General features: G+C 72.3%; 47 protein-coding genes (2 of these 47 cut by a window edge). 27 read left to right on the top strand and 20 right to left on the bottom strand.

Annotated features, from left to right (window positions below; translation table 11 throughout):
• Positions 1-580: the 5' portion of a DNA-formamidopyrimidine glycosylase family protein gene (locus OG875_RS06620; protein ID WP_330173301.1), read on the bottom strand. Its footprint begins 173 nt before the window's first position; 580 of the gene's 753 nt are visible here — the first part of the coding sequence; its start codon is at positions 578-580; the stop codon falls past the left edge of the window.
• A 162-nt stretch (positions 581-742) separates the two neighbouring features.
• Positions 743-5416 carry an ATP-dependent helicase gene (locus OG875_RS06615; protein ID WP_330173300.1) on the bottom strand — a complete coding sequence of 1558 codons (4674 nt, stop codon included), beginning with the start codon at positions 5414-5416 and terminating at the stop codon, positions 743-745.
• Between the two features lie 190 nt (positions 5417-5606).
• Between OG875_RS06615 and OG875_RS06610 the strand changes: the two genes are divergently transcribed.
• From OG875_RS06610 to OG875_RS06590, 5 genes are all read left to right on the top strand, one after another.
• Entirely contained in the window at positions 5607-6437 is an 831-nt protein-coding gene (locus tag OG875_RS06610) for a helix-turn-helix domain-containing protein (protein WP_330173299.1), read from the top strand.
• A 246-nt stretch (positions 6438-6683) separates the two neighbouring features.
• The gene (locus tag OG875_RS06605; protein ID WP_330177623.1) at positions 6684-7592 is read left to right on the top strand and encodes an AzlC family ABC transporter permease; all 909 of its coding nucleotides are present in this window, start codon (positions 6684-6686) and stop codon (positions 7590-7592) included.
• Positions 7589-7900, top strand: coding sequence for an AzlD domain-containing protein (locus OG875_RS06600; protein ID WP_330173298.1), 312 nt, complete (start codon positions 7589-7591; stop codon positions 7898-7900). Before OG875_RS06605 ends, OG875_RS06600 begins: the two co-directional genes overlap by 4 nt.
• A gap of 122 nt (positions 7901-8022) precedes the next feature.
• Positions 8023-8217 carry a DUF3046 domain-containing protein gene (locus tag OG875_RS06595; protein ID WP_330173297.1) on the top strand — a complete coding sequence of 65 codons (195 nt, stop codon included), beginning with the start codon at positions 8023-8025 and terminating at the stop codon, positions 8215-8217.
• Between the two features lie 25 nt (positions 8218-8242).
• Positions 8243-9484 (top strand): AI-2E family transporter, encoded by a 1242-nt coding sequence (locus tag OG875_RS06590; protein WP_330173296.1) that lies wholly within the window; start codon positions 8243-8245, stop codon positions 9482-9484.
• 71 nt (positions 9485-9555) lie between these two features.
• Here OG875_RS06590 and OG875_RS06585 read toward each other — a convergent pair whose 3' ends face one another.
• Together OG875_RS06585 and OG875_RS06580 are read right to left on the bottom strand one after the other, a co-directional pair.
• The gene (locus OG875_RS06585; RefSeq protein ID WP_330173295.1) at positions 9556-10203 is read right to left on the bottom strand and encodes a response regulator transcription factor; all 648 of its coding nucleotides are present in this window, start codon (positions 10201-10203) and stop codon (positions 9556-9558) included.
• The gene (locus tag OG875_RS06580) at positions 10203-11564 is read right to left on the bottom strand and encodes a sensor histidine kinase (protein WP_330173294.1); all 1362 of its coding nucleotides are present in this window, start codon (positions 11562-11564) and stop codon (positions 10203-10205) included. Before OG875_RS06580 ends, OG875_RS06585 begins: the two co-directional genes overlap by 1 nt.
• 174 nt (positions 11565-11738) lie before the next feature.
• Here OG875_RS06580 and OG875_RS06575 point away from each other — a divergent pair, with 174 nt between their 5' ends.
• The 4 genes from OG875_RS06575 (at position 11739) to recX (ending at position 17113) form a co-directional block, all read left to right on the top strand.
• Positions 11739-12488: an ABC transporter ATP-binding protein gene (locus OG875_RS06575; protein WP_330173293.1), complete on the top strand. Its 750-nt coding sequence runs from the start codon at positions 11739-11741 to the stop codon at positions 12486-12488.
• Positions 12482-15097, top strand: a complete 2616-nt coding sequence (locus tag OG875_RS06570; protein ID WP_330173292.1) for an ABC transporter permease — start codon at positions 12482-12484, stop codon at positions 15095-15097. Before OG875_RS06575 ends, OG875_RS06570 begins: the two co-directional genes overlap by 7 nt.
• A 291-nt stretch (positions 15098-15388) precedes the next feature.
• On the top strand, positions 15389-16522 hold the full coding sequence (gene recA, locus OG875_RS06565) for a recombinase RecA (protein WP_330173291.1): 1134 nt from the start codon (positions 15389-15391) through the stop codon (positions 16520-16522).
• A 9-nt stretch (positions 16523-16531) separates the two neighbouring features.
• Entirely contained in the window at positions 16532-17113 is a 582-nt protein-coding gene (gene recX / locus OG875_RS06560) for a recombination regulator RecX (RefSeq protein WP_330173290.1), read from the top strand.
• A gap of 204 nt (positions 17114-17317) precedes the next feature.
• Here the strand turns inward: recX and OG875_RS06555 are convergent, their stop codons facing one another.
• The 8 genes from OG875_RS06555 to OG875_RS06520 form a co-directional block, all read right to left on the bottom strand.
• On the bottom strand, positions 17318-17755 hold the full coding sequence (locus OG875_RS06555) for a rhodanese-like domain-containing protein (RefSeq protein WP_330173289.1): 438 nt from the start codon (positions 17753-17755) through the stop codon (positions 17318-17320).
• The gene (locus tag OG875_RS06550) at positions 17752-18384 is read right to left on the bottom strand and encodes a cysteine dioxygenase (protein WP_330173288.1); all 633 of its coding nucleotides are present in this window, start codon (positions 18382-18384) and stop codon (positions 17752-17754) included. The genes OG875_RS06555 and OG875_RS06550 overlap by 4 nt, the downstream gene beginning before the upstream one ends.
• Positions 18385-18460: 76 nt before the next feature.
• Positions 18461-18547, bottom strand: a complete 87-nt coding sequence (locus OG875_RS06545; RefSeq protein WP_330177622.1) for a putative leader peptide — start codon at positions 18545-18547, stop codon at positions 18461-18463.
• A gap of 33 nt (positions 18548-18580) precedes the next feature.
• Entirely contained in the window at positions 18581-20284 is a 1704-nt protein-coding gene (locus OG875_RS06540) for an FAD-dependent monooxygenase (protein WP_330173287.1), read from the bottom strand.
• A 189-nt stretch (positions 20285-20473) separates the two neighbouring features.
• Entirely contained in the window at positions 20474-21409 is a 936-nt protein-coding gene (locus OG875_RS06535; protein ID WP_330173286.1) for an amino acid ABC transporter permease, read from the bottom strand.
• Positions 21406-22074, bottom strand: a complete 669-nt coding sequence (locus OG875_RS06530; protein ID WP_330173285.1) for an amino acid ABC transporter permease — start codon at positions 22072-22074, stop codon at positions 21406-21408. The genes OG875_RS06535 and OG875_RS06530 overlap by 4 nt, the downstream gene beginning before the upstream one ends.
• A gap of 105 nt (positions 22075-22179) precedes the next feature.
• Complete coding sequence (locus OG875_RS06525; protein ID WP_330173284.1) at positions 22180-23025, bottom strand: glutamate ABC transporter substrate-binding protein; 846 nt, start codon at positions 23023-23025, stop codon at positions 22180-22182.
• Positions 23026-23063: 38 nt separating this feature from the next.
• Complete coding sequence (locus OG875_RS06520; protein WP_330173283.1) at positions 23064-23849, bottom strand: amino acid ABC transporter ATP-binding protein; 786 nt, start codon at positions 23847-23849, stop codon at positions 23064-23066.
• A 251-nt stretch (positions 23850-24100) separates the two neighbouring features.
• Here OG875_RS06520 and OG875_RS06515 point away from each other — a divergent pair, with 251 nt between their 5' ends.
• Both OG875_RS06515 and OG875_RS06510 read left to right on the top strand, forming a co-directional pair.
• On the top strand, positions 24101-24814 hold the full coding sequence (locus OG875_RS06515; RefSeq protein ID WP_330173282.1) for a response regulator transcription factor: 714 nt from the start codon (positions 24101-24103) through the stop codon (positions 24812-24814).
• A gap of 6 nt (positions 24815-24820) precedes the next feature.
• On the top strand, positions 24821-26242 hold the full coding sequence (locus tag OG875_RS06510; RefSeq protein ID WP_330173281.1) for a sensor histidine kinase: 1422 nt from the start codon (positions 24821-24823) through the stop codon (positions 26240-26242).
• A 174-nt stretch (positions 26243-26416) separates the two neighbouring features.
• Here the strand turns inward: OG875_RS06510 and OG875_RS06505 are convergent, their stop codons facing one another.
• Positions 26417-27397, bottom strand: coding sequence for a TAXI family TRAP transporter solute-binding subunit (locus OG875_RS06505; protein WP_330177621.1), 981 nt, complete (start codon positions 27395-27397; stop codon positions 26417-26419).
• 339 nt (positions 27398-27736) lie between these two features.
• Between OG875_RS06505 and miaB the strand changes: the two genes are divergently transcribed.
• On the top strand, positions 27737-29263 hold the full coding sequence (gene miaB, locus OG875_RS06500; RefSeq protein WP_330173280.1) for a tRNA (N6-isopentenyl adenosine(37)-C2)-methylthiotransferase MiaB: 1527 nt from the start codon (positions 27737-27739) through the stop codon (positions 29261-29263).
• Positions 29264-29507: 244 nt separating this feature from the next.
• The gene (locus tag OG875_RS06495) at positions 29508-30242 is read left to right on the top strand and encodes a class III extradiol dioxygenase subunit B-like domain-containing protein (RefSeq protein ID WP_330173279.1); all 735 of its coding nucleotides are present in this window, start codon (positions 29508-29510) and stop codon (positions 30240-30242) included.
• Between the two features lie 75 nt (positions 30243-30317).
• Here OG875_RS06495 and OG875_RS06490 read toward each other — a convergent pair whose 3' ends face one another.
• Positions 30318-30569, bottom strand: a complete 252-nt coding sequence (locus OG875_RS06490) for an antitoxin (RefSeq protein ID WP_330173278.1) — start codon at positions 30567-30569, stop codon at positions 30318-30320.
• A gap of 85 nt (positions 30570-30654) precedes the next feature.
• Positions 30655-30888 carry a hypothetical protein gene (locus tag OG875_RS06485; protein WP_330173277.1) on the bottom strand — a complete coding sequence of 78 codons (234 nt, stop codon included), beginning with the start codon at positions 30886-30888 and terminating at the stop codon, positions 30655-30657.
• A gap of 181 nt (positions 30889-31069) precedes the next feature.
• Here OG875_RS06485 and miaA point away from each other — a divergent pair, with 181 nt between their 5' ends.
• The 6 genes from miaA to hflX all read left to right on the top strand — a co-directional run bounded on the left by miaA (position 31070) and on the right by hflX (position 39492).
• Positions 31070-32008, top strand: coding sequence for a tRNA (adenosine(37)-N6)-dimethylallyltransferase MiaA (miaA, locus tag OG875_RS06480; RefSeq protein ID WP_330173276.1), 939 nt, complete (start codon positions 31070-31072; stop codon positions 32006-32008).
• 107 nt (positions 32009-32115) lie between these two features.
• The gene (locus OG875_RS06475; protein ID WP_330177620.1) at positions 32116-32553 is read left to right on the top strand and encodes a hypothetical protein; all 438 of its coding nucleotides are present in this window, start codon (positions 32116-32118) and stop codon (positions 32551-32553) included.
• Between the two features lie 88 nt (positions 32554-32641).
• Positions 32642-33586 carry a diaminopimelate epimerase gene (gene dapF / locus OG875_RS06470; RefSeq protein ID WP_330173275.1) on the top strand — a complete coding sequence of 315 codons (945 nt, stop codon included), beginning with the start codon at positions 32642-32644 and terminating at the stop codon, positions 33584-33586.
• A gap of 366 nt (positions 33587-33952) precedes the next feature.
• Entirely contained in the window at positions 33953-36088 is a 2136-nt protein-coding gene (locus OG875_RS06465; protein ID WP_330173274.1) for a RelA/SpoT family protein, read from the top strand.
• Between the two features lie 141 nt (positions 36089-36229).
• On the top strand, positions 36230-37675 hold the full coding sequence (locus OG875_RS06460) for a M1 family metallopeptidase (RefSeq protein WP_330173273.1): 1446 nt from the start codon (positions 36230-36232) through the stop codon (positions 37673-37675).
• 320 nt (positions 37676-37995) lie between these two features.
• Positions 37996-39492, top strand: coding sequence for a GTPase HflX (gene hflX, locus OG875_RS06455; protein ID WP_330173272.1), 1497 nt, complete (start codon positions 37996-37998; stop codon positions 39490-39492).
• Positions 39493-39629: 137 nt separating this feature from the next.
• Here the strand turns inward: hflX and OG875_RS06450 are convergent, their stop codons facing one another.
• Entirely contained in the window at positions 39630-40802 is a 1173-nt protein-coding gene (locus OG875_RS06450; RefSeq protein WP_330173271.1) for a trypsin-like serine peptidase, read from the bottom strand.
• A 507-nt stretch (positions 40803-41309) separates the two neighbouring features.
• Here OG875_RS06450 and OG875_RS06445 point away from each other — a divergent pair.
• The 3 genes from OG875_RS06445 to OG875_RS06435 all read left to right on the top strand — a co-directional run bounded on the left by OG875_RS06445 (position 41310) and on the right by OG875_RS06435 (position 46374).
• The gene (locus tag OG875_RS06445) at positions 41310-43349 is read left to right on the top strand and encodes an IucA/IucC family protein (protein WP_330173270.1); all 2040 of its coding nucleotides are present in this window, start codon (positions 41310-41312) and stop codon (positions 43347-43349) included.
• 105 nt (positions 43350-43454) lie between these two features.
• Positions 43455-44249, top strand: a complete 795-nt coding sequence (locus tag OG875_RS06440) for a GNAT family N-acetyltransferase (RefSeq protein WP_443079072.1) — start codon at positions 43455-43457, stop codon at positions 44247-44249.
• Positions 44250-44403: 154 nt separating this feature from the next.
• Positions 44404-46374, top strand: a complete 1971-nt coding sequence (locus OG875_RS06435) for an ATP-dependent DNA helicase (protein WP_330173269.1) — start codon at positions 44404-44406, stop codon at positions 46372-46374.
• 123 nt (positions 46375-46497) lie between these two features.
• Here OG875_RS06435 and lexA read toward each other — a convergent pair whose 3' ends face one another.
• Positions 46498-47283 (bottom strand): transcriptional repressor LexA, encoded by a 786-nt coding sequence (lexA, locus tag OG875_RS06430; RefSeq protein ID WP_330173268.1) that lies wholly within the window; start codon positions 47281-47283, stop codon positions 46498-46500.
• Positions 47284-47841: 558 nt separating this feature from the next.
• On the opposite strand from lexA, the gene nrdR reads away from it, so the two are divergent.
• Together nrdR and OG875_RS06420 are read left to right on the top strand one after the other, a co-directional pair.
• Positions 47842-48351: a transcriptional regulator NrdR gene (gene nrdR, locus OG875_RS06425; RefSeq protein ID WP_330173267.1), complete on the top strand. Its 510-nt coding sequence runs from the start codon at positions 47842-47844 to the stop codon at positions 48349-48351.
• Between the two features lie 257 nt (positions 48352-48608).
• Positions 48609-51506: a vitamin B12-dependent ribonucleotide reductase gene (locus OG875_RS06420; RefSeq protein ID WP_330173266.1), complete on the top strand. Its 2898-nt coding sequence runs from the start codon at positions 48609-48611 to the stop codon at positions 51504-51506.
• A 201-nt stretch (positions 51507-51707) separates the two neighbouring features.
• Here OG875_RS06420 and OG875_RS06415 read toward each other — a convergent pair whose 3' ends face one another.
• Positions 51708-52235, bottom strand: a complete 528-nt coding sequence (locus tag OG875_RS06415) for a TerD family protein (RefSeq protein ID WP_330173265.1) — start codon at positions 52233-52235, stop codon at positions 51708-51710.
• A 191-nt stretch (positions 52236-52426) separates the two neighbouring features.
• On the opposite strand from OG875_RS06415, the gene OG875_RS06410 reads away from it, so the two are divergent.
• The 3 genes from OG875_RS06410 to OG875_RS06400 all read left to right on the top strand — a co-directional run bounded on the left by OG875_RS06410 (position 52427) and on the right by OG875_RS06400 (position 55834).
• A complete protein-coding gene (locus OG875_RS06410) occupies positions 52427-53032 on the top strand; it encodes a YdbC family protein (RefSeq protein WP_330173264.1) in 606 nt (201 codons plus the stop codon).
• A 159-nt stretch (positions 53033-53191) separates the two neighbouring features.
• Positions 53192-53851: a histidine phosphatase family protein gene (locus OG875_RS06405; RefSeq protein WP_330173263.1), complete on the top strand. Its 660-nt coding sequence runs from the start codon at positions 53192-53194 to the stop codon at positions 53849-53851.
• Between the two features lie 477 nt (positions 53852-54328).
• Positions 54329-55834, top strand: a complete 1506-nt coding sequence (locus OG875_RS06400; protein ID WP_443079245.1) for a DUF4153 domain-containing protein — start codon at positions 54329-54331, stop codon at positions 55832-55834.
• Positions 55835-55970: 136 nt separating this feature from the next.
• Here OG875_RS06400 and OG875_RS06395 read toward each other — a convergent pair whose 3' ends face one another.
• Together OG875_RS06395 and OG875_RS06390 are read right to left on the bottom strand one after the other, a co-directional pair.
• Entirely contained in the window at positions 55971-56663 is a 693-nt protein-coding gene (locus OG875_RS06395; RefSeq protein ID WP_330173262.1) for an HAD family hydrolase, read from the bottom strand.
• A gap of 222 nt (positions 56664-56885) precedes the next feature.
• A protein-coding gene (locus OG875_RS06390; RefSeq protein ID WP_330173261.1) for a ScbA/BarX family gamma-butyrolactone biosynthesis protein crosses the window boundary here: on the bottom strand, positions 56886-57671 show its 3' portion. 72 nt of this gene lie beyond the right edge of the window; the window shows 786 of its 858 coding nt (coding positions 73-858); its start codon lies off the right edge, out of view — the gene reads right to left on this strand; its stop codon occupies positions 56886-56888.

The raw sequence follows: 57671 nt of genomic DNA, 5'->3' as shown, positions 1-57671 counted from the left end.
TCACCAGTCGCTCGGGCGCCGGCAGGTCCCCGATGGGCAGCCAGGGGGTGGTGCGGGCCACGAAGCAGGTCTCGCACCGGAAGACATTGCCGATGCCCGCGAGATTGCGCTGGTCCAGCAGCGCGGCGCCGACGGGGCGCGCCGGGTCGGCGAGCAGATTGCGCAGTGCCGTGTGTGGATCCCAGTCCGGGCCGAGGAGGTCGGGGCCGAGATGGCCCACCACCGTGTCCTCGTCGGCGGTGCGGAGGAGTTCGAGCACGGGGAGCCGGTAGCCGACGGCGGTGCGTTCGGCGTTGCCGAGGACCGCGCGGATCTGGTGGCCGGGGCCGCCGCGCCAGCGTTCGTCGGCGCCGTACACCCGCCAGGCGCCGTCCATCCGCAGATGGGAGTGGAGGGTGAGACCGCCCTCGACGCGGGTCAGCAGGTGCTTGCCGCGCGGGGTGACGTCGAGGACCGTCCGGCCGGTGAGGTCGGAGGTCGCGAACCGGGGGACACGGAGGTCGGACCGGGTCAGGGGCCGCCCGGCGAGGGCGGTGTGCAGGCGCCGGGCGGTGTGCAGAACGGTGTCGCCTTCGGGCATGGACCCATCATGCGCGAGAGGCTCCCCGGGACGGGCGGCGTACGGGGTGTGGCGTGCGCGGATGTACGAGGCGGGCCCGGCGCTCCGGCGGGATGCCGCTCGCCGCTCCCACCCGGGGCATGACGTCGGGTCGCCGGGCGGCGTGGGTCAGGGCGGCCCCGCTCAGGCCCGCAGACGCAGCCCCCTCGGGGTGGCGTGGAAGCCTGCCGCCTCCAGCACCCGGCCCACGGGTGAGGTCAGCGCCTGCTCCCCGTTGGCCCGCTCCACCGTGACCGTACCGAGCGCGCCGGCGCGGGCGGCGGACGCGAGGGCCTCGGCGGCCGAACGCAGCGCGGCGTCGTCGCCGGTGTCCGGATGCGCCGGGTCGGACCCGTTGGCTCCGTCCGCGGGCCAGGCGAGAAGGGTCTTGCCGCCGCGCTCCATGTACAGCGTCAGCGCCCCGTCGACGAGAACGACGAGCGAGCCCGCCTTGCGGCCCGGCTTGTGGCTCGCGCCCGTGGGCGGGTCGGGCCAGGGCAGCGCCGCCCCGTACGCGTTCGCGGGGTCGGCGGCGGCCAGCACCACGGCGCGCGGCGAAGGGTCGGCGGCGGCGCGGTCACGGGCCGTGGACGCCGCGCGCAGCCGGTCCACCGCGCCGTCCATGGCGAACTGGGCCGCGCCGAGCCCCTCGACGACATAGCCGCGGCGGGCCTGCCCGCTGTCCTCGAAGGCCGCCAGCACCCGGTACACGGCCGAGAAACCGCCCTCGACGCCCTCCGAGGCGACGGCGCCGCGCGTCACCACACCGTGCCGGTCGAGGAGTGTCCGGGCCAGCGCGTGGGCCCGGCGCGTGGTGTCCGGGTCGGCGTCCGGAAGCAGCGACCAGCGACCGCTCACGGTCGGCGGGCCCGTACGGGAGGCGGGCCGGGCGGCGGCGGTCAGGGTGCCGTAACGGCCGCGTGGCACGGTCCGTTTGGCGCGGTGGGCGGTCGAGCCCGCCGTGCGTCCGGAGCCGAGGAGGGAGCGCAGCGGCGCCAGGGTGTCGTTGGTCAGCCGTCCCGACCAGGCCAGGTCCCAGACGGCGTCGGCGAGTTGGGGATCGGTGGCGTCGGGGTGGGTGGTGGCCCGTACCTGGTCGGCGATCTGACGGAAGAACAGCCCGTAGCCGCCCGCCAGGGTGGCGAGGACCGATTCGTGGAGGGCCGTCAGTTCCAGGGGGTGCGGCGGCGGGAGCAACAGCGGTGCGGAGTCCGCCGGGTAGAGGGAGATCCAGCCGTCCTTGCCGGGCAGCGCGCCCGCCCCGGCCCAGAGGACCTCCCCCGTGGTGGTCAGTTCGTCCAGGAGCGTCGGGGCGTACCCCGCGACGCGCGAGGGGAGCACCAGCTTCTCCAGCGCGGACGCCGGGATCGGCGCGCCCTGCAACTGCTCGACCGCACGGGCCAGTCCGTCGATGCCGCGCAGACTGTGGCTGCCGAGATGCTGCCACTGCGGCAGGAAGGTGGCGAGGGCGGCGGGCGGCACCGGCTCCAGTTCGTGCCGCAGCGCGGCCAGCGAACGGCGTCGCAGCCGGCGCAGCACCGTGGCGTCGCACCACTCCTGGCCGATGCCCGAGGGGTGGAACTCCCCTTGGACGACCCTGCCGTTGGCGGCGAGCCGGTGCAGCGCGCCCTCGGTGACGGCGGGGCCCAGCCCGAAACGCCCGGCGGCGGAGGCGGAGGTGAACGGGCCGTGCGTACGGGCGTGACGGGCCAGAAGATCGCCCAGCGGGTCCCTGACCGGCTCGGTGAACGCCTCGGGGACGCCGACGGGCAGGGCGGTACCGAGCGCGTCACGGAGCCGGCCGGCGTCCTCGATCGCCGCCCAGTACTCCGCGCCACCGACGCGGACCCGGATGGCGCGGCGGGACGCGGCGAGCTCCGCCGGCCAGTCCGGCGCGGAGCCGCGCGCCGTCAACTCGGCGTCGGTGAGCGGTCCGAGTACCCGCAGCAGGTCGGCGACGCCCTCCAGGTCCTTGACGCGGCGGTCGTCGGTCAGCCACTGGAGTTCGCGTTCCAGCTCCTCCAGGACGTCGGCGTCGAGCAGTTCGCGCAGCTCGGCCTGGCCGAGGAGCTCGGCCAGCAGCCGTGAGTCGAGGGAGAGGGCGGCGGCGCGCCGCTCGGCGAGCGGGGAGTCGCCCTCGTACAGGAACTGCGCGACGTACCCGAAGAGCAGCGATCGGGCGAACGGCGACGGCTCGGTGGTCGTCACCTCGACCAGCCGGACACGGCGGGACTCGATGTCGCCCATCAGGTCGGTGAGGCCGGGCACGTCGAAGACGTCCTGGAGGCATTCCCGTACGGCCTCCAGGACGATGGGGAACGAGCCGAACTCGCTCGCCACCTGGAGCAGTTGGGAGGCGCGCTGGCGCTGCTGCCAGAGCGGGGTGCGCTTTCCGGGGCTGCGGCGGGGCAGCAGCAGGGCGCGCGCCGCGCACTCACGGAAGCGGGCGGCGAACAGGGCGGAGCCGCCCACCTGATCGGTGACGATCTGTCCGATCTCGCCCCGGTCGAAGGCGACGTCACCGGCGCCGACCGGTGCCTGCTCGTTGTCGTACGCCGCGTCGGGCAGCGCCGGGTCCTGGTCGAGGAGATCCAGGCTCAGCAGGTCGGCGTCGGGCAGCCGCAGCACGATGCCGTCGTCGGCGTGCATGACCTGGGCGTCCATGCCGTACCGCTCGGAGAGCCGGGCGCCGAGGGCGAGCGCCCACGGGGCGTGCACCTGGGCGCCGAACGGGGAGTGGATGACGACCCGCCAGTCCCCCAGGTCGTCCCGGAACCTCTCCACGAGGATCGTCCGGTCGTCCGGGATGTGGCCGCAGGCGCGGCGCTGCTCGTCCAGATAGGAGAGGACGTTGTCGGCCGCCCAGGCGTCCAGGCCCGCGGCGAGCAGCCGCAGCCGGCCGTCCTCCGTGGACAGCGCGCCCACCTCGCGCAGGAACGCTCCCACGGCGCGGCCCAGTTCGAGCGGCCGGCCCAGCTGGTCGCCCTTCCAGAAAGGCAGCCGGCCCGGCACACCCGGGGCGGGGGAGACGAGGACCTGGTCGCGGGTGATGTCCTCGATGCGCCAGGAGGTCGTACCGAGCGTGAACACGTCGCCGACCCGTGACTCGTACACCATCTCCTCGTCCAGCTCGCCCACCCGGCCGCCGCCTCCGCGGCCCTTGCCGCCGTCGGAGCCGGCGAGGAACACCCCGAACAGGCCGCGGTCGGGGATGGTGCCGCCCGAGGTGACCGCGAGGCGCTGCGCGCCGGGGCGGCCCGTGACCGTACCCGTCACCCGGTCCCACACCACCCGGGGGCGCAGCTCGGCGAAGGCGTCGGACGGATAGCGGCCCGCGAGCATGTCGAGGACGGCGGTGAACGCGGACTCGGGGAGCGCCGCGAAGGGCGCCGCGCGGCGCGCGAGAGCGAGCAGGTCGTCCGCCTGCCAGGTGTCGAGCGCGACCGTGGCGACGAGCTGCTGGGCCAGGACGTCCAGCGGGTTGGCCGGGATCCGCAGGGCCTCGATGGAGCCCGTGCGCATCCGCTCGGTGACGACGGCGGCCTGCACCAGATCGCCCCGGTACTTGGGGAAGACGACGCCCGTGGAGACCGCGCCGACCTGGTGGCCCGCCCGGCCGACACGCTGGAGGCCGGAGGCCACCGACGGCGGCGACTCGACCTGGACGACGAGATCCACCGCGCCCATGTCGATGCCCAGCTCCAGGCTGGACGTGGCGACGACGGCGGGCAGCCGGCCCGCCTTGAGGTCCTCCTCGACGCGGGCGCGCTGCTCCTTGGAGACCGAGCCGTGGTGGGCGCGGGCCAGGAGGGGCGGGGCGCCCTTGGCGGCGCCGGACTCGGCCATGATCTCGGCGGGGGAGTGGGCCTCGGGCATGGCCTCGCCCGTGGCCCGTTCGTACGCGATCTCGTTGAGCCGGTTGCACAGGCGCTCGGCGAGACGGCGGGAGTTGGCGAAGACGATCGTGGAACGGTGCGCCTGGACGAGATCGGCGATGCGCTCCTCGACGTGCGGCCAGATCGACGGCCGGTCCCCGTCGCCGGTGCCCCCGGAGTCCGCCGCCGGGGAGCCACCCAGCTCGCCCAGGTCCTGGACGGGGACGACCACCGACAGGTCGAACTCCTTGCCCGAGGGCGGCTGCACGATCTCCACGCGGCGCTGCGGCGAGAGATACCGCGCCACCTCGTCCACCGGGCGCACCGTCGCCGACAGGCCGATCCGGCGGGCCGGGCGCGGCAGCAGCTCGTCGAGCCGTTCCAGGGAGAGCGCGAGATGGGCGCCGCGCTTCGTCCCGGCGACGGCGTGGACCTCGTCCAGGATGACCGTCTCGACACCCGCCAGGGCGTCGCGCGCCGACGAGGTCAGCATCAGGAAGAGGGACTCGGGGGTGGTGATCAGGATGTCCGGCGGCCGGGTCGCCATCGCGCGCCGCTCGGCGGGCGGGGTGTCGCCGGAACGGATGCCCACCCGGATGTCCGGCTCGGGCCGTCCGAGGCGGACGGACTCCTGGCGGATACCGGTGAGCGGGCTGCGCAGATTGCGCTCCACGTCCACCGCGAGGGCCTTGAGCGGGGACACGTACAGCACCCGGCAGCGTTTGCGCGCCTCGGCCGGCGGGGGCACCGACGCCAGCCGGTCGAGGGCGGCCAGGAAGGCCGCCAGTGTCTTGCCGGAGCCGGTGGGGGCGACGACCAGCACGTCGGAGCCCTCGGCGATGGCACGCCAGGCCCCCTCCTGCGCGGCGGTGGGCGCGGAGAAGGCCCCGGTGAACCAGTCGCGGGTCGCGGGTGAGAACGAGTCGAGTGCGGTGCCGGACATGCCCCCATCGTGCACCCGACCACTGACAATCGCCCGGACCTGCGGAAACGGGCGGGGTGACGGGGGCCGGTTACGGGTTGCGGGTGGGGTGCCGTCGGCGGCCGGCCCCGTCGCAGGTCTGTCGGCGGGTGCGGGACGCCGGAACGGAACCTGGAGGTGGGGCGGGGCGGGGCCGGTGCAGACTGGGGGCATGGCGGCTCAGGAGCAGGCACGGCACTGGCGCTACCCGGAGCTGCCCGGCGTCGATCTCTTGCGGGCCCGGTACATCAGGAAGACGTTCGTCCGGCACACCCACGAGACCTTCGTCATCGCGGCGGTCACCCACGGCGTGGATGTCTTCCAGCACGGCGGCAGCCTCCAGTACGCGGGCCCCGGCTCCCTCGCCCTGGTCAACCCCGACACCCCGCACACGGGCCACGCGCAGGGGCCCGAGGGCTGGCAGTACGGGGCGGTCTACCCCTCGCCCGGCCTGGTCGCGGAAATCGCGGCGGAGACGACGCGGATCAGCGGGACCCCGGGCTTCGCCGCTCCCGTCGTCGCCGACCCGTACGCCGTCCACCTCGTCCACCAGGTCCTGCGCGCGGCCGACGAGGGGAACGCGCTCGCCGCCGACACCCTGCTGCGGGTCGCCGTCACCCGCCTCCTGAGACTGAACGGCGGCACACTGCCGCAACGTACGGTGCGGGGGGCGGGCGCCGGAACGGCGGCACGCGCGCGTGCCGTGCTGGAGGGGCGGCTGGCGGACCCGCCGTCGCTTGAGGCGCTCGCCACCGGCCTCGGCACCAGCCCGTTCGCCCTGCTGCGTGCCTTCCGGGACACGTACGGCATGCCGCCGCACACCTGGCTCACCGACGCGCGCGTGCGCAGGGCCCGGCATCTGCTGGACGCCGGGACAGCCATCGCCGAGGTGGCCGGTCTCGTCGGTTTCACCGACCAGTCGCACCTGACCCGGCACTTCACCCGGATCGTGGGGGTGCCGCCGGGCGCGTACCGCAAGGAGCGGACACCGCGCGCCGGCTGACGGCGCGGGCGGCGGCGGTGTGTGCAAGAACGTACAAGACGGGCCCCGGACCCGCCCCGTAGCGTCGGCGACGTGGCAGAACAGACAGCATCCGCAGACCGACCGCCCGAACCGCCGGGAACGACCGCACAAGCGGGAACGACCACCCAGACGGGAACGACCGCTCAGGCGGGAGCGACCACGCACGGGGCGGCGGGCGCCGCCGGGCAGCCGCGCCGGGACCCCGGACACGGCGCCGCGAACGGTATGGAGCAGCCGGGCGGCGAGACCGGTGCGGGGGGCTTCCGCGCGCCGGCGGACACCGCCCCGACGGCAACGGACACGGTCCCGACGGCAGAGGGAACCGTCCCGGCGGATCAGTCCGCCGCGTCGGGCCCCGAGCCGAAGCCGGACGCCGCCGTCGTCCGCGACGCGCTCGGTGTCGGAGTCGCCGTCGGCCTCTCCGGCTTCGCCTTCGGTGTCACCTCCGCGGGCGCCGGGCTCACCCTCCTACAGAGCTGCGCGCTCAGCCTGCTCGTCTTCACCGGCGCCTCGCAGTTCGCACTCGTCGGTGCCCTGGCGGCGGGCGGGAACCCGCTGACCGCCGCGGCCGGCGCCTTCTTCCTCGGCGTACGGAACACCTTCTACGGACTGCGCCTGTCCCAACTGCTCGCACTGCCGCACCTCGTCCGTCCCTTCGCCGCCCAGTGGGTCATCGACGAGACGACCGCCGTCGCGCTCGCGCAGCCGACCCGGCGCGCCGTACGGATCGGTTTCACGGTCACCGGGCTCACGCTCTACGTGCTCTGGAACCTCACCACACTGCTCGGCGCGCTCGGGGCCGAGGCCATCGGCGACACCGCCGTGTGGGGGCTCGACGCGGCCGGACCCGCCGTCTTCCTGGCCCTGCTCGCCCCCATGCTGCGGACCACGACGGAGCGTGCCGTCGCCGCCGTCGCCGTGGTCCTCGGACTCGGCTTCCTGCCCGTGCTGCCCTCGGGTGTCCCGGTACTCGTCGCCGCACTCGCCGCCCCCGCCGTGCTCTGGGTCGAAGGACGCCGCAGGGGTGGACCGACCCCGGACCGACGCGACACCCGCGACCGACACGACGCCGACGACCCGCGCGGCGCCTCCCACCGAGGCGCTGTCTCCGACCGAACGGAAATGGACCGTTGACCATCTGGATCGCCATCGGACTGACCGCGGTCGGCTGCTACCTCGTGAAACTGCTCGGTCTCCTCGTCCCGGCCGGTGCGCTGGAGCGCCCCCTCGTACAGAAGCTGTCCGCCCTCCTGCCCGTCGCGCTCCTGGCGGCCCTCACCGCGCAGCAGGCCGTGGGCGGCCCCGACGGGGCGCTGGTCGCCGACGCCCGGCTGGCCGGGCTCGCCGCGGCGGGGCTCGCGCTGGTGCTGCGCGCCCCGTTCCTGGTCGTCATCGGCGCGGCCGTCGCGGTGACCGCCGGAGTGCGGGCCCTGGGCGGCTGACCCGGAAGCCCGGAAGGGCGTAAGCACGGAAGCGCGACAGCGCGGAAGTTCTACGCCCACCGGCCCGGATGTCCGGCCGGCGCCCGCCCCGGCCGGACTCCACGGAGCGGGATACTGGAGCCATGCGGTTGACGAATTTCTGGGAACGGATGGCCGACCACTTCGGCCCCGCCTACGCGGACTCCTTCGCCCACGACCATGTGATGGCCGAGCTCGGCGGCCGTACGGTGCACGAGGCCCTGGCCGACGGCTGGGAGACGAAGGACGTCTGGCGCGCGGTCTGCGCCGCCATGGGCGTGCCCGCCGACAAGAGGTGACGTACGCGTACGCGACACTGGCCCCGTGTCACTGACCGACGAAACAGCACAGGACCCCCGGCCGGCCGACCCCGCGCCGTCCCCACCCGCGCCGGGGGACGGCGGTGACGCCGCCCGGATGCCCCGCTGGCTGCCGCGCGCCATGGTGCTCGCGCTGACGCTCGTCGCCTGCTTCCAACTGGGCAGTTGGGCGTTCCACCAGCTCATCGGGCTGCTGATCAACGTGCTGATCGCCTTCTTCCTGGCCCTGGCGGTCGAGCCGGCCGTCAGCCGGATGGCGTCGCACGGCATACGGCGCGGACTCGCCACGTTCCTGGTCTTCTTCGCCGTGCTGATCGCCTGCGTCGGCTTCGTGGTCCTGCTCGGCTCGATGCTCGCGGGCCAGATCATCGAGATCGTCGAGGAGTTCCCCCAGTACCTGGACGACGTCATCAACTGGATCAACCTGAGCTTCCGTACGGAGCTGTCACGCGTCGCCGTCCAGGACAGCCTGCTCCACTCCGACTGGCTCCAGCGCTACGTGCAGAACAGCGCGAGGGGCGTTCTCGACATCTCGACCACCGTGCTCGGCGGCCTCTTCCGGCTCCTGACGATCTTTCTGTTCTCGTTCTACTTCGCCGCCGACGGGCCCCGGCTGCGCCGCACCGTCTGCTCCGTACTGCCCCCGGCCAAGCAGGCCGAGGTGCTGCGCGCCTGGGAGATCGCGGTCGACAAGACCGGCGGCTACATCTACTCACGCGGCCTGATGGCGCTCGTCTCCGGCTTCGCGCACTACATCCTCCTGGAGATCCTCGGGATCACGTACGCACCGGTGCTCGCGGTGTGGGTGGGCCTCGTCTCGCAGTTCCTCCCGACCATCGGCACCTATCTGGCCGGTGCCCTGCCGATGCTGATCGCCTTCACGGTGAACCCCTGGTACGCCCTGTGGGTGCTCGGATTCGTCGTGATCTACCAGCAGTTCGAGAACTACGTCCTCCAGCCCAAACTCACCGCCAGGACCGTCGACATCCACCCCGCCGTGGCGTTCGGCTCGGTCGTCGCGGGTACGGCGCTGCTCGGCGCCGTGGGCGCGCTGATCGCCATCCCGGCGGTCGCCACCCTCCAGGCGTTCCTCGGGGCGTACGTGAAGCGGTACGACGTGACGGACGACCCGCGCGTGCACGGGCACCGGCGCCGGGGCAGCGGGCGCGCGCTCGCCCGGATGCGCCGGACGCTGCGCCGCGTGGGCGCGCGCGTGGACGGGCGCCGTGCGGGCGGCGGCGCCTGACGTCTCCCGGCCCGTGCTGGCGGCGGCGTCTGACGTCTCCTCCTGAAAGAGGCGGGTGGTTCGGGGAGGGATCAGGCGCCGCGCAGATACGCGAGTACCGCCAGGACACGGCGGTTGGTCGCGTCGGTCACCGACAGGTCGAGTTTGGTGAGGATGCTGCCGAAATGCTTGCTCACCGTCCCCTCGCTGACATGCAGCGCCCCGGCGACAGCCGAGTTGGACCGGCCCTCCGCCATCAGCGCCAGCACGTCCTGCTCACGGGGCGTCAGCCGCGACAGCGGGTCGCGGCGGTGCCGGAGCAACTGGCGTACGACCTCCGGATCCACGACCGTGGCCCCCTCGGCGACGCGGCGGACGGCGTCCACGAACTCCTCGACGTGGCCGATCCGTTCCTTCAGGAGATAGCCGACACCGGTGCCGTCCGAGGAGTCGAGCAGTTCCTCGGCGTACGCGCGCTGCACGTACTGGCTCAGGACCAGGACGGGCAGCCCCGGCTGCCGCTCGCGCAACTCCAGAGCGGCCCGCAGTCCCTCGTCGGAGAAGCCCGGCGGCATGCGTACGTCCGTCACCACGATGTCGGGCCGGTGCTCGGCCACCGCCGCGATCAGTTCGTCGGCGGTACCGGCTCCGGCGACGACCCGGAGCCCGAACCGTTCGAGCAGACCGACGAGTCCGTCCCGCAGGAGCACGCTGTCCTCGGCCAGCACGACACGCACCATCAGGCCCTCGTTCCCACGACGGGGCCCACGACGGGGCCCACGACGGGGCCCGGGGCTGGCACGGCCCCGGGGGCGGGCGCCACCCCGGGCGGGCAGGGAACCCGTACACGGAACACGGTGGGCCCGCCGGGCGGACTGACGACCAGCAGCCGGCCGTCCAGCACCGAGAGACGGTCCGCGACCCCTTGGAGGCCGCTTCCGGCGGCGAGGTCCGCGCCCCCCGACCCGTCGTCCGTGACCTCCACGACCAGTGCGCCGTCGGCGATCCGGCCGCGTACCTCCGCACGGGCGGCCCCGCTGTGCTTGGCCACGTTCGCCAGCGCCTCGGAGACCGCGAAGTACGCCGCCGTCTCGACCGGTTCGGGCAGCCGGCCCGGCAGGTCGAACCGGACGTCGACCGGCACCGTCGACCGGTCGGCGATGTCCTCCACCGCCTCCCTCAGCCCCCGGTCGGTCAGCACCTGGGGGTGAATGCCCCGGATCAGCTCGCGGATCTCCACCAGCGCCGTGTCCGCCTCGTCGTGGGCCCTCGCCAGCAGGCCCCGCAGCGGCTCGCCGGGATTCTCCAGTCTCGCCAGACCGAGCGCCATCGACAGGGCCACCAGCCGCTGCTGCGCGCCGTCGTGCAGGTCGCGCTCGATCCGGCGGCGTTCCGCCTCGAAGGCGTCCACCAGCCGGATCCGGGAACGGCCCAGCTCCTGGATCCGGGACTCGGCCGCGGCGTCGTACCGGGGCGACAGCAACCGGCGGGTGAGCGCGGCGCGTCCGGCGGCCACCAGACCGAGCGGATAGGCGAGGACGGGCAGCAGGAGCGCACCCGTCAGCGCCGCCGCGAAGACCTGCGGATACGAGTCGGCCAGCCAGACCTTCAGTACGCGGACCTCCTCGCCCCCGCCGGCCGTGGCCATCACGACGGGTGCGGCGAGCAGACCGCCGCAGACGCCGGCGACCGTCCCGAGGGCCACCGCCTCCAGGGGCCAGAACACGAAGGCGCACAGCAGCGCGTAGCCCAACTCCCGCCACGTGTTCGGCTCCTTGAGCCGTACCCGCACCCAGGCGGCCGGGCCCGTGCCGTCCGGATCGCGGTGCGGATCGGGCAGGACGACGGGATCGACGAGCCGCAGCCGGCGACGTTCCAGCGCGGCCAGCGGAATGCCCGCGAGCGCCAGCATCAGCAGCAGCGGAAGGCCGACGACGACCACCGCCAGCGCGCCTCCCACGACCGCCAGCAGGAGCAGCGAGACCAGGGTCGCCGCGCCGACGAGCGCACCGCTCAGCAGATACGCCGCGGAACGCCAGGGCCAGACGCCGAGGAGATAACGGGGCGCCCGAAGCGCCTGCCGGAGGCTGGTGGAGTGCATGGAGGCACGGTAGGCGGGCGCCGTACGGGACGGCCACCCAGCCGGCTCCACCATGCGCCCCGTACACCGCTCCACCCGCCCCGTGGCACCTGGCGGGGGGTGGAGACACCTCCACCACGCACCTGCCGTCCTGGTGCGATGTGCGCCGCGTCCGGCGCGGCTTGGGTGAGGGCCATGAACGACATCGGCACGAACGACCACGCCCTCCGGCTCAGATCGGTCACCCGGTCGTACGGGAAGGGCGCGACGGCGGTGACCGCGCTCGACCGGGTCACGTTCGACATACCCAAGGGCACCTTCACCGCCGTCATGGGCCCCTCCGGCTCCGGCAAGTCGACACTCCTCCAGTGCGCCGCCGGGCTGGACCGGCCCACCAGCGGGAGCGTGCTGCTCGGGGACCGGGACCTGACCAGGCTCAGGGAGCACCGACTGACCCTGCTGCGGCGCGAACGCGTCGGCTTCGTCTTCCAGTCCTTCAACCTGCTGCCCTCGCTCTCCGCCGAGCAGAACGTGGCGCTCCCGCTGCGCCTGGCCGGCCGACGGCCCGAACGGGGCGCCGTGCTCGACGTACTGGAGCGGGTGGGGCTGCGCGACCGCGCGGGGCACCGGCCCGGCGAACTCTCCGGCGGCCAGCAGCAACGTGTGGCGCTCGCCAGGGCCCTGGTCACCCGCCCCGACGTGCTCTTCGGGGACGAGCCGACCGGGGCGCTCGACTCCCGGACGGGCCGGGAGGTCCTGACCCTGCTGCGCGCCATGGTCGACGAGGGCCAGACCGTGGTGATGGTGACGCACGACCCGATGGCCGCGTCCTACGCGGACCGGGTCCTGTTCCTCGCGGACGGCGCGGTGCGCGGCGCCCTCGACGCCCCGACCGCGGACCGGGTCGCCGAGCGGATGACGGCCCTGGCGGTGGCCCCGTGCTGAGGTTCACGCTCCAGGGAGCGCGAGGGCGCTGGGTCACCTTCACCGGGTCGTTCGTCGCTCTCGCGCTGGGTGTGGGGCTCATCGCCGCCACCGGGCTCGCGCTGGCGGCCACGTTCCAGGCCCCGCACCGGGGGCCCGAGCGCTTCGCCGGTGCCCCGGTGGTCGTCCGGGCCTCGGACACCCTGCGCGTCTCCACACCGAACGGTGAGCGTACGCAGCGGCTCGCCGGCCCGTCGGCGGTGCCGGACCGCCTGGCCGCCGAACTGGCGCGGCTCGGCAGGACGGTGGAGGACCGGACGTTCCCGGTCTCGTTCGCCGGTGCCGCCTCCCTTGGAAGCGGCACCGACCGTACGGACGACAAGGACGGCAACGACGGCAACGACAGCGGAGACGGCGGGAACGACACGAGCGGCGGGGTGGTCGGGCATCCGTGGTCGGTCGCGGCGGCGACGCCGTACCGGCTCACGGAGGGGCGCGCGCCCGCGGCGCCCGGCGAGATCACCGTCGCCGTGGCCCCACCGGCGCGGGACGTCCCACGCGGACCGCACCGGTCCCAGGGGCGCGTGGCGGTCGGCGACCGTCTGCGGGTCGTCACCCCGGCCGGGATCGGCACCCGTACCGTCGTCGGCACGGTGGCCGCGACGGACTTCGAGAAGGCCGTGTTCTTCACCGAAGCCGAGGCCGCCCAACTCTCGCCCCGTATCGACGCGTTGGTGGTCCACGCGGACCCGGCGGACGTGCGGGAAGCGGTGCGGGGTGCCGTCACCGCCGGCGGGATCGGGTTCGACGTCCTGACCGGTGACGCACGGCGCAGGGCCGATCCCGACCCGGACCGGGACAGCGAGGCACTGGTCGCGGTGAACGCCCTGCTCGGCACGGCGGCGGGCATCACCTGCTTCGTCTCCGTCTTCGTGGTGGCGTCGACGTTCGCCTTCGCCGTGGCCCAGCGCAGACGCGAGTTCGGTCTCCTCCGTACGGCGGGCGCCACCCCGCGCCAGATACGGCGGACGGTGCTCACCGAGGCGGTTCTCGTCGCCGTGCCGGCCTCGGCCGCCGGCTGTCTGCTCGGTGCCGCCGGCGCGCCGCCCCTCGCCGCGTGGATGGTCCGCGGCGGTATCGCGCCGGCCTGGTTCGCGATCGGCGACCAGACCTGGCCCCTGCACACGGCCTTCTGGACGGGCCTGTGCGTGGCCCTGGCCGGTGTGGTGACGTCCTCCTGGCGGGCGGGACGGATCAAGCCCACGGAGGCCCTGCGCGAGGCCGCCGTCGACAGCGAGGCGATGCCCGTGAGCCGGCGGCTGCTCGGAGCCCTCGTCCTGCTGGTGGGCCTGGGACTGCTCGGGTGGTCGCTGGCGACCGATCCCGGCGAGGCCCTCAAGAGGAAGACGTACATCACCCGGCCGATGGTGCTGATCGTCGGCTTCGCCCTGTACGCGCCGGTGCTCGTGCCACCGCTGATCAGACTCGTCACCTGGCTGCCCGCCCGGCTCCCCGGTGCCACCGGCCTGCTGGCGCGCGAGAACGCGGCCACCGGGGTGCGCCGCACGGCGGCGATCGCCGCTCCCGTCCTGATCACCGTCGCACTCGCCGCCTCCCTCCTGGGGACGACGGCCACGATCGGCGCGGCCAAGGCCGCCGAGGCCACCACGCAGACGCGCGCCGACTACGTGGCGACCGCGCAGGACGAACGGGGCGCCCTGCCCGCCCCGTTCGTGGAACGGGCCCGGAACATCCCCGGCATCGTCGTGAGCGCCTCCCGCTCCACCACCGTGACCGCCCTCGAAGAGGACGTCGCCCTTGTCGAATCGGCGGCCAGAGCCGTCGAACCGGCCGCTCTCACGGCGGTGTCCCGGCTGCCGGTGGCGTCCGGCCGCCCCGCCGACCTCGACGACGGCGGCATCGTCGTCAACGAGGAGTGGCGGACCCGGACGGTCGGGCAGCGGGTCAGGGTCTGGCTGGGCGACGGGCGCGAGGCGACCCTGCGCATCGTGGCGGTGCTGCGTACCGGCACCGGCGACAACGGGGCGTACGTGACCCCGCGCAACGCCCCCGGCGCCCCGGTCGACCGCGTCGACGTCAGGCTGCGGGCCGGCGCGGACGCCGCCGCCGTCGACACGGCGCTGCGTGAGGCCGGGCGCGCGACGGGCACGACCGTTCTCACGAGGGAGGAATGGACGGCACGGAACCAGCCCCGGTCCAGCGGGAGCACCCGGCTCGGGATGCTGCTGATTCTGGGGATCGCCCTGCTCTACACGGGGATCGCGCTGGCGAACACTCTGATCATGTCGGTGTCCGACCGGGTCGGCGAACTCGCGCTGCTCCGGCTGGCCGGTGCGACGAAACCGCAGGTGCTGCGCCTGGTCGCGGCCGAGGCCCTGGTGGTGGTGGCCGTCGGTTCGCTCCTCGGCGCCGCCGTGGCCGCCCTGAACCTCCTCGGTCTGCGCGGCGCCCTCGCCCTGCTCTCCGTCCCCGCACCCCTCGTCGTGCCCTGGGGAGGACTGGGGCTGATGGTGGCGGCGAGCGCCGTACTCGCGGTGGTCGCCGCCGTCGTTCCCGCGCTGACGGCGCTGCGCACCAGGCCGGTCGAGTTCGCGGGGACGCGCGAATGAGTCGCGGCCACCGCCGCGCCGCCGTGTGCGGCGGCCTGTTGCCGCCTCAACGCCACATCGGGAACCTGCCCTGACCGTCCCGCTCCGGACCGGCCGGGCCGCGACACGCCCGCCGGAGATGTGCTTGACACCAAAATCGAACAAGCATTCTCATGGATCCGTGCCGGTTGACCGGAGGCCGCCGGAGCCGGAGTTATCCACAGGCCGGGAGGACGTCGAGGCCCATTGTCAGTGGCAGGGGATAGCGTCTTCGATGTGAAGCGATCGACACAAGCAAATCGGGTGGAACCCATGGCAGGATCCGACCGCGAGAAGGCGCTGGACGCCGCTCTCGCCCAAATTGAACGGCAATTCGGCAAGGGCGCGGTGATGCGCCTCGGCGAACGGCCGAACGAGCCCATCGAGGTCATCCCCACCGGGTCGACCGCGCTCGACGTCGCACTCGGAGTCGGCGGCATCCCGCGCGGCCGTGTGGTGGAGGTGTACGGGCCGGAGTCCTCCGGCAAGACGACGCTGACGCTGCACGCGGTGGCGAACGCCCAGCGGGCGGGCGGCACGGTGGCCTTCGTGGACGCGGAGCACGCCCTCGACCCGGAGTACGCGAAGAAGCTCGGCGTCGACATCGACAACCTGCTGCTCTCCCAGCCGGACAACGGCGAGCAGGCCCTGGAGATCGTGGACATGCTGGTCCGCTCCGGGGCGCTGGACCTCATCGTCATCGACTCCGTCGCCGCCCTGGTGCCACGCGCGGAGATCGAGGGCGAGATGGGCGACTCGCACGTGGGTCTTCAGGCGCGGCTGATGAGCCAGGCGCTCCGGAAGATCACCAGCGCGCTCAACCAGTCCAAGACCACGGCCATCTTCATCAACCAGCTCCGCGAGAAGATCGGCGTGATGTTCGGCTCGCCCGAGACCACGACCGGTGGCCGGGCGCTGAAGTTCTACGCGTCGGTGCGGCTCGACATCCGCCGTATCGAGACGCTCAAGGACGGCACCGACGCGGTCGGCAACCGCACCCGCGTCAAGGTCGTCAAGAACAAGGTCGCGCCGCCCTTCAAGCAGGCCGAGTTCGACATCCTGTACGGCCAGGGGATCAGCCGCGAGGGCGGTCTGATCGACATGGGTGTGGAGGAGGGCTTCGTCCGCAAGGCCGGCGCCTGGTACACGTACGAGGGCGACCAGCTCGGCCAGGGCAAGGAGAACGCCCGCAACTTCCTCAAGGACAATCCCGATCTCGCCAACGAGATCGAGAAGAAGATCCTTACGAAGCTGGGTATCGGTGTGAAGCCGGAAGAGGCGGCGGCCGAGGCCGGAGCGGCTGCGGCCGTCACCGCCGCCGGGGCCCCGGCCGGCGACACGGCCAAGACGGTGCCCGCCCCCGCCACCAAGGCCAGGACGGCCAAGGCGGCGGCGGCAAAGAGCTAGTCCGGCGCCGTGCCCTACGCGAAGAGGCGGCGAACGGAACAGCCGGGCGGCAGCCCCGACTCGTCGAGGGCCGAGAAGGAGCTGCCGCCCCAGGACCCGGCGGAGCGGGCGCGGGCGATCTGCCTGCGCCTGCTCACCGGGACCCCCCGTACCCGGAAGCAGCTGGCGGACGCGCTGGCCAGACGTGACATCCCCGAGGAGGTGGCGACGGAGGTCCTCTCCCGCTTCGAGGACGTGGGACTGATCGACGACGGGGCGTTCGCCGACGCGTGGGTGGAGTCCCGGCACCACGGCCGGGGCCTGGCCCGCCGCGCCCTGGCGCGGGAGCTGCGTACCAAGGGCGTGGACCCCGAGCTGATCGACGAGGCGGTCGGGCAGCTCGACTCCGCCCAGGAGGAGGCGACCGCACGGGAGTTGGTCGCCCGCAAGTTGCGCTCCACCCGGGGGATGGAGCGGGACAGGAGAGTACGCAGGCTCGCGGGCATGCTGGCCCGTAAGGGATACGCGCCGGGGGTGGCCCTGCGGGTGGTCAGGGAGGCACTGGAGTCGGAGGGGGAGGACACGGAGGGACTGGACGAGGACATCTACTGAGCCCGCTCGCCGATCCCGAGCCGGCTCACCGAGCCCACCTGTCCATCGGGCTCGCACGTCCAGCGGGCAGGCACGTCCGCGGAGCCGACGGAAGCCGGGAGTGCCACCCCGGCTCCCGGGCGGGAGCCTTCCGGCAAGCAGGCAAGCAGGCAAGCAGGCAAGCAGGCAAGCAGGCAAGCAGGCAAGCAGGCCGATCGGCACCGCTCAGTGCGAGACCGGCAGTCCCGCCGCCCGCCATGCCTGGAAGCCGCCGACAAGGTCCGTCGCCCGGTGCAGTCCCAGTGCGCGCAGGGAGACCGCCGCGAGGCTCGACGCGTAGCCCTCGTTGCAGATCACCACGACGCGCAGGTCGTGGCTCGTGGCCTCCGCCGCCCGGTGGCTGCCCTGCGGGTCGAGGCGCCACTCCAGTTCGTTCCGCTCGACGACCAGCGCACCCGGGATCAGCCCGTCCCGGTCCCGCAGTTCCGCGTACCGGATGTCCACCAGCAGCCCACCGTCCTCGGCGGCGGCGAACGCCTCGCGCGGCTCGACGCGGTCGAGCCCTTCCCGGACCCGTTCGAGCAGTTCGTCTATCCCCACCGGAGGCGACCCGGCCGCTCCCGCCGACGGCGTGGGCAGGTCCTCCGCGTGCCCGCCGCTCACTGCCACTCCTGCGGGCGCTCGACCTGCTCGAGACGGAGCACCGCGCCGGTGCGGCTGTAGCGGCGCATCAGCGGCAGCGGCGGGTAGTAGGCGTGCACCGAGACCGCGTGGTCCGCGTCCGACTCGTTGCGCACCTCGTGCACATGGTGGCTGCCGAACGCCCGCGCGTCGCCCTTCGTGAGCTTCCGTTCCCGGTCGACCCCTTCGGCCAGCTCCAGGGTCTTCCACCCCTCGGTGGGCAGCCGTGCGGCCAGCGAGTCCTCCTGGAGTGCCCCGGCCGCCGTCGCGAAGGCGCCGTACGACCCGCCGTGGTCGTGCCACCCGGTCCCCGTGCCGGGCGGCCAGCCGATGATCCACGCCTCGCTGCCGCCGGGGCCGTCGACGCGGATCCAGGTACGGCCCTCGGGGTCGAGGGGGAGGGTGGCCACCAGTTCGGTGTCGGCCGCCGTGCGCCGGACGAAGGCCAGCAACTCGGCCTGCGTGGGCACGGAGCGCGCGGGGACCGTGCCCACGGCCGGCGCCGCCACCCGGGAGTTGGCGGCCGAAGAAGCAACCGCCTTGGCGGCGGCGGCGATTGACGCCGAGACGGCGGGCGCGGGCGTGCCGAGGGAGTCGAGAGAGGAAGACATGAGAACCGTCCTGGAAGTTCGCGGGGGTGCGCCGTCAGGTGCCGACACGACGAGCGCTGCAAAGTGGGGGGCGAATTCAGCAGGACGGACGACACACGCAGCCCGCATAGCGGAGCAAGTCCATATGGACTCTCCGCCACAGGCGTACAGCAGTGTCAGTCACGCTCCGGAGTACACCATGTGATCCGGACGACGGTCAATTGATGTTCACGGTTCGGTCGGTGCGGCCGGCGCGGCCCTTCGCCGACGAGGGCCCGGGACCACCCCCACGTGCGGCGTCGGCGGCGGCGTACAGCTCGTCGGGGCGCACCCCGCCGAAGGCCGCGACGAGATGCCCGTCGGGCCGGACCAGCAGCACCGTGTGGGCGGACGCCCCCGGGTAGCTCTCGGTGACCAGCAGTTCGGACGGTGCCGGCAGCGCCGCCACGGCCTCGGCGAGCCGAGGCATCACCCCGGCGGTCAGCCAGTGCCTCCGGTCCCACACACCGGTCCCCGGCGCGACCAGCACCACCAGTGCCCTGCCCCTGCCGAGCCGGTCCCGCAGCCGTACGGTCGTGCCGTCGGGCGCCGTCACGAGCACGTCGGCCACGGGCGCCCCGGTCCGGGTGTCCACCGTCGTGTGCCCCTCGGCGTGCGGGGGCGCGAGGGGGGAGTGCGGGTAGGCCGGAGGCGCGCCCAGCGGCCCGTTCCCCAGATGCCCGTCGGCGAGCAGGGTGTCGTGGCCGCGCGCCGTGCCCGGAAGGTACGTACGCAGCCCGCCGCCGCCCCGCAGTATCGTCAGCGACTGGTCGGCCGCGCGCAGCCGTGCGGCGACGGCGGTACGGCGCTCCGCCTGGTAGCTGTCCAGCAGGGTCTCCGACGCCCCGTGGTGCCAGGCGTGGGCCAGTTTCCAGCCCAGGTTCTCGGCGTCCCGCAGCCCCTCGTCGAGGCCCTGGGTCCCCAGCGCGCCCAGCAGATGCGCGGCGTCCCCGGCGAGGAAGGCCCGGTCGACGCGCCAGCGCCGGGCGAGCCGGTGGTGCAGCGTGTACACGCCGGTGTCCAGCAGGTCGTACGGCGGCGCCTCGCCGCACCAGCCGGCCAGGGTGTCCCGTACCCGCTCGACCAGCGCCTCCGGTGTGACCAGCTCGCCCCGGGCCGGCAGCAGCCAGTCCAGCCGCCAGGCGCCGTCGGGCAGCGGTCGGGCGGACACCTCCTGGCCGCCCCCGCGCCACGGCGGCTGACGGTGCAGCACGGCCTCGCCGGGCCAGGGCAGTTCGACGCGGAGCGCGGCGACCGCGTGCCGCTCCACCGCCGTACGGCCCGGGAAGCGGACACCCAAAAGCTTGCGGACGGTGGACCTGGCGCCGTCGCAGCCCACCACATGGCTTCCGCGCCACCAGGTCGCCCCGGGGCCCCGGGTGTGCACCGTGACCCCCCGGGGGTCCTGCTCCAGCGAGTCGAGCCGGCTCTCCGGCACCAGCCGCACAAGTTCGTGCCGTGCGGCGGCGTCCCGGAGGCCGCGGGTGAGCGCGTGCTGCGGCAGGTGTAAAGGCGAGGGGAAGACCGCGTCGGCGCGTTCGCCGTCACCGGCGGCGGCGCCCAGCGCGCCGGGAACAGTACCGACGGCCGCGCTCGCGCCCCCCACCTCGTCGGCGTCACCGAGTCGCAGACGGCGCATCTGCTGCTTGCGCCGCAGTTGTCGCCACCCGACCCACTGGGCTCCTTCGTCACGGAGCGTGGAGCAGCCGAGCCGTGCCACCAGAGCGGCGGTGTCCGGCCTCAGTACCGCCGTACGGGCCGGGCGCGGCTCGTCACCGCCCGCCCCCTCGTCCAGCACGACGGTGGGAACACCCTGGGTGGCCAGGCAGAGTGAGAGCGCGAGCCCGACAGGGCCCGCGCCGACGACGATCACCGGGTCCACGGCGCGACCCCTCCGGCCCGTACGGTCAAGTGGCGATTGGCGGTTGGAACCCCGGGAGCGATCACAGAACGTATGCAACCTACTGCGGGTGCTTGCGTCAAGTGACGGAGGCAGCGACGCCGCGCGCCGCTGCCTCCGTCGGGTCCGCCGGGCCTGTTTCCGGGCCCGGCGGCACTGCGTGAACCGGGTCTACCCGGTGCCGCCCCCACCGTCGCCGGTGGCCTGGCCCGTCTTGCTCATCGGGTCCGTACCCGGCTTCCCGGTGGCGCTCAGATTGTCCATGGCCCCGCCCGTCAGCACAGCGCCGGTGCTCCGCTTCGCGCGGCGCAGCCGCTTCTCCAGCCAGGACGCGAAGGTCGTGAGCAGCAGATTCAGCAGGATGAAGATGATCGCGACGACGATGAAGCTCGGGATGACGTTGCCGTAGTTGGCGGCGAGCGTCTTCCGGGCGTTCAGCAGCTCGGTGAAGCTGAGCACCGCGCCGCCGAGCGCCGTGTCCTTCACGATCACGACGAGCTGGCTCACCAGCGCCGGCAGCATCGCGGTCACCGACTGCGGCAGCAGGATGCTGCGCATCGTCTGGCCCTTGCGCAGACCGATCGCCTTGGCGGCCTCCGTCTGCCCCTTGGGCAGCGACAGGATGCCCGCGCGGACGACCTCGGCCAGGACCGACGCGTTGTACAGCACGAGGCCGGTGACGACCGCGTACAGCGGACGCATGTCGGAGCTGATGTCCGTGTATTCCGAGTAGAACTGGTTCGCGAACACCATCAGGATCAGCACGGGGATCGCGCGGAAGAACTCCACGACCACACCGGCCGGAACCCTGACCCACCGGTGGTCGGAGAGCCGCGAGATGCCGAAGAGGGCTCCCAGCGGCAGCGCGATCACGAGCGCGAGCGCCGCGGCCTTGATCGTGTTGACCAGACCGGGCAGCAGATACGTCGTCCACGCCTGGCCCTCGGTGAAGGGGCTCCACTTCGCCGAGTCCAGCTGCCCCTTGTCCGACATGGCGGAGTAGACCCACCACACGCCCAGGGCCAGCAGGACCAGGAAGACCGCCGAGTAGACGATGTTTCGCCGCTTGGCGCCGGGACCCGGCGCGTCGTACAGAACGGAAGTCATCGCTTCACCGCCACTCGCTTGCCGACCCAGCCGAGAATCAGGCCGGTCGGCAGTGTCAGGACCACGAACCCGAAGGCGAAGATCGCCGAGATCAGGACGAGTTGCGACTCGTTCTCGATCATCTCCTTCATCAGGAGGGCGGCTTCGGCCACGCCGATGGCCGCGGCCACCGTCGTGTTCTTCGTCAGCGCGATCAGTACGTTGGTGAGCGGCCCGATCACGGAACGGAACGCCTGGGGCAGCACGATGAGCGTCAGGACCTGGGTGAAGTTCAGCCCGATGGCCCGCGCCGCCTCCGCCTGCCCGACGGGCACGGTGTTGATGCCGGACCGGATGGCCTCACAGACGAACGCGGCCGTGTAGGCGGTCAGTCCGAGAATGGCCAGCCGGAAACTCAGTGCCTCGAAGTCGTCGGCCGCGCCCAGCGTGATTCCGAAGACATCGGCGAGACCGAGGGAGGAGAAGACGATGATGACGGTGAGGGGGATGTTCCGGACCACGTTCACGTAGACCGTGCCGAATCCACGCATCAGCGGAACGGGGCTCACCCGCATCGCGGCAAGTATGGTGCCCAGGATGAGGGAGCCGATTCCGGAGAAGACGGCGAGTTGCACCGTCACCCAGAACGCCCCGAGCAGGTCGTAACCTTCAAGAAAGTCGAACACGATCTCCCGCGCTCTCGCGTTTGTTGATGGCGTGGCGCGCCACCCTCACGGGCGGCGCGCCACATCTGCGCCGAATGGACCGGACGGGCCGCGAGGCCCGCCGATTCAGCTGACGATGGCGCCGATCTTCGGGGCGGGCTCGTTCTTGTACCCGGCCGGACCGAAGTTGTCCTGCACGGCCTTGTCCCAGGCGCCGTCCGAGACCATCTTCTCCAGGGCGGCGTTGATGTCGTCGACCAGCTTGGTGTCGCCCTTCTTGACACCGATGCCGTAGTTCTCGTTGCTCAGGCTCAGACCGGCGAGCTTGAACTTGCCCTTGTTCTGCTCCTGCGACGCGTAACCGGCGAGGATCGAGTCGTCCGTGGTCAGCGCGTCGACGGCGCCGCCCGCCAGTCCGTCGATGCACTCCGAGTACGTGCCGTACTCCTTGAGCTGCGCCTTGGGGGCGACCTTGTCCTTGACGTTCTGCGCCGAGGTGGAACCCGTCACGGAGCAGAGCTTCTTGCCGTTGAGGTCCGAGCCCTCGGCGATGTTGTCGTCCGCGCGGATCAGCAGGTCCTGGTGGGCCAGCAGATACGGTCCCGCGAAGTCGACCTTCTCCTTGCGCTCGTCGGTGATCGAGTAGGAGGCCGCGATGAAGTCGACGTCGCCGCGCTCCAGAGCGGTCTCACGGTCGGCGCTCGGGGTCTCCTTGAACGTGATGTCCTTGTCGGCGTAACCGAGTTCCTTGGCCACGTACGTCGCGATGTCCACGTCGAAGCCGGCGAAGGAACCGTCCGGGGTCTTCAGACCGATACCGGGCTGGTCGAACTTGATGCCGACGGTGATCTTCTTGGCACCACTGTCGCCCTCTTCGCCCGCCGAGTCGCTGTCACCGGAACCACAGGCGGTCGCGGTCAGGGAAAGGACCAGTACGGCGGCGGCAGCGGCGCTTGCTTTACGGAGATTCATGGTCAACATCCTTCGTTGTCTCGAAAGTTACGGGCAGCTCAGTGGTGCAGGATCTTGGACAGGAAGTCCTTGGCCCGGTCGCTGCGAGGATTGGTGAAGAACTGCTCCGGCGTCGCCTCTTCGACGATCTGGCCGTCCGCCATGAAGACGACCCGATTCGCGGCGGACCGCGCGAAGCCCATCTCGTGGGTCACTACGACCATGGTCATGCCGTCACGTGCGAGCTGCTGCATGACTTCGAGCACCTCGTTGATCATCTCCGGGTCGAGCGCCGAGGTCGGCTCGTCGAAGAGCATGACCTTGGGCTCCATGGCCAGCGCGCGGGCGATCGCCACACGCTGCTGCTGGCCGCCGGAGAGCTGCGCGGGATACTTGTCCGCCTGGTTGGCCACGCCGACGCGGTCGAGCAGGCTCCGGGCGAACTCGTCCGCCGCGGCCTTGTCCTTCTTGCGGACCTTGATCTGCCCCAGAGTGACGTTCTCCAGGACCGTCTTGTGCGCGAAGAGGTTGAAGGACTGGAAGACCATGCCGACGTCGGCGCGCAGTCGGGCCAGTTCCTTGCCTTCGGCGGGCAGAGGCTTTCCGTCCAGCGAGATGCTGCCGGAGTCGATCGGCTCCAGACGGTTGATGGCGCGGCACAGTGTGGACTTGCCGGACCCGGAGGGCCCGATCACGACGACGACCTCGCCCCGGGCGATGGTCAGATCGATGTCCTGGAGCACATGCAGCGCGCCGAAGTGCTTGTTGACGTTGCTCAGCACGACCAGGTCGCCCGACGCCGGCGCGGCGCCCCCGGTTTCCTTGGTCACTGAAACTCCGCTCATCGGCTTCTTGCTCCGTCCTCCTCGGTTGGGAGGACCTTAGTCACGCACTGCGACCAGCGTCATTACATCTGAGGGGAAATTGAGCATAACGATCCGGCCGCAACCGGACACACCGTGTGAAGACGGCCGGTTCGGCGTACCGGGTGGGTAACGGAAACCGTCCCTTAACGGGAAGTGACTTGACTGTCGCGGCAGCCATGGGCGTGGATGCCCTGGTACGTACTGTGACGGCCACACCACGGAGGAGGGCCATGAGGCTGCTGCTCGTCGAGGACGACGACCACGTCGCGGCGGCCCTCGCCGCCGTACTGGCGAGACACGGCTTCGACGTCACCCACGCCCGCAACGGCGAGGAGGCCCTCCAGGCCCTGCTGCCGGTGACCGACGGGACCAAGTCCCCCTTCGGCGTGGTGCTCCTCGACCTCGGCCTGCCCGACCAGGACGGCTACGCGGTCTGCGGCAAGATCCGCAAACTCTGCTCGACCCCGGTGATCATGGTGACGGCGCGGGCCGATGTCCGGTCCCGTATCCACGGACTGAACCTCGGCGCGGACGACTACGTCACCAAGCCCTACGACACCGGGGAGTTGCTCGCCCGGATCCACGCCGTCAGCCGGCGCAGCGTCGGCGGCGAGGAGGCGGGGGCGGTCGGCGGGGACTCGCTGCGCCTGGGGCCGGTCCTCATCGAACTGCCCACCCGCCGCGTCACCGTGGACGACGTCGCGGTGCAGCTGACCCGCAAGGAGTTCGACCTGCTCGCGCTCCTCGCGCAGCGTCCGGGCGTCGTCTTCCGTCGCGAACAGATCATCAGCGAGGTGTGGCGCACCAGTTGGGAGGGCACGGGGCGCACCCTCGAAGTGCATGTGGCGTCCCTGCGCTCCAAGCTCGGTATGCCGGCGCTGATCGAGACCGTGCGCGGCGTGGGCTACCGCCTCGTCGCCCCCGCCGCCCATCAAGGACCGTAGTTCCCGGTGAGTTCCCGACTTCTGCCCCTGCTCATCGTCCTCATGGCGGGCGTGCTCCTCGCGCTCGGCTTCCCGCTCGCCGTGAGTCTCGCCGCGGCCCAGCAGCAGGACGTCGTCGTCGACCGGATCGACGACACGGCGCGGGTCGCCGCGCTCGCGCAGTTCGTCAGCGAGGGCGACACGGAGACCGCGGGCTCCGGCGCCGTCGCCGGGTCCGAGCGCAGTCTGATGCTGGAGGAGGAGCTGACCCGCTACTTCGACGTGTACGGCATCCGGGCAGGGGTCTTCTACCGCAACGGAGAGGCCATGGCACGGGCTCCCGAGGGCTGGACGGTGCCCCGGACGGGGGAGGGGCGCCTGGCCTTCCAGGAGGCCCTCCTGGGGCGGCGCAGCGACGATCCCCGGCAGGTCTGGCCCTGGCAGGGGCACGGGCGGCTGATCGTCGCGTCACCGGTCGTACGGGACGGGGACGTCGTGGCCGTCGTCGTCACCGATTCGCCCACCGGCCGGATGCGCTCGCGGATTCTCGAAGGCTGGCTGTACATCGCCGCCGGGGAGGCCGCCGCGATGCTGCTCGCCGTGGGGGCGGCGTTCCGGCTGACCGGCTGGGTGCTGCGTCCGGTACGGGTCCTGGACGCCGCCACGCACGACATCGCGACCGGCCGGATGAAGTCCCGCGTCGCCGCCGCCGGGGGACCGCCCGAACTCCGCCGGCTCGCCCACTCCTTCAACGAGATGGCCGACAACGTCGAGGACGTACTGGAGCAGCAGCGCGCCTTCGTCGCCGACGCCTCCCACCAACTGCGCAACCCGCTGGCCGCGTTGCTCCTGCGGATCGAACTGCTCGCCCTCGAACTGCCCGCCGGGAACGAGGAGATCGCCTCCGTCCGTACGGAGGGCAAGCGGCTCGGGCAGGTGCTCGACGACCTGCTGGACCTGGCGCTGGCCGAACACGCCCCCGCCGATCTGCGGCTCACCGACGTCGGGGCGTTGGCCTCGGAGCGCGTCGCGGCCTGGCGGGCGTACGCGGAGGAGAAGGGCGTACGGCTCACGGGGAGCACGGGTGCGGTCACCGGCTGGGCGGACCCGGTCGCGCTCTCCAGCGCGCTCGACGCGATCGTGGACAACGCCCTGAAGTTCACGCCCGAGGGCGGCGAGGTGGACGTCCGGGTCGCGCGCGGCGACAACGACCGCACCACCGTCGTCGTCACCGACGGCGGGCCGGGACTCTCCGACGACGAGATGCAGCGGATCGGCGACCGCTTCTGGCGCAGCAACCGCCATCAGAACGTCAAGGGGTCGGGTCTGGGCCTGTCGATCTCGCGGGCACTGCTCGCGGCGGGCGGCGGGACACTCGCGTACGAACACGCGGAGCCGCGCGGGCTGCGGGTGACGCTCTCGGTCCCGAGGTCGTCGCCCTCCTCCTGAAGGACGCGCCGCCGGGACCCTCCGCCGAGGGCGCCGCACCGAGGGCTCTCCTCGGAGGACTCCCGAGACCCGGTCCGGGGACGACCCTCCTACCGAGGGCGGTCTTCCTGATCGTCTGCCGTCTGCCGTCTGGCCGCCGGTGACGGGACGGTCGGCGGTGCGGGCACGTCCGCCCTACGGCTTGACCGACCGGTAGTAGCGCATCGCGCCGTCGTGCAGACGCAGCGGATCGGTGTAGATCGCCGTCCGCAGGTCCACCAGCTGGGCCGGGTGCACCTTCTTGCCGATCCGGTCACGGCTCCTGATCACGGTGCGGGTGAACCCCTCGGTCAGTTCGGCGTCGATGCGGTCCGTGGTGACCAGCAGATTCGCCACGGCCACCGTCGGCACCGCCGTACCGTCCTGCGCCTTCTCGTACGCGTCGGCCGGCATCACCGCCGAGCGGTAGTAGCGCGTGTCCACCGGGGCCGTGTCGTGCAGCCTGCGCACCAGGGCGTCGTCGAGGGGCACCAGTTTGATGTCGAAGCGTTCCGACAGCCTCTGTACGGAGGCGGTCGGCAGGCCGCCGGACCAGAAGAAGGCGTCGAGTTCGCCCGATTCCAGCAGACCCGGCATGGTGTCGATGCCCGCCGAGACGGCCGTCACGTCCTTCGTGGGATGCAGCCCGGCGGCGGTCAGCAGCCGGTCCGCCACCAGCCGCACCCCGGAGCCCTCCTGGCCCACGCCGACCCGCTTGCCGCGCAGGTCCTTGGCGAGGTCGATGCCCGAGTCCTTCGCCGCTATCAGCTGGACGTAGTCGTCGTAGAGGCGCGCGCAGCCGCGCAGCCGGGCCGCGCCTGGCCCGTTGTCCCGCCGGTACTTGGCGACGGCGTCGGCGGTGGCGATGGTGAAGTCGGCCGTCCCCCCGGCCACCCGCGAGATGTTCTCCTGCGAGCCCTCGCTCTCGCGCAGCTCTATCGACACGTGCGGCAGGTCCTTGGCGAGGTCCTCCTTGAGGAGGTCCCCGTAGCGTTCGTAGACGCCGCTGGTCACGCCCGTGCTGAAGGTGAGCGCGCCGCTCGGTGACTTCTCCCCGAACGGCACCAGCCACCAGGTGAGCAGCCCGGCCACCACCAGGGCGGCCACGCCTCCTACGAAGGCGGTGCGGTGGCTCATACGGGGCGGAAGGGGGACCATGCGGCCGATCCTGCCAGCTCACTCGCCGTACTGGCCAGCGTCCGCCCGTTCGTACCGGCCGGGACCACCCGCCGGTACCGGCCAGGTTCCGCCCGTCCCCCGGCCTCGGGGCCGCCCACCCGGAGCGCCGCCCGGCGGCGGACCGCGCCCCGGTCCCCGTCCGTTCGCGGGGCCCGGGGACCGGGTTGACCAGCGCCTCAGACCTCCCCAGGCCCGGCGCGGGGCGCAGCCCCGGGCCGGTACCCCCGTCCCCCGTGGTCAAACCAGCCGGACGGAGGCCCGGTGGGGTCACCCCGGGGACGCCCGTACCCTTGTCGGGTGACCAGTAGCAGTGACCGGGCCGGAACAGTTGACGACGTGGGCGTAGACCGGACCTACGAGGTGCGCACCTACGGGTGCCAGATGAACGTCCACGACTCCGAGCGATTGTCCGGTCTGCTGGAGGACGCGGGCTACGTCCGGGCCCCGAAGGGCGCCGACGGCGACGCCGACGTGGTGGTCTTCAACACCTGCGCCGTACGCGAGAACGCCGACAACAAGCTGTACGGCAACCTCGGCCGGCTCGCCCCGATGAAGACCCGCCGCCCCGGCATGCAGATCGCCGTCGGCGGCTGCCTCGCCCAGAAGGACCGCGACACCATCGTCACGAGGGCGCCGTGGGTCGACGTGGTCTTCGGCACGCACAACATCGGCAAGCTCCCCGTCCTGCTGGAGCGCGCCCGCGTCCGGGAAGAGGCGCAGATCGAGATCGCGGAGTCGCTGGAGGCGTTCCCCTCCACGCTCCCGACGCGCCGCGAGTCCGCCTACGCCGCGTGGGTCTCCATCTCCGTGGGCTGCAACAACACCTGCACCTTCTGCATCGTCCCGGCCCTGCGCGGCAAGGAGAAGGACCGCCGCCCCGGCGACATCCTCGCCGAGATCGAGGCGCTCGTCGCCGAAGGCGTCTCGGAGATCACCCTGCTCGGCCAGAACGTCAACGCGTACGGCTCCGACATGGGCGACCGCGAGGCGTTCTCCAAGCTGCTGCGCGCCTGCGGGGCGATCGAGGGACTGGAGCGCGTCCGCTTCACCTCGCCGCACCCGCGCGACTTCACCGACGACGTCATCGCCGCCATGGCCGAGACGCCCAACGTGATGCCGCAGCTGCACATGCCGCTCCAGTCCGGCTCGGACACCGTCCTCCGGGCGATGCGCCGCTCGTACCGGCAGGAGCGGTTCCTCGGCATCATCGGCAAGGTCCGCGCCGCCATCCCGCACGCCGCGATCTCCACCGACATCATCGTGGGCTTCCCCGGCGAGACCGAGGAGGACTTCCAGCAGACGCTGCACACGGTGCGCGAGGCACGCTTCGCGAACGCCTTCACCTTCCAGTACTCCAAGCGACCCGGAACGCCCGCCGCCGAGATGGACGGGCAGATTCCCAAGGAGGTCGTGCAGGAGCGCTATCTGCGCCTCGCGGCTCTCCAGGAGGAGATCTCCTGGGAGGAGAACAAGGCGCAGGTCGGCCGCACGCTGGAGGTCATGGTCGCCGAGGGGGAGGGCCGCAAGGACGGGGCCACCCGTCGGCTCTCCGGCCGTGCCCCCGACAACCGGCTCGTGCACTTCACCGCCCCGGATGGCGAGGTACGGCCCGGCGACGTGGTGACCGTCGACATCACGTACGCGGCGCCGCACCACCTGCTCGCCGAGGGGCCGACGACGCGGGTACGGCGCACCCGGGCCGGCGACGCGTGGGACCGCCGCAACGCGGCCCCGCCCGAGCCCGCCGGCGTGCTGCTCGGCCTGCCCTCCGTGGGCGTCCCGCCACCGCTGCCCGCGGTGACCGGCGGCTGCTCGGCGGGCTGAGCCCGGGAAGATCCGTGCGCGCCGGGCGCCCGGCGAGGGCTGCCTGGCGCGCGACGCCCAGGGGCCCCGGGAGGCGGGCACCTGTGTTGTCGAGGTCGGCCACGTACGGCCGGGCCGTCCACCACGTCGTCCCTCCGCCGTGCGAGCGCACGCATCGGCGGGGGCGTCGGCCGCTCCGCGCGGGCGCGCCCGGCTCCTGCGGGCGGACGACGCCACTCTCGCCTCACGCTTTAGTCTGCGCAGCATGCTCGTAGCCGCCGCCGTGTGCCCCTGTCCTCCTCTGCTGGTCCCCGCCGTGGCCGCCGGAGCCGCCCCGGAACTCGACGCCGCGCGGGAGGCGTGCGCCGACGCGCTCGGTGTGCTCGCCGCCTCCCGGCCCGACCGGCTGATCGTCGTCGGTCCGGCGCCGGGGCCGGAGGAGCTGGTCCCGTACCCGCAGGGCGCGTACGGGACCTTCCGGGGCTACGGGGTCGCCCTCGACGTCACACTCGACGGGGCGGCGGCCGGACCCGGCGTCCGCGACGGACTCGCCGGCGGCGAGCTGCCCGCCTCGCTGGCCGTCGCCGCCTGGCTTCTTACGGAGGCCGCCTGGACGGCCGCCCCCGTCGAGGGGTTCGGCGTACGGGAGTCACTGGGCGCCGAACGGTGCGCCGCGAGAGGCGGGGAACTCGCGGCGTCGCACGAGCGGGTGGCCCTCCTGGTGATGGGCGACGCCAGCGCCTGCCGCAGCCTCAAGGCGCCCGGCTCCCTGGACAGGCGCGCGGCCCCCTTCGACGCCGGGGTCGCGCGTGCGCTGGCCGAGGTCGACCTCGCGGCGCTGCGCGGCCTGGACGAGACACTGGCGACGGAGCTGAAGGCCGCGGGCCGCCCCTGCTGGCAGGTCCTCGCGGGCGCGGCCGAGGGAGCGGTCCTGTCCGGCACCCTCCTCCACGACGACGCCCCGTACGGCGTGGGCTATCCGGTGGCGGTCTGGTCGTAGGGCCCGTGCACCGGGCCGGTACGGCGGTGGCCGGGAAGCGCGCTGCTCGGCGCTTCCCGGCCGGTCCGGCGATCGTCAGGAGGCCGGAGGCGGGGAGGACGGGCCGCCGGTGTCGCCGTCCTTGTGGGACATGCGGTCCAGAGCGCCCTTGGCCTTTCCGGTGCCCGACTCGATCCTGTCGCTGTACTTGCCCTTGGTCTTCCGGTCGACCGTCCTGGCGGCCTTGTCCAGGCCGTCCCCGATCCTCCCGCCGTGCTGCTGCGCGAGATCGGAGACTTTGTCCCTGGCCGGGGACATCCTGGCCTTCAGTGAGTCGAGGATGCTCATGGGTCACCTTCCCTCGGGCCCCGGTGGGGGCCACCGGCTCCGTGCCGTTCCCGCGTACGGGCCCCGGTTGCGGGCCGCACACGTCCTACGTACGGGCGCTCTCGCCGGCCCCGTTGTCGGCGGCCTCGTCGGCGGTCTGCTGCTTCGGGATGTCGACACCCTCCGCGGCGCCCGCACCGTCGTCGGCACCACCCTCGGCGGGTGTCACTTCCTCGGTGTCCGGCGCGCTCTCCGCCGCCCCGGAGGCGGCGTCCCCGGTGGTGACGGTCTCCCCGGCCACATCCGAGGACTTCCGGCGAAATCGTGCAAAAACGCCCATATATGCTCCATATGCTACTCGTGCGGGCGACATTCCGCGTCGCCGGAGCGTCCCGTTGCGCCGCCCGGTGATACCGGTCCGAAAACCGGCGGTCGGAATCTCGCAACGGCCAACGACCCCGGCCGGGGCCCGTCACGTAACTCGTTCGGGAACCGGTCGCCGGGTTTGCGAGACTGGGGCCGTGAGAACCGCAGCGCGCGCACCCCGGGTCATCGCCGTCGTCGGCCCCACGGCGGCCGGAAAGTCCGACTTGGGCGTCCATCTCGCCCAGCAGTTCGACGGCGAAGTCGTCAACGCCGACTCCATGCAGCTCTACCGGGGGATGGACATCGGCACCGCCAAGCTGACGACCGCCGAGCGCCGCGGTGTCCCGCACCACCTCCTCGACATCTGGGACGTCACCGAGGCGGCCAACGTCGCCGAGTACCAGCGGCTGGCCCGGATCGAGATCGACCGGCTCCTCGCCGAAGGCCGTACCCCCGTCCTCGTCGGCGGCTCCGGCCTGTACGTACGCTCCGCCATCGACGCCCTCGACTTCCCCGGCACCGACCCGGAGGTGCGGGCCCGGCTGGAGGACGAACTGCGGCTGCGCGGTTCCGGCGCCCTGCACGCCCGGCTGGCCGCCGCCGACCCGCCTGCGGGCCGCGCCATCCTCCCCAGCAACGGCCGCCGCATCGTCCGCGCGCTGGAGGTGTTCGAGATCACCGGGAAGCCGTTCACCGCCAACCTGCCCGGCCACGACGCGGTGTACGAGACCGTGCAGATCGGCGTCGACGTGGCCCGTCCCGAACTCGACGAGCGCATCGCCCTGCGCGTGGACCGCATGTGGGAGGCCGGCCTCGTGGACGAGGTGCGCGCGCTGGAGGCGCGCGGACTGCGCGAGGGCCGTACGGCGTCCCGGGCGCTCGGCTACCAGCAGGTGCTCTCGGCCCTCGCCGGGGACCGCACCGAGGACGAGGCGCGCGCCGAGACCGTACGCGCCACGAAACGCTTCGCGCGCCGTCAGGACTCGTGGTTCCGCCGCGACCCGCGCGTGCACTGGCTCAGCGGCGCGTGCGCCGACCGGGAGGAACTCCCGCACCTCGCACTGACGTTGATCGAACGAGCGGTCACAGCCTGATCACGTGATGGCATCGGGACGCTCAGGCCGTCAATCCGGTGCCCGGCGCCGTGCCATCATCGAGCATCGATCGACCAGTGGAGTCCGAGTTGGGAGGGCGCGTGGCGATGGAGGCCGGCCCTCGCGACACGGATCAGGGGACGCAGGACCCGCAGGACGAAGCTCCACGGCTGAGTCCCGACGGGCCCGACGAAGACGCGGTGACTCCCGAGGTGGAGGTCGAACTGCGGCCGCAGCGACGTCTGCGGATCTGGCAGCTCGCGCCCATCGTGACGCTCGCCGCCGTCGGCTCCCTTATGTTCGCCTTCCCCCTCGCCTTCGGGACCGGGGACGGCGGCGCCGTCGTCGCCATGCTCGGGCTCCTGATCAGCTGCTGCGCCGCCGGCTGGGGCATGATGGCCGCCCGTCGCGTCGGCCACGCGTGGCCCGGTCTGCCGGCCCGCTCCTCGGGTGAGCGCCCGGACTGGCGGGTCCTGGCGCTGTACGTGGCGGGGGGCGTCGTGCTGGTCGCGCTCGCCGTGTGGCGGGTCGCCCGGCTCCGCTGACCGGCTCGCGCGCCGCGTACGCCCCGCTCCCGGCGCACGGGCGGCCTTCCGTGCTCGCGCCCCCGGTCCCACCTCGTACGATTGACCCGTGAGTACCTACCGGCCCGCCGTACAGCCGCCACCGATCCCGTTCCTCAAGGGCCACGGGACGGAGAACGACTTCGTGATCATCCCCGACCCGGACAACGCCCTCACCCTGTCGCCCGCCGCCGTCGCGCGGCTCTGCGACCGCCGGGCCGGGGTCGGCGGTGACGGTCTGCTGCACGTCGTACGGTCCGCCGCGCACCCCGACGCGCTGTCGATGGCGGACCGGGCCGAGTGGTTCATGGACTACCGCAACGCCGACGGCTCCGTCGCCGAGATGTGCGGCAACGGGGTCCGGGTCTTCGCGCGCCACCTCCGGCGGGCCGGCCTCGTCGGGGCGGGCGATCTCGCGATCGCCACCCGGGGCGGGGTGAAGAGGGCCCACATCGCCAAGGACGGCGCCGGGGACTCCGGCACGGGGAGCGACGCCGGTACGGGCGAACCGGGAGCGATCACGGTCGGCATGGGACGCGCCCTCCTTACGGAGGACGACGTCACCGTCGCGGTGGGGGACCACCGCTGGCCCGCGCGCAACGTCAACATGGGCAATCCGCACGCCGTCGCCTTCGTGGAGGATCTCGACCACGCGGGCGATCTGTTCACCGCGCCGTCCGTGGGCCCCCCGTCGGTCTATCCGAACGGCGTGAACGTCGAGTTCGTCGTCGGCCGGGGCCCGCGCCACGTCGCCATGCGCGTCCACGAACGCGGCTCCGGCGAGACCAGGTCCTGCGGTACGGGCGCGTGCGCCGTCGCGGTCGCGGCGGCCCGCAGGGACGGCGTCGACCCCGCGGTGACCGGACAGCCCGTCACGTACACCGTCGACCTGCCCGGCGGACGCCTCGTCATCACCGAACACCCGGACGGCGAGGTGGAGATGACGGGCCCCGCCGTGATCGTCGCCCAGGGGCTGCTCGACACGGAGTGGACGGAACGGCTCGCCGCCGGCTGAGCCGTACGGCGCGGTCCCGACGGCCCGTACGCCGTGATCCTGAGCCCCTCCGTGCGGCGTGGCTCTGACGGCCCGTACGGCGCGGCCCCCGCCTCTTACGGTGCGGTCCTGACTGTGTGTACGGCGCGGTCCGACGGCCCGTCCGCCGCCCGAGTGCCCGCCGCCGTCGAACGGTTCGGCACGACGCGCGTGCTCCGACGCGCTTCGATGCGCCCGGCCCCGCTGCGGATTCCCTCGAATGGGTGATCCATTTCCTGCGGGGGGAGAGGTGGCGGGAGGCACGTGGTGGGGTCGGTAGCATCAAGCACCGGCAGGGAGGGCGCTCCTGTCCCTCCCACCGCCGGTCGACGCCGCCGGAGGTTCCCCATGAGCGCAGAGGCCACCAGCCCTGGAGCCCGGAGCCGCAGGCGCGGCCGTACCGGCATCGACATCCGGCGGCTCGGCAGAGCGGCGCTGCTGGGACCCGCGTCCCGGGACCGGCTGCCGGACGCCATCAGCCACGTCGCGGACGCCCACCGGGCCCATCATCCCGACGCCGACCTGCTGGTCCTGGGCAGGGCGTACACGCTGGCCGAGATGTCGCACCGGGGGCAGTTCCGCAAGAGCGGCGAGCCCTACATCACCCATCCGCTCGCGGTCACCCTGATCCTCGCCGAACTCGGCGCCGAGACCACGACATTGACGGCCTCACTCCTCCACGACACCGTCGAGGACACGGAGGTGACGCTCGATCAGGTACGCGCCGGGTTCGGCGACGAGGTCTGCTTCCTGGTCGACGGCGTCACCAAGCTGGAGAAGGTCGACTACGGCGCCGCCGCCGAACCCGAGACCTTCCGCAAGATGCTGGTCGCCACCGGCAACGACGTCCGGGTCATGTCGATCAAACTCGCCGACCGGCTGCACAACATGCGCACCCTCGGAGTGATGCGGCCCGAGAAACAGGCGCGCATCGCGCGGGTCACCCACGACGTCCTCATCCCGCTCGCCGAACGGCTCGGCGTACAGGCCCTCAAGACCGAGCTGGAGGACCTGGTCTTCGCGATCCTCCAGCCGGACGAGTACGAACGCACCCGCACCGTCATCGCCGACCGGGCCACCACCGGACCCAGCCTGGACACCGTCGCCGTGGACGTACGGCGGACCCTGCGCGAGGCGGGCATCAGCGCCGAAGTCGTCATCAGGCCGCGGCACTTCCTCTCCGTGCACCGCGCCCGCCTGAAACGCGGCGAGATGCGCGCCACGGACTTCGGCCGGCTCCTCGTCCTGGTGGCGGAGGACGCCGACTGCTACGCCGTGCTGGGCGAGCTGCACACCTGCTTCACGCCGGTGGTCTCCGAGTTCAAGGACTTCATCGCCGCCCCGAAGTTCAACCTGTACCAGTCGCTGCACACGGCGGTCGCCGGACCCGACGGGGCGGTCGTCGAAGTCCTCATCCGTACGCACCAGATGCACCGGACCGCCGAGGCCGGGGTGGTCGCGCTCGGCAATCCGTACGCGCCCGTCGAGGGCGCCGAGCCGGCCGACGGGGAGCGCGCCGACCCGACCAGGCCCGGCTGGCTCTCCCGCCTCCTGGAGTGGCAGGAGTCGGCCACGGACCCGGACACCTTCTGGTCGACCCTCCGTGCCGACCTCGCCCAGGACCGGGAGATCAGCGTCTTCCTCGCCGACGGGGGCATGCTGGGGCTGCCCGCCGGAGCGACCTGTGTGGACGCGGCGTACGCGCAGCACGGCGGCGGTGCCCACCACTGCATCGGCGCGCGCGTCAACGGCCGTCTGGCGACGCTCAGTACGGTCCTGGTCGACGGCGACACGGTGCAACTCCTGCTCGCCCAGGGCCCCGTCGAGGAGCCGCCCCCCGGCGAGCACGGCGGAGACCCGGACGGTGGCGCGCAGGACGCCGTCCCCGGACCCTCGCCCGACTGGCTGGACCACGCCCGTACCCCCGCCGCGCGGATCGCGATCGCCTGCTGGCTCGCCACGCACCCGGAGAGCCTGACGGCGCCCGAGACCGCTCCGCGCGCCGCCGGCGCCGTCACGGCGGGACGGCGCGGCACGGCCAACGTCGTCGTCGACGTCCCGGAGGCGAACGTACGGCTCGCCGGCTGCTGCACACCGGTGCCGCCCGACGCCGTCACCGGCTTCACGGTGCGCGGCGGCGCCGTCACGGTGCACCGTCAGGAGTGTTCCGCCGTCGGCAGGATGACCGCGCTCGGCCGCTCACCCGTCACGGTCAGCTGGGGCGACGAACCGGAGTGCCGGGTCACGCTGTACGCGGAGTCCTTCGGCCGGCCACGGCTGCTCGCCGACCTCACCGAGGCCATCGCCACGGCGGGCGCGGCGATCGTGTCGGCCAACGTGGAGCCGCCCAGCGAGCAGCGCGTACGGCACACGTACACACTCCAACTGCCGGACGCGGCTGGGCTTCCGGGTCTGATGCGCGCCATGCGGGACGTACCGGGCGTGTTCGACGTCCGCCGCGCCCAGCACGAAGCGGCCTCCTGAAACCGCCTCCTGAAGCGGCTCCTTGAAGCGGGGTCCCCAGGAGGCCGCCGCCGTACGGTGACACGTCCCGCCCGGCCTCTTTCGGGTGGGAGTGGAGCGCGCCGCCCCCGTCCCCCCGCCGCGCGCTGGTAGCGGTGGTCCATGCTGCTCACCTCCCGCCGGCTGCGCGCCGCCCTGCTGGCCACCGCCTCGGCCACCCTCGTCGCCGCGACCCTCCCCGCCTCCGCCCCCCGACCACTCGGCATCGGCGACCCGCTCTTCCCGTATCTGGGCAACCCCGGGTACGACGTCCTCGCCTACGACATCGACCTCACCTACCGGGGCGACAACACCGAGCCCCTCGACGCCGTCACCAGGATCGACGCCCGTACGACCCGGCGACTGGAGCGGATCAACCTCGACTTCACCCACAGCGAGGTCCGCTCCGTGGAGGTCGACGGGGCGCGCGCCGACTTCGCGACCGCCGGGGAAGACCTCGTCGTCACCCCGCGCGAGGCCGTCGAGGCGGGCGCGCCGGTCCGGGTCACCGTCATCCACACCAGTGACCCGACGGGCGGCAAGGGAGGCTGGATCCCGACCGGGGACGGCCTCGTGATGGCCAACCAGGCCGACGCCGCGCACCGGGTCTTCCCCGGCAACGACCACCCCGCCGACAAGGCTGCCTTCACCTTCCGCGTCACCGTCCCCGGAGATATGACGGCCGTGGCGAACGGCCTGCCGGTGGCGAAGACCCGCCACGGGGCGACCACCACGTGGACGTACCGCACCCGTCACCCCATGGCCACCGAACTGGCCCAGGTGTCCATCGGCGACTCCGCCGTGGTGCGCCGGGAGGGTCCGCGCGGACTGCCGCTGCGCGACGTGGTCCCGGCGGCCGACCGCGCGAAGCTGGAGCCGTGGCTGGCCAAGACGCCGGGGCAGCTGGAGTGGATGGAGCGGCAGGTCGGGCCGTATCCGCTGGAGACGTACGGCGTCCTGATCGCCGCCGCCCGGACCGGTTTCGCCCTGGAGACGCAGACCCTGTCGCTCTTCGAGCGCTCGCTGTTCACCCGCTCCGAGTACCCCGAGTGGTACGTGGACTCGGTGATGGTGCACGAGCTGGCGCACCAGTGGTTCGGGAACAGCGTCTCACCGCGCGCGTGGTCGGACCTGTGGCTCAACGAGGGGCACGCCACCTGGTACGAGGCCCTGTACGCCGAGGAGCACGCCGACAAGCCGCTGGAGACGCGGATGCGCGACGCGTACCGGTTCTCCGACGGCTGGCGCGCGGCGGGCGGCCCGCCGGCCGCACCGGAGCCGCCCTCGCCCGGCGAGCAGATCAGCCTCTTCCGGCCGGTGGTGTACGACGGCAGCGCGCTGGTGCTCTACGCGCTGCGGCAGGAGATCGGCGCGGGGGAGTTCCGGCGCCTGGAGCGCGACTGGGTGCGGACACACCGGGACGGGACGGCGAGCACGGCGGATTTCACACGGCTGGCGTCGCGGATCGCCGGGCGTGACCTCACGGACTTCTTCCAGGGGTGGCTGTACGGGCGCACGACGCCGCCCATGCCCGGACATCCGGACTGGACGAGCCGGGCCGCGAAGTAACGGGGCCCCGCGGCGGTGGTGGGGTGGCGCGGACACGTGGCGGGGCCGCGGTGGCGGTGCCGGGCCGGGCGGACCCGGCTGACCAGGAGAATCGGGGCAGGGCGGGAAACCCGTATGACGCTCGTGGCGGTGACGTGCCACCATCAAGGCGTCGGCGGCCCGCCGGGACCGGCCTCCGGAGGTGACTCCGGGACGGGGTCCGGGACGGGAGAGCCGGGTGCGCGACCCCGGGAATCAATCCCGTTCGTCACGCGTTGTAACCGCTGACGGTGGGCAGACTCTGTTCACCGCCCGAACAGTCTCTTCGACGTAAGGATCCAATGACCTCCTCTTCTTCCTCTTCCCAGGACCAGCAGAACTTCGCGGACACCCGCACGGAAAGCCTTCGGGCCGATGCCCTGATGGAAGAGGACGTCGCCTGGAGCCACGAGATCGACGGAGAGCGGGACGGCGACCAGTTCGACCGCTCCGACCGCGCGGCGCTACGGCGCGTGGTGGGCCTCTCCACCGAGCTCGAAGACGTCACCGAGGTCGAGTACCGGCAGCTGCGCCTGGAGCGCGTCGTGCTCGTCGGCGTCTGGGTCTCGGGGACCGTGCGGGAAGCCGAGAATTCGCTCGCCGAGCTCGCGGCGCTGGCCGAGACCGCCGGCGCGGTGGTCCTCGACGGTGTGATCCAGCGCCGTGACAAGCCTGACCCGGCCACGTACATCGGCTCGGGCAAGGCCCGTGAGCTGTACGACATGGTCGTGGAAACCGGTGCCGACACCGTCGTCTGCGACGGTGAGCTCAGCCCCGGCCAGCTCATCCACCTCGAGGACGTCGTCAAGGTCAAGGTCGTGGACCGTACGGCCCTGATCCTCGACATCTTCGCCCAGCACGCCAAGTCCCGGGAGGGCAAGGCGCAGGTCGCGCTGGCCCAGATGCAGTACATGCTGCCGAGGCTGCGCGGCTGGGGCCAGTCGCTGTCCCGGCAGATGGGTGGCGGCGGCGGTGGCGGCATGGCCACCCGCGGCCCCGGTGAGACCAAGATCGAGACGGACCGGCGCCGGATCCGCGAGAAGATGGCGAAGATGCGCCGGGAGATCGCGGAGATGAAGACCGGCCGCGAGATCAAGCGGCAGGAGCGCAGGCGCCACAAGGTGCCGTCGGTCGCCATCGCCGGATACACGAACGCGGGCAAGTCCTCGCTGCTCAACCGCCTCACCGGCGCCGGAGTCCTGGTGGAGAACTCGCTGTTCGCCACCCTGGACCCGACCGTGCGCCGGGCCGAGACCCCGAGCGGCAGGATCTACACGCTGGCCGACACCGTCGGGTTCGTCCGGCATCTGCCGCACCACCTCGTGGAGGCGTTCCGCTCGACGATGGAGGAGGTCGGGGACTCCGATCTCATCCTGCACGTGGTCGACGGCTCGCACCCCGCGCCGGAGGAGCAGCTGGCCGCCGTGCGCGAGGTCATCCGTGACGTGGGCGCGGTGGACGTCCGCGAGATCGTGGTGATCAACAAGGCGGACGCGGCGGACCCGGTGGTCCTCCAGCGGCTGCTGTCGGCGGAGCGCTACGCGATCGCGGTGTCGGCGCGCACCGGCGCCGGAATGACCGAGCTGCTGGCGCTCATCGACACCGAGCTGCCCCGGCCGGACATCACGGTCGAGGCCCTGGTGCCGTACACCGACGGTGGTCTGGTCTCACGGGTGCACGCCGAGGGCGAGGTGCTGTCCGAGGAGCACACCCCGGAAGGCACGCTCCTGAAGGCCCAGGTCCACCAGGAACTGGCCGCGGCGCTCTCCGCGTACGTGCCCGCTCCCGCCGCCGGCTGACAGCCGACGGCGCGTCCCGAGCGGTTCTGAACCGACCGGGCCCGCAGGAGCCGGTCAGTCCGCAGGAACCGATCAGGCCCGCCCCCTCCGTGCGAGGGGGCGGGCCTGATCGTGTGGGTGTCAGGGGTACGCGGCGACTACTGGCCCGCGAACTTGTCGCTCATCATCGTGTAGAGCTGCGCCGCGCCCTCGCCGAGCCGGGGACCGGCCAGCCAGCCCGACGTCACCGGGCCGATCGAGGTGTTGGAGACCAGCACCGTCTCGCCGTCCGCGCCGGCCGCGAACCAGCCGCCGCCCGAGGACCCGCCCGTCATGGTGCAGCCGATGCGCCACATCGTGGGCGTGCCCGGGGCGATCGAGAGCCGGCCGGCGCTGTCCGCGCACTTGTGCATGATCAGCCCGTCGTACGGCGGGGCCGCGGGGTAGCCCCACGCGCCCAGAGTGCCGATGGCGTTCGCCTCCGGGGCGTCGAAGTCGACGTCCAGGGCCGCGCCGACGGTCTCCTCCAGCGACTTGCCGCCGTTCTCCGGGGTGACGTGCATGACCGCGTAGTCGAACGCCGCGCCGTCGCCGCCGGTCGGGCCCCCGGCGCTGATCCACTCGTTGGAGGTCGCGACCCAGTCGGCCCAGTACTGCCCGTACGGGGCGATCTCCTGCGGCCGGGCGTTCTGGAGCGCCTCGGCGGACTTGCCCTGGTCGTTGTAGGCGGGGACGAACATGATGTTCCGGTACCAGCCGCCGCCCGAACCCGCGTGCACGCAATGGCCCGCCGTCCAGACCATGTTCGACCTGCCGGGGTTCTTCGGGTCCTTGACCACGGTCGCCGAGCAGACCATCGCGCCCTCGGGCGAGTCGAAGAAGACCTTGCCGACGGGCGCCGCGTTCTGGTGGTAGGGCGTCTTCTCCGGCTCCGCCCGGACCGGCCGGGGCTCGGGGTCGGTGACGTCCTGGTCGCCGGAGATGTCACCCGCCGACAAGGTCTTCGCCGGCGACTTCGCCTCCTTCATCCGCTCGGGCTTCCACAGGTCCTCGATGACCGGGTTGACGAAGTCCTTCGCGCTGCTCAGCCACGTGTCCTTGTCCCAGTTCTTCCACTCGCCGTCCCGCCACTTCTCCGGGTCGACGCCGTGCTCCTTGAGCTTGTCGGCCAGATCCGCGGGGATTTCCAGGCCCGGCCTGTCGTCGGCGGCAGCCGAGTCGGACGGTGTGCCGGCGGCCGTGTTCCCACTGTCACCGCCGCACCCGGTCGCCGTCAGCGCGAGCACCGCGGCGAGGCTGGTGGCAGCCAGCAGTGGTCGTATGGATCGCATGAAAACCGTTCCCCCTGAACGTACTTGATCACTTTGCCATGAGCGTGTCACGCAAAAAGGTGGTCCTCAGGCGGACCACCTCGCGGTTGTCCTCACCCTATGCGGCCTGTCGCCCGACGGGCCGGGCAGGGGCGTACCGGCGTACGGTCCGACGCACCCCGGGGCACGGCGGACCACCGCCGGGCCCTTCTGTCCGGCCTACTTCTCGCTGACCGTCCCGTTGGATCGCCCTGGCCTCGTCACCGAGGGGACGGCGGCGGCGAGCGCCGTGGTTCCGCCGCCGCCCGAGAGATGTTCCGACCGGCCGTGATCCCGGGCCGGTCCCGTCGTTGGTATCCACGGGGGACCCGACGCCCGCGTCCACGCCATGCCCCGGGGCCGGTCACCGCCCCCGTCGGTGGTACGTCCTCCCGGCCCGGACACCGCCGCCGTGACGACCTCCGGACAGACCCGTCGGTCGGCGGACCGCCGGACCGCCGACCGGCCCCCACACAGGAGAACCCTTCCGTGAACCCCTCCCCCCTGTCCGACGCGCCCGAGACCACCGGGCGCCCCGGCGCCGCCCCGGATCCCGGAGCGGGCGACACCCCCGACCCCGTCACGGCCCCGGCCGCGACGACCGGCGCGGTCACCGTGCCCCGCCAACTCCCCACGGGCGGTGCGTCGCCCGCCGCCGGTACGGAACCGGCCGAGCACCCGGACCCCGTCGACCGACCGGACCACGTGGACGCCCGGGACCCCCTGGAGGCCCCGGCCCCGGTCCCGCCACCGTCGGTCGGCCCGGACCACCTCGCCCCCCTTGACCCGCCGGTCCCGGCCCCCTCGGCCGCCCCGGACCCCTTGGACGACGCCGAGCCGCGCCGGGCCGCCGACGCCGCGACCGTGGAGAACCTGCTGCGCTGCTGGGTCAGGGAGAACGGCCTCCCCCGGCCCGCCGGGGACACCCTGCGTATCCCGCTCGACGCGAGCGGCACCGGCCTCCTCGTCCCTGTCCGGTACTGGTCGGCCACCGGCTGGCACCGCTTCGGCCCGCCCCTCCTGGAGACCGCCGGACCGCGTTCCACGCCCGCCGACGCCGTCACCGTCGCCGCGCTCCTCGCCCGTGAGACGGGCCGCGACCAGGACACCGAACTCGTCGCCAGGGTCGCCGACTCCGCCCGCCGTACGACCGACTTCCTCGCCGACCGGCGCGCCGCCCCCGGGCCCGTCGGCACCGATCTCTTCCTCACCGCCGAACAGTCCCTCCTCCTCGGCCACCCCCTGCACCCCACCCCCAAGAGCCGTGAAGGGCTCTCCGACACCGACCACCGCCGCTTCTCGCCCGAGCTGCGCGGTTCCTTCCCCCTCCACTGGATGGCCGTCGACCGGTCCGTGCTCGCCACCGACTCGGCCTGGACCGAGCAGGGCCGGGCCGTCCACGCGGAACAGCTCACGACCCGTCTCGCCGGAGACCTGGCCCTCCCCGACCACACGGTTCCGCTGCCCGTCCACCCCTGGCAGGCAGGGGAGTTGACGCACCGTCCCGCCGTACGGGCACTCCTCGACGCCGGACTGCTCCACGACCTCGGGCCGTACGGCGACCCCTGGTACCCGACCTCCTCCGTACGGACGCTGTACCGCACGGGCGCGCCCGCGATGCTCAAGCTGTCCCTCGGCGTACGGATCACCAACTCCCGCCGCGAGAACCTCCGTAAGGAGCTCCACCGGGGCGTCGAGGTCCACCGGCTGCTGCGCGGCGGGCTCGCCCAGCAGTGGCGCGCCGCGAACCCCGGCTTCGACATCGTGCGCGACCCCGCCTGGCTCGCCGTCGACACCCTCGACGGCGAACCCGTCGCCGGGCTCGACGTGATGCTGCGTCACAACCCGTTCCGCCCCGAGACGGACGCCGTCTGCGTCGCCGGGCTCGTCACCCCGTGCCCCTGGCCCGGCCGCCCCGGCGCCCACTCCCGTCTCGCCGACACCGTGACCCGGCTCGTCGCCCGTACGGGCCGCCCCGCCGGGGCCGTCGCGGCCGAGTGGTTCCTGCGCTACCTCGACCACGTCGTACGCCCGGTGCTCCTCCTCGACGCGACCGCGGGCGTCGTCCTCGAAGCGCACCAGCAGAACACCCTGGTGGTCCTCGACGCCGACGGCTGGCCCGTCGGCGGACGCTACCGGGACAACCAGGGCTACTACTTCCGCGAGTCCCACCGTGCCGCGCTCGAACGCCGGCTGCCCGGCATCGGCAGGGCGAGCGACACCTTTGTCCCCGACGACGTCGCGGACGAACGCTTCGCCTACTACCTCGGCATCAACAACGTCCTCGGTCTCATCGGGGCGTTCGGCTCCCAGCGGCTCGCCGACGAACGCGTACTCCTCGCCGCGTTCCGCCGGTTCCTCACCCGTGCCACGAGCCTCGGTTCACCCCTGCCCGGCCTTCTCCTGGAGGCGGCCACCCTGCGCTGCAAGGCGAATCTGCTCACCCGGCTGCACGGCCTGGACGAACTCGTCGGCCCGGTCGACACCCAGTCCGTCTACGTCACCCTCGCCAACCCCCTCCAGCCGTGAGCCCCGTACGTTCCGCGGCCCCCGTACGTCCCGTACACCCGGTGCGTCCAGTGCGTCCCACGCGTCCCGTACGCGCCGCCGTGCCGCCGACAGGAGACCGCCCCCGTGCCTCCCACCGACACGAGAACCGCCGCCCTCGGCGCGAGCCCCGGCGCGCCCGGTGGCTCCGCTCCCGGACCCCTCGGGTCCGGGAGCACGGGGGACACCCTCGAACTGCGGCTGACCGAGGACATCGTCGCCCTGTTCGAAGAGGGTGAGCCGGCCCTGACCGGTTCACCTCCGCCGGGCGGCGCCGGAGAGTCCGTCCTGCTGGATCTTCCCGCCCGTTGGGGCGCCGTCGACACCCCGTCCGGACTGTTCCGGCTCGTCCCCGTACGGCTGGAACGCGACCTGTCCCTTATCAGCCGCTGGATGAACGACCCCGCCGTCGCGGCCTTCTGGGAACTGGCGGGCCCCGACGCGGTCACCGCCGGTCATCTCCGCGCCCAGCTCGGCGGCGACGGCCGCGCCGTCCCCTGTCTGGGGGTGCTCGACGGGGTCCCCATGAGCTACTGGGAGCTGTACCGCGCCGATCTCGACCCGCTCGCCCGTCATTTCCCCGCCCGCCCCCACGACACCGGGCTCCACCTCCTCATCGGCGGCGTCACCGACCGTGGCCGGGGCATCGGCACCACCCTCCTCGGAGCCGTGTCCGACCTCGTGCTCGACCACCGCCCACGCTGCGGCCGGGTCGTGGCCGAACCGGATCTGCGCAACACCCCGTCCGTCTCCGCCTTCCTCGGCGCCGGCTTCCGTTTCTCGGCCGAACTCGACCTGCCCGGCAAACGAGCCGCCCTGATGATCCGCGACCGGCCGCAGCCACCGCACCGGCCTCACCGACCGCTGCGGAACCCGCTGTGAACAACCACTGGGGACCTGCTGTGAACGACCACTACGGAACCTGCCGCGAACGACCACGCCCGCCCGTCCGGAATCGGCCCGGTGTGCCCCGTGCGGATGCTCCGTTCGACACGTGATCGCCGTTGTCAGTGGTGAGCCGTAGGGTGGTCGCGCTATGACGAAGCCATCTCTCTCCGAGCTCCTCCATGCCGCCGTCACCGCTGTCGGCGGTGTGGAACGCCCCGGCCAGGTCACCATGGCCGAGGCCGTCGCGGAGGTCATCGACGACAACTCGCATCTGCTCGTGCAGGCCGGCACCGGCACCGGAAAGTCCCTCGGCTATCTGGTGCCCGCGCTGGCGCACGGCGAGCGTGTCGTGGTGGCCACCGCGACCCTGGCCCTCCAGCGGCAACTCGTGGAGCGTGACCTGCCGCGCACGGTCGACGCGCTCAGTCCGCTGCTGCGGCGGCGGCCCGAGTACGCCATGCTCAAGGGCCGTTCCAACTACCTCTGTCTGCACCGACTCAACGAGGGTGTGCCGCAGGACGACGAGGACGGACTCTTCGACCCGTTCGAGGCGGCGGCGCCCACGAGCAAGCTCGGCAAGGACCTGCTGCGCATGCGGGACTGGGCGGACGAGACGGAGACGGGCGACCGGGACAATCTCACGCCCGGCGTCTCCGACCGGGCCTGGGCGCAGGTCTCCGTGTCGTCCCGCGAGTGCCTGGGCGCGACGAAGTGCGCGTACGGCGCCGACTGCTTCGCCGAGATGGCACGGGAGCGGGCCAAGCTCGCCGATGTCGTGATCACCAACCACGCGCTGCTGGCCATCGACGCCATCGAGGGCGCGCCCGTCGTCCCGCAGCACGAGGTGCTGATCGTCGACGAGGCGCACGAACTGGTGTCGAGGGTGACCGGGGTCGCCACCGGCGAGCTGACCGCCGGCCAGGTCAACCGCGCGGTGCGGCGTGCCGCCAAGCTGGTCAACGAGAAGGCGGCGGACGCGCTCCAGACCGCCGCCGAGACGTTCGAGCGGCTGATGGAGCTGGCCGCCCCGGGCCGTGTCGAGGAGATCCCCGAGGACCTCGGCTACGCGCTGATGGCGTTGCGTGACGCCGCGCGCACGGTCATCTCGGCCATCGGCGCCACCCGTGACAAGTCCGTGCAGGACGAGGACGCCGTACGCAAGCAGGCTCTCGCGGCCGTCGAGTCCGTTCACACCGTCGCCGAGCGGATCGCCAACGGCAGCGAGTGGGACGTGGTCTGGTTCGAACGACACGACCGCTTCGGCGCCTCGCTGCGGGTCGCTCCGCTGTCGGTGTCCGGCCTGCTGCGCGAGAAGCTGTTCAGCGAGCGCTCCGTGGTGCTGACCTCGGCGACGCTCAAGCTCGGCGGCGACTTCAACGGAGTCGGCGCGTCCCTGGGGCTGGCCCCGGAAGGGACGGAGGGGGAGGACGTCCCTCAGTGGAAGGGCCTCGACGTCGGATCGCCCTTCGACTATCCCAAGCAGGGCATTCTCTATGTCGCGCGGCATCTCTCGCCGCCCGGCCGGGAGGGTTCGCGCGGCGACATGATGGACGAGCTCGCCGAGTTGGTCGAGGCGGCCGGTGGGCGGACGCTCGGGCTGTTCTCCTCCATGCGGGCCGCCCAGGCGGCGGCCGAGGAACTGCGCGGCAGGCTGGACACGCCGATCCTCCTCCAAGGGGAGGAAACCCTGGGCGAGTTGATCAAAGCGTTCGCGGCCGACCCCGCGACCTGTCTGTTCGGCACCCTGTCGCTCTGGCAGGGCGTGGATGTCCCCGGATCGAGTTCACAGCTGGTGGTGATGGACCGTATTCCGTTCCCCCGCCCCGACGATCCGCTGATGAGCGCCCGTCAGAAAGCGGTGGAACAGGCCGGGGGCAACGGCTTCATGGCCGTGGCCGCCACCCATGCCGCCCTGTTGATGGCTCAGGGCGCGGGCCGGCTGGTGCGGGCCACGGGGGACCGGGGCGTGGTGGCCGTACTGGACCCACGGCTGGCGAACGCCCGGTACGGGAGTTTCCTCCGGGCCTCGATGCCCGACTTCTGGTACACGACGGACCGTGAGCAGGCCCGGCGTTCACTGGCCGCGATCGACGCGCTGGCCACGTCCGAGGGACGGTAGCCGCCAAGGATTCGGCAGCATCCGGCAGGTGGGCCCACCCAGGGTGTGGGCCCACAGCGGACACGGTGAGGCCCCGGGACCGGCGCAGGAGTCCCGGGGCCGGCCTGGGAGCCGGCGGAGCCCTCACACCCGCCGCAGGACCGCCACGACCTTGCCGAGGATGGTGGCGTCGTCGCCGGGGATCGGCTGGTACGCCGCGTTGTGCGGGAGCAGCCAGACATGGCCGTCCTCGCGCCGGAAGCGCTTGACGGTGGCCTCACCGTCGAGCATCGCCGCGACGATGTCCCCGTTCTCGGCCACCGGCTGACGGCGCACCGTCACCCAGTCGCCGTCACAGATGGCCGCCTCGATCATCGAGTCACCGACGACCTTGAGAACGAACAGCTCACCGTCGCCCACCAGTTGGCGGGGGAGCGGGAAGACGTCCTCGACGGACTCCTCGGCGAGGATCGGTCCGCCGGCCGCGATCCGGCCCACCAACGGCACGTAGGACGCGGCGGGTTTGCCGGTGGTGTCCGTCTGCTGGGTGCTCGGCTGGTCGGACCCCCGGACCTCGTACGCCCTCGGGCGGTGCGGGTCCCTGCGCAGGAATCCCTTGCGCTCCAGAGCCATCAGCTGGTGGGCCACGGAGGACGTGCTGGACAGGCCGACGGCCTGGCCGATCTCGCGCATCGACGGAGGATATCCCCGCCGCTGCACCGAGTCGCGGATGACTTCGATGACCCGCCGCTGCCGGTCCGTGAGACCGGAGCTGTCCGCCCGGATTCCCGGAGGTCGGCCGGGAAGCGAGCGCGAGGGCTTCGCGCCCTCCGGATTTGTGGCTGCGTCATTCATGGCATGCACCGGCTCGAGTCGGCTCTGGGAGCGGTCCTGGGTGGTAATGGTGGCGCTGTCTGCGGTGGTGGTCACGTCGGCCCCTCTCGAAATGTTCTCCCTGGCTGGACAACGGTAGTTGCTTTCGAAAGGTTGCGCCAAACACACGTTCGAGTGAAAAACCCAGGAAGTGCTGACGCGGCAATATCAGGTGTGTATGCGGCGCGTATTCGGCGTCGTCCCGCGCGGCTGTCCGGAGCCTCGTCCGGAGGCCCGCCGCGGCCCTTTGCGGCATTCCCCGGGAGCCGTCCCGGGAGGGGTCCGGCGGCGCCCAGTGTCTCATCGGGCGGCCCCGGATCGCGGTACGTCCGGGGCTCCCGTACTCTCGTGCCGGACCGCGCCGAGCCCGCCCGCCGGGCGGGTTCCCGTCCGGCGCCGTACCGCCGTCGACCCGTCGCCCGCCGCGACACGCGCGTCCGGTCCGAAACGTGCGCCGACCCCACATGTAGTGGTTGGATTGGCGCAGTCGCCCAGAAGTAGTGGTCCCGGGTCTTTCCTTACGGAGGCCATCGCCTATGCTGGGCACCGTTCCGGAGGGTCCGTCCAGGGCCTGCCGGGGCATCTCAGTCGTGCTGTGAAGGAGGGTCGGAAGCCGTGCACTGTCCCTTCTGCAGGCACCCCGACAGCCGTGTCGTCGACAGTCGCACCACCGACGACGGGACGTCCATCCGACGCCGCCGTCAGTGCCCCGACTGCTCCCGCCGCTTCACGACGGTGGAGACCGCCTCGCTGATGGTGATCAAGCGCAGCGGAGTCACGGAACCCTTCAGCCGCACCAAGGTCATCTCCGGTGTGCGGAAGGCATGTCAGGGACGACCGGTCACCGAGGACGCTCTCGCCCAACTCGGCCAGCGGGTCGAGGAAGCGCTGCGCGCCACCGGCAGCGCCGAACTGACCACCCATGACGTCGGGCTGGCCATACTCGGCCCCTTGCAGGAGCTCGACCTCGTCGCGTACCTGCGTTTCGCATCCGTATACCGGGCGTTCGACTCGCCCGAGGACTTCGAGGCCGCCGTGGCGGAGCTGCGCACGCGGCCTCCCACCGGGGAGGCCGGGCCCGGTGCGGGCCCCGGCGTTCCCGAGCCCGTCACCAGCGCCGACTGACCGGAGAACCGGCAGCGGCGCCGGGTGACCGTCACCGACATGTCGGTGCGGTGACGGCCGATCGGTCATCGATCGGTTACCGACCTATCGCGACAGCTCGTGACCGATCGATGCGGATCGGGCGCCCCAGCGGCGACGAGACCAGCGACGAGACCAGCCACGGGCGCCCACACGGCGCCCCTGGCACTGGACACATCACTGTGCCATGGGAAGAACGTGGCACTTCAGGGCGTTTTCGCCTGTACATGGGAGGCGGCATGACAGAGACGGCGAGCGGTCCGACGGCACGAGGGTCCCGCAACAAGGGAGCCAAGGCCGCCAAGGGCCTGCGTATCGAGCGAATCCACACCACCCCCGGCGTGCATCCGTACGACGAGGTGGTCTGGGAGCGCCGGGACGTCGTCATGACCAACTGGCGCGACGGCTCGGTCAATTTCGAGCAGCGTGGCGTCGAGTTCCCCGGCACCTGGTCGGTGAACGCGGTCAACATCGTCACCAGCAAGTACTTCCGCGGTGCGGTCGGCACCCCCCAGCGCGAGACGAGCCTCAAGCAGCTCATCGACCGGATCGTGAAGACCTACCGGGCCTCCGGCGAGGAGAACGGCTACTTCGCCTCGCCCGCCGACGCGGAGGTCTTCGAGCACGAGCTGGCGTACGCCCTCATGCACCAGGTCTTCAGCTTCAACTCGCCGGTGTGGTTCAACGTCGGCACGCCCCAGCCGCAGCAGGTCTCCGCCTGCTTCATCCTGGCCGTCGACGACTCCATGGAGTCGATCCTCGACTGGTACAAGGAAGAGGGCATGATCTTCAAGGGCGGCTCCGGCGCCGGCCTCAACCTCTCCCGGATCCGTTCCTCCAAGGAGCTCCTCTCCTCGGGCGGCAACGCCTCGGGCCCCGTCTCCTTCATGCGCGGCGCCGACGCCTCCGCCGGCACGATCAAGTCCGGCGGTGCCACCCGCCGCGCGGCCAAGATGGTCATCCTCGACGTCGACCACCCCGACATCGAGAACTTCATCGAGACCAAGGTGAAGGAGGAGGAGAAGATCCGCGCCCTGCGCGACGCGGGCTTCGACATGGACCTGGGCGGCGACGACATCACGTCGGTCCAGTACCAGAACGCGAACAACTCCGTCCGGGTCAACAACGAGTTCATGGAGGCCGTCGAAGCGGGCGGCATGTTCGGACTGCGCGCCCGGATGACCGGCGACGTCATCGAGGAGGTCCAGGCGAAGTCCCTCTTCCGCAAGATGGCCGAAGCCGCCTGGGCCTGCGCCGATCCCGGTATTCAGTACGACGACACGATCAACCAGTGGCACACGTGCCCGGAATCCGGCCGGATCAACGGCTCGAACCCGTGCAGCGAGTACATGCACCTCGACAACACGTCGTGCAATCTCGCCTCCCTGAACCTGATGAAGTTCCTCAACGACGACGACAAGGGAAACCAGTCGTTCGACATCGAGCGTTTCTCCAGGGTCGTCGAGCTGGTCATCACGGCGATGGACATCTCCATCTGCTTCGCCGACTTCCCGACGCGGAAGATCGGCGAGAACACCCGCGCCTTCCGCCAGCTGGGCATCGGCTACGCCAACCTCGGCGCCCTGCTGATGGCGACGGGACACGCGTACGACAGCGACGGCGGGCGCGCGCTCGCCGGAGCCATCACCTCGCTGATGACGAGCACGTCCTACCGGCGCTCCGCCGAACTGGCCGCCGTCGTCGGCCCGTACGACGGCTACGCCCGTAACTCCGTGCCGCACCAGCGCGTCATGAAGCAGCACGCGGACGCCAACGGCACGGCCGTGAGCGTGGACGACCTGGACAGCCCGATCTGGGCGGCGGCCACCGAAGCGTGGCAGGACGTCGTGCGTCTGGGCGCCAAGAACGGTTTCCGCAACGCGCAGGCATCGGTCATCGCGCCCACCGGCACCATCGGTCTCGCGATGTCCTGCGACACCACCGGACTCGAACCCGACCTCGCGCTGGTCAAGTTCAAGAAGCTGGTCGGCGGCGGCTCGATGCAGATCGTCAACGGCACGGTGCCGCAGGCCCTGCGCCGCCTGGGCTACCAGGAGGAGCAGATCGAGGCGATCGTCGCCCACATCGCCGAGAACGGCAACGTGATCGACGCGCCCGGCCTGAAGCCCGAGCACTACTCGGTCTTCGACTGCGCCATGGGCGAGCGGTCCATCTCCGCGATGGGCCATGTGCGGATGATGGCGGCGATCCAGCCGTGGATCTCCGGCGCGCTCTCCAAGACGGTCAACCTGCCGGAGACCGCCACCGTCGAGGACGTCGAGGAGGTCTACTTCCAGGCGTGGAAGCTCGGCGTCAAGGCGCTGGCGATCTACCGCGACAACTGCAAGGTCGGCCAGCCCCTCTCCGCGAAGAAGAAGGAACAGGTCGCGGAGAAGACCGAGGCGACCATCCGCCAGGCGGTCGAGAAGGTCATCGAGTACCGCCCCGTCCGGATGCGGCTGCCCAAGGGCCGCCCCGGCATCACCACCTCCTTCACGGTGGGCGGCGCCGAGGGCTACATGACGGCGAACTCCTACCCGGACGACGGCCTCGGCGAGGTCTTCCTGAAGATGTCCAAGCAGGGGTCGACCCTCGCGGGCATGATGGACGCCTTCTCGATCGCGGTGTCCGTGGGACTTCAGTACGGCGTCCCGCTGGAGACGTACGTCTCGAAGTTCACCAACATGCGCTTCGAGCCCGCCGGTATGACGGACGACCCGGACGTGCGGCTCGCCCAGTCGATCGTGGACTACATCTTCCGCCGGCTGGCGCTGGACTTCCTCCCGTTCGAGACCCGGTCGGCCCTCGGCATCCACTCGGCCGACGAGCGTCAGCGACACCTGGAGACCGGCTCGTACGAGCCGTCCATCGAGGACGAGCAGGTGATGGACGTCGAGGGTCTGGCGCAGTCCGCGCCGCGCCACGTGGAGCCGCTGAAGTCGGTGAGCCCGCCCGCGACGCCGGCCGTCGCGGAGGCCCCGGCCCCCAAGCAGGTCCACACCTCGGCCGAACTGGTGGAGATGCAGCTCGGCATCAGCGCCGACGCGCCGCTCTGCTTCTCCTGCGGGACGAAGATGCAGCGGGCCGGTTCCTGCTACATCTGCGAGGGCTGCGGGTCGACCAGCGGTTGCAGCTGACACGGGGCGACAGCCAGGGGCGCCCGGTTGACCCGCGGATGACGTGGGGTCGGGGACACGGGCCCTGAGCGAAGGGGCGTCGGCATCCTGGCCGGCGCCCCTTCGTGCACTGTCACGGAGGGGCGCTCCGTACGACCGGGCCGCCGGGTGGGTCCTCGCGGGTCGGTCCCGCCGCCGCACCCCGTCGCTCGTGTCCTGTGGTCAGACCTCGCCCATGCGCTCGGTGAACTCCTGCGGATCGGCGTCGAATCCGCGCAGCGCCGGGCGGAAGTCCCAGGTCCCCGACCCGTTCCTGGAGAACTCGGCGATCGTCGCCGACAACGCGGACGGGACCTCCGCGAAATCGTTCGACGTCAGCTCGGTGAGGCCCTCCATGAGCCGGATGGTCGGACCCGATATGTCGCCGAACGTACGACGCCCCTCACGCTGCTGGATGACCACCCCGACGACCACGCGCGCGTAGTCCGGGGCCAGCCGATCGAGCTCCAGCCGCATCACCTCGTCGGAGCCGAAGCCCTGCCCCGTACGGCTCTCCCGCTCCAGGATGATCGTTCCGTCGGGCGACCGGCTGTCGAAGTGCACCAGATACGCGGGGCGGTTCGCCGGCGCGCCCGAGGTGTACGTCGCGGCGACCAGGTCCAGGTCGTGCGCCGGGCGGCCCAGGGGACTCGGATCCCATTTCAGGGTGACCTCGACCTTTTCGACACCTCTGTTGAGACTGCTGCTCACCGGCGATCCCTCCGTATACGGCCAATACCTCTGTGTACAAGGCTAGTGCGCGACGCCGACAACACGCGCCCCGTACGAGCCGGTTGACCGACACGTGGCCACGATTCGCCACGAACGGACCGGCTGCGTCCGCTCGTCCGGGCTTCGCCGGACAGTGACCTGGGCCACGCCCCGCGCCGTACGATGGCGCGGTGCTGGTCAAGTGGATTCGCTGCACGGTGACGGACCGACGTGGTTTCGAACGGGGGCAGCGGAAATGGGCGGGGCTGCTCGGTGAGCCGGGATTCCGGGGACAGGGCGGGGGGTGGAGCCGGGGGCGGCCGGGGGTCGCGCACGTCTTCGCGTTCTGGGAGAGCCGGGCCTTCTACGACTCCTTCATGGCTCGCTCCCACGACCGGCTGGCGGCGGCGCAGTCGGGCACCTTCCGGGACGCGCGGGCGAAGCTTTTCGACTACCGCTTCGACGTGAAGACCGGTTTCGAGCCGAGGTTCACGGACGCGGACGTGGTACGGGTCGCGCACTGCAAGGTGCACGAGGACCGGGTCGAACACTTCGCGCTGATGCAGGAGAAGGTGTGGAACCCGGCGATGGCCGGGTCGCCGGGGATGGTGCGCGGGGTGTTCGGCGCCGCGCCCGGCAACGAGTTCCTGGTGCTCTCCATGTGGCAGTCGGCCGCCGAGCACGGCAAGTACCGGATCGAACGGGTGGAACGCCTGACCCTGCGCGCCCAGACCGCCGCCGATGTCGCGGCGCTGGCGGGCGACGTCGTCCAGCTCGAACCGGGCTGGACGGTCTGACCGGCCGGACGGAGCGGACCTCGGCGCCAGCGCCGGGCCCACGGTGTGTGCCGTGCCGACCCCGCGCACGGTGGTCCGGGTGAGGCGGCCGTGTGAAGGCTTCGCGCGACGCCGGGGACCCGCCCACGGGCCCGGAGCGGCGCGATCTAGGGTCGGACCATGGTGAGACCGCGACGTATCGTCCTTGTCCGGCACGGCGAGTCGGAGGGCAACGCCGACGACACGGTGTACGAACGCGCGCCCGACCACGCCCTCGGGCTCACCGAGGCCGGCCTGCGCCAGGCCGAGGAGACGGGCGTGTGGCTGCGCGAGACGTTCGGCCGGGAGTCGGTGAGCGTGTACGTGTCGCCCTACCGCCGCACCCACGAGACGTTCCACGCGTTCGCCCTCGACCCGGAACTGGTGCGGGTGCGCGAGGAGCCCCGGCTGCGGGAACAGGACTGGGGCAACTGGCAGGACCACGACGACGTACGCCTCCAGAAGGAGTACCGCGACGCCTACGGGCACTTCTTCTACCGCTTCGCCCAGGGGGAGTCCGGCGCCGACGTGTACGACCGGGTCGGCGCCTTCCTGGAGAGTCTGCACCGCAGCTTCGAGGCGCCCGACCACCCCGAGAACGTGCTGCTGGTCACCCACGGGCTCACCATGCGGCTCTTCTGCATGCGCTGGTTCCACTGGACCGTCGCCGAGTTCGAGTCGCTGTCCAACCCCGGCAACGGGGAGTCCCGGACGCTGCTGCTCGGCGAGGACGGGCGGTACACGCTGGACCGCCCGTTCAAACGCTGGCGGACGCCGGAACCGTACGGCATCACCGGTTAGGGCGAACGCCGCGCCGCGCACGGCCCGGTGACGCGCACGGCCACTCGGCCCGTACCGACTCCTGCTCCTGCCTCGTGTCGACTCCCGCCCCGGGCCGTTTCCTGCCGCGCACACCCTCCTGAGGAGGATCGGTCGGCGCGCCCGCCGTCACTGTCACGGTCCCGCCACAGACTCCCCTCATCGGAGGACCTCGCGCCGTACGGGGCTAGCCTCGGCCCATGCCGCCTCGTTGATCATCACGGGCGTGCGTCTACGCGAGCCCGGGGGGCCTCGGCGTCGGCCCGGAGCCGTGCGCCCCGCCCCGGGCGGTGAGGGGGGCCGGTGCCGGACACGCCGTCGCAGATCAGTGAGGTGCCCGAACCGGCACCGGCCGGGGGCGGGGGCACCCGGGCCCGCACCGCGCCCCGCGGGCCGCTGGACCCGATCCCGCCCGACCGGCGGCCCCTGCGCCACACCCCGCACGAACCGCCCGCCTGGATCGGCGAGATCAGCCCCGCGACACCCGCGCCCATCGGCGTCGGCGCCCTGTGGTGCGTCGCCGCCACCGGCCTGCTCAGCGCGCTCCTCCTCGGCGACGGGTTCGGGCTCAACCTGCTGATCGTGACCGTCCCGGCCGCGCTCGCCGCCTACTTCGCCGCGCGCGACGCCGGACGGCGACCGCGCCCGTGGACCCTGGCCTGGGCCGCCGGCGGCCTCGCGCTGCTCGCCGTCCCCGCCCTGCGCGACGCGGCGTGGCCGACCTTCCTCGCCGTGACGTCCGCGCTGGCACTCGGTTCGCTCGCCCTGCACGGCTGCCGCACCTGGCCCGGCGTCGTCCTGGGCCCGTTCGGGCTGATCGGTTCCCTCGGCAGCGGCCTGGTCTGGGGTGCGCGCGGGGTGCGCCGACGGGCCGAGGGGACGCGCGGCCGGTGGGCGCCCGTCGTCCGCACGGTGCTGGTCGCCGTCGTCCTGGTGGTCGTCTTCGGCGCCCTCTTCGCGAGTGCCGACGCCGCCTTCGCCGACCTGCTCGGCGCGCTGATCCCCGACGTCTCGGTCGCCGACGGACCGTGGCGCGCGCTGCTCCTGGTGATCGGCCTGGTCGGGGCGCTCGCCGCCGCGCACACGGCGGCGGCGCCGCTGCGCTGGGACCGGATCACGGTGCGGCCGGGCACCGCGCGCGGCCGGGCCGAATGGGCACTGCCGCTGATCGTGCTGAACCTGCTCTTCGCGGTCTTCATCGGCGTCCAACTCACCGTGCTCTTCGGCGGTTACGACAAGGTCCTCCACGAGACCGACCTGACGTATTCCGAGTACGCCACCCAGGGCTTCTGGCAGTTGCTCGGCGCCACGCTCCTCACCCTGCTCGTGATCGGCCTGGCACGTCGCTGGGCGCCGCGCGACGGGGCCGGGGACCGTACGCTCGTGAACGCCGTGCTCGGTGTCCTGTGCCTGCTGACCCTGGTCGTCGTCGCGTCGGCGCTGCGGCGGATGGACCTGTACGTGGACGCGTACGGGCTGACCCGCCTCCGGGTCTCGGTCGCCGCGATGGAACTGTGGCTCGGTCTTGTGATCGTCCTCATCATGGCCGCCGGTGTGGTCGGCGGGCGCCTGCTGCCCCGCGCGGTGGCCGCGAGCGGTGCGCTGGCCGTGCTGGTCTTCGGTCTGCTCTCGCCGGACGCGCTCATCGCCGAACGCAACGCGGAGCGCTACCGCGTGTCCGAGAAGATCGACATCGACTACCTCCAGGAGCTCTCCGCCGACGCGGTCCCGGCACTCGACGCGCTGCCCGAACCCCTGCGCTCCTGCGCCCTCCAGGGCATCGAGCGGGAGCTGGGCGACGCGGACGAGCCGTGGTACGCGACCAGTTGGAGCGAGTCCCGGGCCCGGGACATCCTCGACGAGCGGCCGATCGACCCCCGCTGGGACGAGTGTTCACTGATCCCGCGCCACGGCGGGGCGGCTCCGCGCGCGTCGTACGACGACGGCCGCGCCGTCGACCGCTGACGCCCCGGCTCGCAGGTGCCGGCGCACCGACGGCTCGGCGGGCGACGGGGGTGGGGCTCCGGCCGGGATCCGGAGCCCCACCCGGAGGACCGCCGGTCCGGCGGGCCGTGCGGCGGCGGTGCGGTGAGGCTTCCCGTCAGCGGGTGGCCTGTTTGGGGATACGGGCGTCCGCCCATCGGGAGAGGTCCGGTTCGGCCAGCGAGGAGACCCACAGGTCGACCATCGCCGTGGTCTGCTCCCCGGGCCAGGGGCCGACGCCGAGAACCCGCATGCCCGCCCGTGACGCGGCCTCGACACCGCACAGCGAGTCCTCGACGGCGAGCGTGTCCGCCGGGTCCGTGCCGCAGTGGCGCGCGGCGGCGAGATAGACGTCGGGCTGCGGTTTGGGCCTGATGTCCGCGTGGGGGACGACGATGTGGTCGAAGTAGCCGCGCAGGTTCGCCGTGTCCAGGCAGGACTCGACGACCTCCAGCGGGCAGTTGCTCGCCACGGCCAGCGGGGCGAACGTGGCCGCGGACATGACCAGTTCACGGGCCCCGGGCATGGTCAGCGGGTTCTCGGCGACCAGGTCGCGGAAGATCCGGAGCAGGCTGTCGGTCATCTCCCCGATGAGGTCGGGGCGGCCGGTCTCCTCGGCCATGAGCCGGCCGCACTCGGTGTAGTGCAGGCCCTTGGCCCGGTCCGCGAAGCCCGGCGCCGCCGTGAGGCCGTACTCGCCGAGCGCGTGTTCCCGGGCGTCCTGCCAGTGCTTTTCGGTGTCCATGAGCGTGCCGTCGCAGTCGAAGACGATGGCCGAGGGGGTCCAGGAGAGGACGCGTTCAGAGGTCATGCGTGGCTTCCGTTCCGGAATGCCCGAGGAGGGGGGAGGCCGAGCACCGTAAGCGCCGCGTGCGGTCGCCGCGTCGGTCGCCCGCTCCGGGGCGGGTCCAGTTCCCGGTGGGTGCACATGAGGGAGGGCCGTCCCGAACTCACCCAGGAACATAACGATCGCTACGTTATGGACCGCAACGAAGCGTAGTCAAGAGGCCACTGGGGGTAGCGGGCGGTGTGTCTACCGGTAATCCAGGGCCCCGTAGGCGACGTAACGGCCCCCTTGCAGGACCCGGAAACCGCAGGTCCGGTGGTGCGCGGCGCACAGCACGCGAGCGGCCGGGGCGAACTCGGCGAAGCTCACGGTTTTCAGCCGTCCGGCGGTAGGGCGCAGGCACCGGCCGTCCGTTGCGAGCGCGCCGGCCTGCCGCGCCGCCTCCAGCATGACCATGCCGGGGACATGGTCCGAGGGATGGTCGAAGAAGAACGGGTGCCGGGGATCGGCCGGTTGCAGCCGTACGGCGCCCCTGGCGACGGAGAGCATCACGTCGCGCGCGTCGGCGACTCCGAGTCGTCCGAGGTCAGGACTGGTGGGGCGGCCGAGGGGCACGGGCGGACGCGCCGTCGTCCTGGCACCCCGCAGCGCCGCGTACCGCTCCGGGCTCACGAAGCGGGCCCCGCCGCCGGCCCGCGCGAACACCGTGCCGCCGAACCGGAAGGCGACCTCCATCCGCAGCCCGGTGACGGTGCCGTCCGCCGTGGAACGTATGTCGGACACCCGTACACGACAGCCCACGTCCGTGGAATTCGTGAGGGCGCGAGGTTCCGCGTCCGGATCGATCCGGAAGTGCAGATCGGTGATCAACGAGCGGAATTCCGGTGGCACGGCGTAATGGCGCAGCGGGACATAGATCCCGAGTTGGCGCATCGTCTCGACGACGATCAGCGGACTGTGGAGGTCCGTGCCGTCCCGGGGAAACGTGGGGTGCGAGCGCGGCCAGGAGGCCGCCGCCTCGAACACGTTCCG

The organism is Streptomyces sp. NBC_01498 (genome assembly GCF_036327775.1).
Taxonomy (GTDB): Bacteria; Actinomycetota; Actinomycetes; order Streptomycetales; family Streptomycetaceae; genus Streptomyces.
This window is presented reverse-complemented; position numbering and strand designations above follow the sequence as displayed.

What these genes read in the sequence shown, in the direction of transcription:
- OG875_RS06615 (WP_330173300.1), bottom strand. Translation starts at nt 5,416, where the DNA reads ATGTCCGGCACCGCACTCGACTCGTTCTCACCCGCGACCCGCGACTGG.
- OG875_RS06610 (WP_330173299.1), top strand. Translation starts at nt 5,607, where the DNA reads ATGGCGGCTCAGGAGCAGGCACGGCACTGGCGCTACCCGGAGCTGCCC.
- OG875_RS06605 (WP_330177623.1), top strand. Translation starts at nt 6,684, where the DNA reads ATGGAGCAGCCGGGCGGCGAGACCGGTGCGGGGGGCTTCCGCGCGCCG.
- OG875_RS06595 (WP_330173297.1), top strand. Translation starts at nt 8,023, where the DNA reads ATGCGGTTGACGAATTTCTGGGAACGGATGGCCGACCACTTCGGCCCC.
- OG875_RS06585 (WP_330173295.1), bottom strand. Translation starts at nt 10,203, where the DNA reads ATGGTGCGTGTCGTGCTGGCCGAGGACAGCGTGCTCCTGCGGGACGGA.
- OG875_RS06580 (WP_330173294.1), bottom strand. Translation starts at nt 11,564, where the DNA reads ATGCACTCCACCAGCCTCCGGCAGGCGCTTCGGGCGCCCCGTTATCTC.
- OG875_RS06575 (WP_330173293.1), top strand. Translation starts at nt 11,739, where the DNA reads ATGAACGACATCGGCACGAACGACCACGCCCTCCGGCTCAGATCGGTC.
- recA (WP_330173291.1), top strand. Translation starts at nt 15,389, where the DNA reads ATGGCAGGATCCGACCGCGAGAAGGCGCTGGACGCCGCTCTCGCCCAA.
- OG875_RS06550 (WP_330173288.1), bottom strand. Translation starts at nt 18,384, where the DNA reads ATGTCTTCCTCTCTCGACTCCCTCGGCACGCCCGCGCCCGCCGTCTCG.
- OG875_RS06535 (WP_330173286.1), bottom strand. Translation starts at nt 21,409, where the DNA reads ATGACTTCCGTTCTGTACGACGCGCCGGGTCCCGGCGCCAAGCGGCGA.
- OG875_RS06525 (WP_330173284.1), bottom strand. Translation starts at nt 23,025, where the DNA reads ATGAATCTCCGTAAAGCAAGCGCCGCTGCCGCCGCCGTACTGGTCCTT.
- OG875_RS06520 (WP_330173283.1), bottom strand. Translation starts at nt 23,849, where the DNA reads ATGAGCGGAGTTTCAGTGACCAAGGAAACCGGGGGCGCCGCGCCGGCG.
- OG875_RS06515 (WP_330173282.1), top strand. Translation starts at nt 24,101, where the DNA reads ATGAGGCTGCTGCTCGTCGAGGACGACGACCACGTCGCGGCGGCCCTC.
- OG875_RS06505 (WP_330177621.1), bottom strand. Translation starts at nt 27,397, where the DNA reads ATGAGCCACCGCACCGCCTTCGTAGGAGGCGTGGCCGCCCTGGTGGTG.
- OG875_RS06495 (WP_330173279.1), top strand. Translation starts at nt 29,508, where the DNA reads ATGCTCGTAGCCGCCGCCGTGTGCCCCTGTCCTCCTCTGCTGGTCCCC.
- OG875_RS06490 (WP_330173278.1), bottom strand. Translation starts at nt 30,569, where the DNA reads ATGAGCATCCTCGACTCACTGAAGGCCAGGATGTCCCCGGCCAGGGAC.
- OG875_RS06485 (WP_330173277.1), bottom strand. Translation starts at nt 30,888, where the DNA reads ATGGGCGTTTTTGCACGATTTCGCCGGAAGTCCTCGGATGTGGCCGGG.
- OG875_RS06475 (WP_330177620.1), top strand. Translation starts at nt 32,116, where the DNA reads ATGGAGGCCGGCCCTCGCGACACGGATCAGGGGACGCAGGACCCGCAG.
- OG875_RS06465 (WP_330173274.1), top strand. Translation starts at nt 33,953, where the DNA reads ATGAGCGCAGAGGCCACCAGCCCTGGAGCCCGGAGCCGCAGGCGCGGC.
- OG875_RS06460 (WP_330173273.1), top strand. Translation starts at nt 36,230, where the DNA reads ATGCTGCTCACCTCCCGCCGGCTGCGCGCCGCCCTGCTGGCCACCGCC.
- hflX (WP_330173272.1), top strand. Translation starts at nt 37,996, where the DNA reads ATGACCTCCTCTTCTTCCTCTTCCCAGGACCAGCAGAACTTCGCGGAC.
- OG875_RS06450 (WP_330173271.1), bottom strand. Translation starts at nt 40,802, where the DNA reads ATGCGATCCATACGACCACTGCTGGCTGCCACCAGCCTCGCCGCGGTG.
- OG875_RS06435 (WP_330173269.1), top strand. Translation starts at nt 44,404, where the DNA reads ATGACGAAGCCATCTCTCTCCGAGCTCCTCCATGCCGCCGTCACCGCT.
- OG875_RS06420 (WP_330173266.1), top strand. Translation starts at nt 48,609, where the DNA reads ATGACAGAGACGGCGAGCGGTCCGACGGCACGAGGGTCCCGCAACAAG.
- OG875_RS06405 (WP_330173263.1), top strand. Translation starts at nt 53,192, where the DNA reads ATGGTGAGACCGCGACGTATCGTCCTTGTCCGGCACGGCGAGTCGGAG.
- OG875_RS06395 (WP_330173262.1), bottom strand. Translation starts at nt 56,663, where the DNA reads ATGACCTCTGAACGCGTCCTCTCCTGGACCCCCTCGGCCATCGTCTTC.